General features: G+C 69.7%; 47 protein-coding genes, 1 pseudogene and 1 riboswitch (2 of these 49 only partly in view). Of the genes and pseudogenes, 32 read left to right on the plus strand and 16 right to left on the minus strand.

From position 1 onward, the window contains the following. The 5 genes from D514_RS21385 to ligD form a co-directional block, all read left to right on the plus strand. Positions 1-966, plus strand: partial view of an ABC transporter permease gene (locus D514_RS21385; RefSeq protein WP_017828306.1) — the 3' portion only. 54 nt of this gene lie to the left of the window's left edge; only the last 966 of its 1,020 coding nucleotides appear in the window; its start codon lies off the left edge, out of view; it ends in the stop codon at positions 964-966. A 246-nt stretch (positions 967-1,212) separates the two neighbouring features. Then, the gene (locus D514_RS21390) at positions 1,213-4,323 is read left to right on the plus strand and encodes a lamin tail domain-containing protein (protein ID WP_017828307.1); all 3,111 of its coding nucleotides are present in this window, start codon (positions 1,213-1,215) and stop codon (positions 4,321-4,323) included. Positions 4,324-4,428: 105 nt separating this feature from the next. After that, a complete protein-coding gene (locus D514_RS21395; protein ID WP_017828308.1) occupies positions 4,429-6,903 on the plus strand; it encodes an ATP-dependent helicase in 2,475 nt (824 codons plus the stop codon). A gap of 62 nt (positions 6,904-6,965) precedes the next feature. Beyond that, positions 6,966-8,123, plus strand: a complete 1,158-nt coding sequence (locus D514_RS21400) for an SseB family protein (RefSeq protein WP_031205377.1) — start codon at positions 6,966-6,968, stop codon at positions 8,121-8,123. Positions 8,124-8,205: 82 nt separating this feature from the next. Further along, positions 8,206-9,279, plus strand: coding sequence for a non-homologous end-joining DNA ligase (gene ligD / locus D514_RS21405; RefSeq protein WP_017828309.1), 1,074 nt, complete (start codon positions 8,206-8,208; stop codon positions 9,277-9,279). Between the two features lie 21 nt (positions 9,280-9,300). Here ligD and D514_RS21410 read toward each other — a convergent pair whose 3' ends face one another. Beyond that, positions 9,301-10,344: an ATP-dependent DNA ligase gene (locus D514_RS21410; protein WP_017828310.1), complete on the minus strand. Its 1,044-nt coding sequence runs from the start codon at positions 10,342-10,344 to the stop codon at positions 9,301-9,303. Between the two features lie 45 nt (positions 10,345-10,389). Next, entirely contained in the window at positions 10,390-11,841 is a 1,452-nt protein-coding gene (locus D514_RS21415) for an NAD(P)/FAD-dependent oxidoreductase (RefSeq protein WP_017828311.1), read from the minus strand. Positions 11,842-11,913: 72 nt separating this feature from the next. Here D514_RS21415 and D514_RS21420 point away from each other — a divergent pair, with 72 nt between their 5' ends. Then, positions 11,914-12,402: a hypothetical protein gene (locus D514_RS21420; RefSeq protein ID WP_144052911.1), complete on the plus strand. Its 489-nt coding sequence runs from the start codon at positions 11,914-11,916 to the stop codon at positions 12,400-12,402. Positions 12,403-12,404: 2 nt separating this feature from the next. Then, positions 12,405-12,929 (plus strand): N-acetyltransferase, encoded by a 525-nt coding sequence (locus tag D514_RS21425; RefSeq protein ID WP_017828313.1) that lies wholly within the window; start codon positions 12,405-12,407, stop codon positions 12,927-12,929. A 10-nt stretch (positions 12,930-12,939) separates the two neighbouring features. On the opposite strand, the gene D514_RS21430 is transcribed toward D514_RS21425, so the two are convergent. Then, positions 12,940-13,740 (minus strand): helix-turn-helix domain-containing protein, encoded by an 801-nt coding sequence (locus D514_RS21430; RefSeq protein ID WP_017828314.1) that lies wholly within the window; start codon positions 13,738-13,740, stop codon positions 12,940-12,942. 54 nt (positions 13,741-13,794) lie between these two features. Here D514_RS21430 and D514_RS21435 point away from each other — a divergent pair, with 54 nt between their 5' ends. Then, positions 13,795-15,069, plus strand: a complete 1,275-nt coding sequence (locus D514_RS21435; protein ID WP_017828315.1) for an MFS transporter — start codon at positions 13,795-13,797, stop codon at positions 15,067-15,069. Positions 15,070-15,091: 22 nt separating this feature from the next. Here the strand turns inward: D514_RS21435 and D514_RS21440 are convergent, their stop codons facing one another. Both D514_RS21440 and D514_RS21445 read right to left on the minus strand, forming a co-directional pair. Continuing rightward, complete coding sequence (locus tag D514_RS21440) at positions 15,092-16,327, minus strand: acyl-CoA dehydrogenase family protein (protein WP_017828316.1); 1,236 nt, start codon at positions 16,325-16,327, stop codon at positions 15,092-15,094. 63 nt (positions 16,328-16,390) lie between these two features. After that, complete coding sequence (locus D514_RS21445; protein ID WP_017828317.1) at positions 16,391-17,053, minus strand: TetR/AcrR family transcriptional regulator; 663 nt, start codon at positions 17,051-17,053, stop codon at positions 16,391-16,393. Positions 17,054-17,113: 60 nt separating this feature from the next. Here D514_RS21445 and D514_RS21450 point away from each other — a divergent pair, with 60 nt between their 5' ends. The 3 genes from D514_RS21450 (at position 17,114) to sucD (ending at position 19,670) form a co-directional block, all read left to right on the plus strand. Next, positions 17,114-17,467: a DUF2510 domain-containing protein gene (locus tag D514_RS21450; RefSeq protein WP_144052912.1), complete on the plus strand. Its 354-nt coding sequence runs from the start codon at positions 17,114-17,116 to the stop codon at positions 17,465-17,467. A 115-nt stretch (positions 17,468-17,582) separates the two neighbouring features. After that, on the plus strand, positions 17,583-18,749 hold the full coding sequence (sucC, locus tag D514_RS21455; protein ID WP_017828319.1) for an ADP-forming succinate--CoA ligase subunit beta: 1,167 nt from the start codon (positions 17,583-17,585) through the stop codon (positions 18,747-18,749). Positions 18,750-18,767: 18 nt separating this feature from the next. Beyond that, on the plus strand, positions 18,768-19,670 hold the full coding sequence (gene sucD, locus D514_RS21460) for a succinate--CoA ligase subunit alpha (RefSeq protein ID WP_017828320.1): 903 nt from the start codon (positions 18,768-18,770) through the stop codon (positions 19,668-19,670). Positions 19,671-19,773: 103 nt separating this feature from the next. On the opposite strand, the gene D514_RS21465 is transcribed toward sucD, so the two are convergent. Further along, entirely contained in the window at positions 19,774-20,352 is a 579-nt protein-coding gene (locus D514_RS21465) for a TetR family transcriptional regulator (protein ID WP_017828321.1), read from the minus strand. Between the two features lie 76 nt (positions 20,353-20,428). On the opposite strand from D514_RS21465, the gene D514_RS21470 reads away from it, so the two are divergent. Beyond that, positions 20,429-20,836 carry a VOC family protein gene (locus D514_RS21470; protein ID WP_017828322.1) on the plus strand — a complete coding sequence of 136 codons (408 nt, stop codon included), beginning with the start codon at positions 20,429-20,431 and terminating at the stop codon, positions 20,834-20,836. A gap of 144 nt (positions 20,837-20,980) precedes the next feature. Here D514_RS21470 and D514_RS21475 read toward each other — a convergent pair whose 3' ends face one another. Beyond that, positions 20,981-22,456, minus strand: coding sequence for an NCS2 family permease (locus tag D514_RS21475; RefSeq protein ID WP_017828323.1), 1,476 nt, complete (start codon positions 22,454-22,456; stop codon positions 20,981-20,983). A 90-nt stretch (positions 22,457-22,546) separates the two neighbouring features. On the opposite strand from D514_RS21475, the gene D514_RS21480 reads away from it, so the two are divergent. The 11 genes from D514_RS21480 (at position 22,547) to D514_RS21525 (ending at position 35,464) form a co-directional block, all read left to right on the plus strand. Further along, positions 22,547-23,938, plus strand: a complete 1,392-nt coding sequence (locus D514_RS21480) for a DUF6350 family protein (protein WP_017828324.1) — start codon at positions 22,547-22,549, stop codon at positions 23,936-23,938. 63 nt (positions 23,939-24,001) lie between these two features. Continuing rightward, a complete protein-coding gene (gene purN, locus D514_RS21485) occupies positions 24,002-24,589 on the plus strand; it encodes a phosphoribosylglycinamide formyltransferase (protein ID WP_017828325.1) in 588 nt (195 codons plus the stop codon). 37 nt (positions 24,590-24,626) lie between these two features. Then, entirely contained in the window at positions 24,627-26,234 is a 1,608-nt protein-coding gene (gene purH, locus D514_RS21490; protein ID WP_017828326.1) for a bifunctional phosphoribosylaminoimidazolecarboxamide formyltransferase/IMP cyclohydrolase, read from the plus strand. A gap of 133 nt (positions 26,235-26,367) precedes the next feature. Continuing rightward, positions 26,368-27,246 carry a class I SAM-dependent methyltransferase gene (locus D514_RS21495; RefSeq protein ID WP_051056542.1) on the plus strand — a complete coding sequence of 293 codons (879 nt, stop codon included), beginning with the start codon at positions 26,368-26,370 and terminating at the stop codon, positions 27,244-27,246. A 78-nt stretch (positions 27,247-27,324) separates the two neighbouring features. After that, a complete protein-coding gene (locus D514_RS21500) occupies positions 27,325-28,836 on the plus strand; it encodes a DNA-3-methyladenine glycosylase 2 family protein (RefSeq protein ID WP_017828328.1) in 1,512 nt (503 codons plus the stop codon). Further along, the gene (locus D514_RS21505) at positions 28,833-29,330 is read left to right on the plus strand and encodes a methylated-DNA--[protein]-cysteine S-methyltransferase (protein WP_017828329.1); all 498 of its coding nucleotides are present in this window, start codon (positions 28,833-28,835) and stop codon (positions 29,328-29,330) included. The genes D514_RS21500 and D514_RS21505 overlap by 4 nt, the downstream gene beginning before the upstream one ends. 79 nt (positions 29,331-29,409) lie before the next feature. Continuing rightward, complete coding sequence (locus D514_RS21510; protein ID WP_017828330.1) at positions 29,410-30,459, plus strand: dipeptidase; 1,050 nt, start codon at positions 29,410-29,412, stop codon at positions 30,457-30,459. 55 nt (positions 30,460-30,514) lie between these two features. Then, positions 30,515-30,670: a hypothetical protein gene (locus tag D514_RS38820; RefSeq protein ID WP_157535648.1), complete on the plus strand. Its 156-nt coding sequence runs from the start codon at positions 30,515-30,517 to the stop codon at positions 30,668-30,670. A gap of 102 nt (positions 30,671-30,772) precedes the next feature. Beyond that, positions 30,773-32,704 (plus strand): ABC transporter ATP-binding protein, encoded by a 1,932-nt coding sequence (locus D514_RS21515; RefSeq protein ID WP_017828331.1) that lies wholly within the window; start codon positions 30,773-30,775, stop codon positions 32,702-32,704. Then, on the plus strand, positions 32,701-34,515 hold the full coding sequence (locus D514_RS21520) for an ABC transporter ATP-binding protein (protein WP_017828332.1): 1,815 nt from the start codon (positions 32,701-32,703) through the stop codon (positions 34,513-34,515). Before D514_RS21515 ends, D514_RS21520 begins: the two co-directional genes overlap by 4 nt. Positions 34,516-34,645: 130 nt before the next feature. Then, a complete protein-coding gene (locus tag D514_RS21525; RefSeq protein WP_017828333.1) occupies positions 34,646-35,464 on the plus strand; it encodes a hypothetical protein in 819 nt (272 codons plus the stop codon). Between the two features lie 97 nt (positions 35,465-35,561). Here the strand turns inward: D514_RS21525 and D514_RS21530 are convergent, their stop codons facing one another. Continuing rightward, positions 35,562-36,020: a GNAT family N-acetyltransferase gene (locus D514_RS21530; RefSeq protein ID WP_017828334.1), complete on the minus strand. Its 459-nt coding sequence runs from the start codon at positions 36,018-36,020 to the stop codon at positions 35,562-35,564. Positions 36,021-36,196: 176 nt separating this feature from the next. Here D514_RS21530 and D514_RS21535 point away from each other — a divergent pair, with 176 nt between their 5' ends. After that, complete coding sequence (locus tag D514_RS21535; RefSeq protein WP_017828335.1) at positions 36,197-38,416, plus strand: NADP-dependent isocitrate dehydrogenase; 2,220 nt, start codon at positions 36,197-36,199, stop codon at positions 38,414-38,416. Between the two features lie 182 nt (positions 38,417-38,598). On the opposite strand, the gene D514_RS21540 is transcribed toward D514_RS21535, so the two are convergent. Continuing rightward, positions 38,599-40,086: a L,D-transpeptidase gene (locus D514_RS21540; RefSeq protein WP_236610893.1), complete on the minus strand. Its 1,488-nt coding sequence runs from the start codon at positions 40,084-40,086 to the stop codon at positions 38,599-38,601. Between the two features lie 108 nt (positions 40,087-40,194). After that, on the minus strand, positions 40,195-40,599 hold the full coding sequence (locus tag D514_RS21545; RefSeq protein ID WP_017828337.1) for a RidA family protein: 405 nt from the start codon (positions 40,597-40,599) through the stop codon (positions 40,195-40,197). A gap of 25 nt (positions 40,600-40,624) precedes the next feature. On the opposite strand from D514_RS21545, the gene D514_RS21550 reads away from it, so the two are divergent. From D514_RS21550 to nagB, 5 genes are all read left to right on the plus strand, one after another. Next, on the plus strand, positions 40,625-41,842 hold the full coding sequence (locus D514_RS21550) for an alanine racemase (RefSeq protein WP_081603825.1): 1,218 nt from the start codon (positions 40,625-40,627) through the stop codon (positions 41,840-41,842). Further along, positions 41,833-45,105: a family 20 glycosylhydrolase gene (locus tag D514_RS21555; protein ID WP_017828339.1), complete on the plus strand. Its 3,273-nt coding sequence runs from the start codon at positions 41,833-41,835 to the stop codon at positions 45,103-45,105. The genes D514_RS21550 and D514_RS21555 overlap by 10 nt, the downstream gene beginning before the upstream one ends. Positions 45,106-45,184: 79 nt before the next feature. Beyond that, positions 45,185-46,372 (plus strand): ROK family transcriptional regulator, encoded by a 1,188-nt coding sequence (locus D514_RS21560; RefSeq protein ID WP_017828340.1) that lies wholly within the window; start codon positions 45,185-45,187, stop codon positions 46,370-46,372. A 43-nt stretch (positions 46,373-46,415) separates the two neighbouring features. Beyond that, on the plus strand, positions 46,416-47,381 hold the full coding sequence (locus tag D514_RS21565) for an ROK family protein (RefSeq protein ID WP_017828341.1): 966 nt from the start codon (positions 46,416-46,418) through the stop codon (positions 47,379-47,381). Next, positions 47,374-48,153, plus strand: a complete 780-nt coding sequence (gene nagB / locus D514_RS21570) for a glucosamine-6-phosphate deaminase (protein ID WP_017828342.1) — start codon at positions 47,374-47,376, stop codon at positions 48,151-48,153. Before D514_RS21565 ends, nagB begins: the two co-directional genes overlap by 8 nt. 25 nt (positions 48,154-48,178) lie before the next feature. Here nagB and D514_RS21575 read toward each other — a convergent pair whose 3' ends face one another. The 3 genes from D514_RS21575 to D514_RS21585 are packed head-to-tail and all read right to left on the minus strand — an operon-like array spanning position 48,179 to position 50,339. Next, positions 48,179-48,586, minus strand: a complete 408-nt coding sequence (locus D514_RS21575) for an NUDIX domain-containing protein (protein ID WP_017828343.1) — start codon at positions 48,584-48,586, stop codon at positions 48,179-48,181. Beyond that, positions 48,579-49,943, minus strand: coding sequence for an FAD-binding oxidoreductase (locus D514_RS21580; RefSeq protein WP_017828344.1), 1,365 nt, complete (start codon positions 49,941-49,943; stop codon positions 48,579-48,581). The genes D514_RS21575 and D514_RS21580 overlap by 8 nt, the downstream gene beginning before the upstream one ends. 24 nt (positions 49,944-49,967) lie before the next feature. After that, positions 49,968-50,339 carry a YrdB family protein gene (locus D514_RS21585; protein WP_017828345.1) on the minus strand — a complete coding sequence of 124 codons (372 nt, stop codon included), beginning with the start codon at positions 50,337-50,339 and terminating at the stop codon, positions 49,968-49,970. Positions 50,340-50,435: 96 nt separating this feature from the next. Here D514_RS21585 and D514_RS39470 point away from each other — a divergent pair, with 96 nt between their 5' ends. Continuing rightward, a complete protein-coding gene (locus tag D514_RS39470) occupies positions 50,436-51,122 on the plus strand; it encodes a pentapeptide repeat-containing protein (protein WP_368664401.1) in 687 nt (228 codons plus the stop codon). A 597-nt stretch (positions 51,123-51,719) separates the two neighbouring features. On the opposite strand, the pseudogene D514_RS39475 reads toward D514_RS39470, so the two are convergent. The 3 genes and pseudogenes from D514_RS39475 to D514_RS21600 form a co-directional block, all read right to left on the minus strand. Then, positions 51,720-52,397: pseudogene (locus D514_RS39475) on the minus strand (sigma-70 family RNA polymerase sigma factor); the annotation flags it as partial. 920 nt (positions 52,398-53,317) lie between these two features. Next, the gene (nagA, locus tag D514_RS21595; RefSeq protein ID WP_017828347.1) at positions 53,318-54,490 is read right to left on the minus strand and encodes an N-acetylglucosamine-6-phosphate deacetylase; all 1,173 of its coding nucleotides are present in this window, start codon (positions 54,488-54,490) and stop codon (positions 53,318-53,320) included. Next, the gene (locus D514_RS21600; RefSeq protein ID WP_081603827.1) at positions 54,487-55,998 is read right to left on the minus strand and encodes a family 20 glycosylhydrolase; all 1,512 of its coding nucleotides are present in this window, start codon (positions 55,996-55,998) and stop codon (positions 54,487-54,489) included. The genes nagA and D514_RS21600 overlap by 4 nt, the downstream gene beginning before the upstream one ends. A 107-nt stretch (positions 55,999-56,105) precedes the next feature. Further along, positions 56,106-56,190: riboswitch (ZMP/ZTP riboswitch) on the plus strand. Between the two features lie 37 nt (positions 56,191-56,227). Here D514_RS21600 and glyA point away from each other — a divergent pair. Both glyA and D514_RS21610 read left to right on the plus strand, forming a co-directional pair. Next, positions 56,228-57,502, plus strand: coding sequence for a serine hydroxymethyltransferase (glyA, locus tag D514_RS21605; RefSeq protein ID WP_017828349.1), 1,275 nt, complete (start codon positions 56,228-56,230; stop codon positions 57,500-57,502). Next, positions 57,499-57,671: the beginning of a bifunctional methylenetetrahydrofolate dehydrogenase/methenyltetrahydrofolate cyclohydrolase gene (locus D514_RS21610; RefSeq protein ID WP_017828350.1), read on the plus strand. Its footprint extends 706 nt past the window's final position; only the first 173 of its 879 coding nucleotides appear in the window; it begins with the start codon at positions 57,499-57,501; its stop codon lies off the right edge, out of view. Before glyA ends, D514_RS21610 begins: the two co-directional genes overlap by 4 nt.

The following is a 57,671-nucleotide window of genomic DNA, read 5'->3' on the forward strand; positions in this document are numbered from 1 at the left end:
CGCAGTGTGGGCTGGTACGTGCTGCTCGGCGTCTTCGCCCTGGTGCTGCTCGGCGTCACGGCCCTCTCGTTCGCCGTGTACTCCTGGGGTGATGCCATCGGCGCAGGCGTGTACTCGATCGTCGTCAACATCGTGCTGCTGCTCGTCGTGCTGGTGTCGCCGACGCTCAGCGGCAATGCGATCAACGGGGATCGGGATGCGGCGACGCTCGCCGCGGTGCAGGTGACCGCCGCATCGACCGGTGACATCATGCTCGGCAAACTCGTCGCGGCGGTCGCCACCGGCGGAGCGTTCCTCGTCGTCGCGCTGCCTTTCCTCGCCCTGTCGCTGCTGGGAGGAGGAGCGAACCCGGTCGTGCTGCTCGTCTCGCTGCTCGTGCTCGCGGCGGAGATCATCATCGTGGCCGCGATCGGCGTGGGTCTGAGCGGACTCATCGCCCGTCCGCTGTTCTCGGTCGCGACGACCTATCTGGTCGTCGCCGCGCTCGTGTTCGGAACGCTCATCGCGTTCGGGCTCGGCGGCATGGCGGTGCGCAGCGAGGCGACGGTCTATTCGCGTCCGTACGACGCCAACGGCAACCCCGACTGCGATCGCTGGGAGGTCAACAGCACGCAGGAGGTGCCGCGGTTCGACCTGGTCTGGTGGACGCTCGCCGCGAACCCGTTCATCGTCCTCGCCGATGCGACCCCGACCGAGTTCTCGCCGGAGGGGTATCCGGTCGACATGTTCGGTCAGATCAAGTACGGCCTGCGCAGCGCCCAGCAGTCTCCGCTCGAGCAGCGCTGGGACCCGTGCGACGGGGATGGCCAGACACCCACGGCCGAAGAGGTGATCGCTTCGTCGGTGCCGAGCTGGTTCGTCGGCCTCGGCGTGCAGGTCGTCATCGCGGGATCGCTGTTCGCCGGTGCCTGGGCGCGCACCCGGACGCCGGCTCGGCGCCTGCCTCCGGGAACCCGCATCGCCTGAATGCTCCGACCGCACATCCTCTCGTGCTGAGCCGTGGCAGGCGACAGGATGTGCGACCGGAGCGGCACCGAGTGCGCTGACGAGGAGGGTGCGGGCAATCGCCACCTCCCGTTCATCTGCCGTGCACCCGAGGGATCCTCTGCGGCCACGCGGGATCGGTGGTCTGGGCTGGTACCCGACTGAGTCCCCTCCCGGTCGGCCCCGCCACCAGCGGGGACCGCCGGCCCAGCCACCCAGGAGTCCTCCATGCCCCGCCTGCACAGTGCAGCGGCGGTCGCGGCGGTGTGCGCCTTGAGCGCCGCCGCCCTGATCGCCACTCCCGCCGCCGCGATCGGTGCCGATCCCGGAATCCCCTCCGAGACGGTCTCGGCCGCTCCGAGTCTCGTGCTGAACGAGATCGTCTACGACGACGCGGCGACCGGTCTCGCCGACCAGGTCGAGATCTACAACGCCGGAGCGGAGACGATCGACCTCACCGGATGGACCATCGCCGATGAGAAGCGCGACAGCTTCGGCACGGCTCCGCAGGGTACCTCGCTGGCTCCGGGGGAGTTCCTGGTGCTCGTGAAGGATGTCGACTTCGCCTTCGGGCTCGGCAAGGGCGACGAGGTCGTGCTCTTCGACCCGAGCGGCACCGAGGTCGACTCCTACGCCTACGAGAACACCGCACCGTTGTCGGTGTGGGCGCGCTGCCCCGACGGCACGGGGGCCTGGGCCCCGGCGACGGCGGCCACGCCCGGCACCCCCAACGACTGTTCGGTCGCACCGGTCGCCGGCTCCATCGTGATCAACGAGGTCGATTCGCAGCCTGCCGACTGGGTGGAGTTTTACAACCCCGGCACCGAGGAGCTCGACATCTCGGGCTACGAGATCCGCGACAACTCCGATGACCACCGCTGGCAGTTCCTCGACGGCACGCAGATCGGAGCGGGACAGTTCCTCGTCGTCGAGGAGGGGACGATGGGTCTCTCCGGCGGTGTCGAAGCCGCGTTCCGTGAGCCGATCGGCATCGGCAGCGCCGACCGCATCCGCCTCTACGACGCCTCCGGCACGATGATCGACGACACTCTGCCGTGGCAGGGGCACGCCGCGATCGACGGTGACTTCGCTGCAGCCACCCTCGCCCGATGCCCGGACGGCGTCGGCGCCTTCGTGCTCGCCCGACCGACTCCGGGTGCGACGAATTCGTGTGTCATGCCCGACGTCGTCATCAACGAGATCGAGTCGAACGGCGACGCCACCGACTGGGTCGAGGTCGTGAACACCGGCACCACGTCAGTGGACCTGTCCGGCTGGACAGTGATGGACAACGACCCCGCAGGCCATGCAGCCGAGACCACACCGCTGCCGGCGGGCACGATCCTGCAGCCGGGCGGCTACTTCGTCTTCGATCAGCCGGCGAACTTCGTCTTCGGACTCGGCAACGGTGACACCGTCACCGTCCGTGACGCCAACGGCAACGCGGTCGACGAGCACACGTACGCCGCGCACGCCGCCGGCGTCCTCGCCCGTTGTGCGGACGGCACGGGCGATCTCATCGACATCGCCGTCTCCACCAAGGGACTGCGCAACGCCTGCGGCAACCCCGTGCGCATCAACGAGGTCGAATCCGACGGCGGCTCGCCCGACGACTGGGTGGAGCTGGTCAACCCGACCAGTGCCGCGCTCGATGTGTCGGGCATCGTGGTGAAGGACGACGACGACACCCACGCCTACGCGATCCCGGCCGGCACCAGCATCGGCGCGGGGGAGTACCTCGTGATCGAGCGGGCCCAGCTCGGCTTCGGCCTCGGCGCCGGCGATGCGGTGCGGGTGTTCGACGGAGACCTGCTCGTCGACGAGGCCTCCTGGGGCGACAGCCACGCGGCGACCACCTGGGGCCGCTGCCCCGACACCACGGGCGCCTTCGCCGGCACGGCCGAATCCACGAAGGGCGCGGCCAACGTCTGCGCGGGAGAGATCGCGGTGGCGACGTGGCCCGGCTCCGCCGACGTGCACGTGATCGACAGCATCCCGACGTTCCTCGAAGACAGCTCAGGACTCGACGTGCAGGAGACCGCCGATGGCGCCTTCCTCTGGGCGGTCGACAACGGCGAGGGCCGGATCTGGAAGCTCGAGGCCCACGCCGACGGCTCGATCGAGAAGGCCGACGGATGGGATGCGGGCAAGCGCGTGCGCTTCCAGAAGGATGCCGCGAACCCGGCGGCCGCGGGCCCCGACACCGAGGGCATCACGGTCGACGGCGACGGCTTCGTGTACGTGGCCTCCGAACGGGACAACAGCGCCAAGGGTGTGAACCAGAACGTGGTGCTCAAGGTCGATCCCGACGCCTCGAACGGCGACCTCGTCGCTCAGCAGGAGTGGGACCTGACCTCTCTGCTGCCGGCCGTGGGTGCGAACCTCGGCATGGAGGCCGTGCAGTGGGTGCCGGACTCGGCGCTGGCCGGGAAGCTCTTCGACGACAGCAAGAGCGCGGCGTACGACCCGAAGAGCTACGCCGATCACGGCGGTGGGCTGTTCTTCGTCGCGGTCGAGGACAACGGCCACGTCTACGCCTTCGCCCTCGGATCCGACGGTTCGGCGACGCTGGTCTCGGAGATCGCCCCCGGTCTCACCGGAGTGATGGCGCTCGACTACGACAGCGTGCGCAAGACGCTGTGGGCCGTGTGCGACGACGGCTGCCAGGGCCGCTCGGCGGAGATCACGCTGAACGGCACCGCGCAGCCGGGCACCGCCCACTACGCCCGCCCCGCCGGCATGCCCGACATCAACAACGAGGGCTTCGCGACCGCGCCGGCCTCGCTGTCGGTCGACGGGCAGCGTCCGGTGTGGTGGTTCGCCGACGGCTTCGCGTCCGAAGCGCTGCGCACCGGGACGCTCCCCGGAGCCAGCGGTGAGAACCCGGGCGGCGAGACCCCGCCGCTTCCGGGCACCGGCCTCGTCGACGACAACCGCAACGGTCTGACGGTGGACCCCTCCATCGCGACCCCCGGGCAGAAGGTCACCGTCACCGTCGGTGTGAAGAGTGCGGGAGCGCAGGTGTCGGTGTGGATGTACTCCGACCCGTCGCGTATCGCGTCGGGGACGCTCACCTCCGCGGGCACGATCGCGGTGACGATCCCCGCCGACGCCCCACTCGGCGCGCACCGGATCGCCGTGTTCGACGCGAACGGTGGGATCCTCGGCTGGGCGGACATCCGCATCGCCGCAGGGACGGGCACCGGTGCCGGGATCGGGACAGGTGCCGATGGACTCGCCACCACCGGCTCCGAGCTCCCCGTGGCCGCCGTCGCCCTGGCACTGATGCTCCTCACCGCCGGTGCGGTGGTCGTCCGCCGTCGGAAACGCGAGGCCTGAGCCGGAGGAGGGGTGCGCACGCCGGCCGCGCACCCCTCCTCCCGCCGTCTGCGCCCCGGGATCCCGTGCCGTGGTGTCGGTGCCGACGCCTAGACTCATAAGGCCATGACCGAAGCTCCTCTCATCGTCCCCTCCACCACCGGTCCTCGCTCGTCGGGAGCCCCTGGACAGGACGATCTCCTCGCCGGCCTCAACCCGCAGCAGCTCGAGGCCGTCACCTATCGCGGTCCGGCGCTGCTCATCGTCGCGGGCGCCGGATCGGGCAAGACCAGCGTGCTCACCCGCCGCATCGCCTCGCTGCTGCGGGGACGCGAGGCGTGGCCGAGTCAGATTCTCGCGATCACCTTCACGAACAAGGCCGCAGGCGAGATGCGAGAGCGCGTCGAGGGACTGATCGGCGACGCGGCGCGTGGCATGTGGATCTCCACGTTCCACTCCGCGTGCGTGCGCATCCTGCGCCGCGAGGCCGAGCAGTTCGGATACACGAAGTCGTTCACCATCTACGATTCGGGCGACTCGCGCGCTCTTCTTAAGCGCCTGGTCAAGGAGCACGAGGCCGACGCCTACGGCCTCACGCCCGCGTCGGTGCAGTCGCGCATCTCCAAGCTCAAGAACGAGCTGTCGGACGCCGAGTCGTATGCGCGCCAGGCCAACATGAGCGATCCGGCAGAACGGGTCTTCGTCGAGGTCTTCGCCGACTACCAGCGACAGCTGCAGAAGGCCAACGCCTTCGACTTCGACGACCTGATCGGGCAGACCGTGTACCTGTTCCGGGCGTTCCCGCAGGTCGCCGACACCTACCGCCGCCGTTTCCGGCACATCCTGGTCGACGAGTACCAGGACACCAACCACGCCCAGTACTCGCTCATCCACGAGCTCACGCGCCCCGTGTCGGGAGCTGCGGGTTCTGCTCCCGATCCATATGCCTCCAACGGCATGATGATCTTCGAGCCCGACCCCGCGCCCACGGCTGATGCCGGAGAACCCGGCGCCTCGCTCACCGTGGTCGGCGACTCCGATCAATCGATCTACGCGTTCCGCGGCGCGGACATCCGCAACATCAGCGAGTTCGAACGCGACTTCCCCGGCGCCCGGGTGGTGCTGCTCGAGCAGAACTACCGGTCGACGCAGAACATCCTGTCGGCGGCGAACGCGGTGATCGGCAACAACTTCGACCGCAAGGACAAGAAGCTCTGGAGCGACAAGGGCGACGGTGATCCCATCATCGGCTTCACGGGCTACTCGCAGCACGATGAAGCGCAGTTCGTGGCCGATGAGGTCGAGGCGCTGCACCGGGCCGGTATGCCCTACTCCGAGATGGCGGTGTTCTACCGCACGAACTCGCAGTCCCGTGCGCTGGAGGAGATCTTCATCCGCTCCGCGGTGCCGTACAAGATCATGGGCGGCACGAAGTTCTACGACCGTGCCGAGATCAAGGATGCGCTCGCTTATCTCGTCGCGGTCGCGAACCCCGCCGACGAGATGTCGGTGCGGCGCATCCTGAACAAGCCACGGCGCGGCATCGGAGACGTGACCGAGACGGCCATCGCCCGGTTCGCCGAGGAGAACGGCATCAGCTTCCGCGATGCGCTGTCGATGCCGGGCCAGCTCGGCGTCGGGCCGAAGATCCAGGCGGCGATCGGTCAGCTCGACGCGGTGCTCGCCGAAGCTGCCGCCATCCTGACACCCGCCAGCGGCGAGCTGCCGCCACCCACCGCGGTAGCCGACGGCCTGAGTCTGCTTCTGGGCAAGAGCGGCTATCTCGACGCACTGCGTGCGAGCCGCGATCCGCAGGACGAGGCGCGCGTGGAGAACCTCGACGAGTTCGTCGCCGTCGCCCGCGACTTCGCGCGCAACAACCCCGAGGGCACGATCGTCGACTTCCTCACCGAGGTCGCCCTGGTCTCCGATGCCGATGACCTCGACGACGAGTCGGGCTCGGTCTCGCTCATGACCATGCATACGGCCAAGGGTCTGGAGTACGACGCCGTGTTCGTCACCGGCGTCGAGGAAGACCTCATCCCGCACCGCATCTCGGCCGGCGAGCCCGGGGGACCGCAGGAGGAACGTCGACTCTTCTATGTGGGCATCACGCGTGCCCGCAAGCGTCTGCACCTCTCCCTCGCGATGACGAGGGCGCAGTTCGGCGAGGTCACTGTCGCGATGCCCAGCCGCTTCCTGCAGGAGATCCCGGCGGGCCTGATCGACTGGCGACAGTCGCCGGGCGATGTGAACTCGCGCGGCGGCATGCAGTCGCGCGCACTGAACGCACGTCGCCAGGGCGGCTTCGGCGGTTCGGGTTCCGGCGACCGGTTCGCGGTGAAGTCGCTGCCGGGGCGCGACTCCCTGAAGCCGCTGTCGACGGCGATGGACAAGTTCCCCAACCGGGTCACGGCCAAGATGCGCGACAACGGCGACCTCGAACTCGCCGCCGGCGATCGCATCCGTCACGTCGACTTCGGTGAGGGGCGAGTGGACGCGGTGACGGGTGAGGGTGCGAAGCGCATCGCCCACGTGCGATTCGACTCGGCAGGACAGAAGAAGCTCCTCATCAAGGTCGCACCGATCGAGAAGATCTAGCCCGCCGCGGGTGTTTCCGCTTCGGCGAAACACCGGTCGGATTGCCGGTTAGGCTGGCTCATATGGCCCTCTTCTCCCGCCGCAAGAAGTCCGGTGACGATGCCGTCGCCCCCACCGCCGAGGCCGTCGAGACCGACGCCGCGCACGACGATACGCGCCCGACCGACGCGCCCACCGTCGAGGCGGAGCAGCCCGTCGCGGCACCGTCGATCGGCATTTCGGTGCAGGCTTTCCGGGGCGTCGGCGCGGAAGCGGGGCCCGAGGTGGCGCTGCCGAGCGCCGACGGTGCGCCGACCACCGACGCGCAGCCGGTTGCGGCGCCCGCCGCACCGCGGACCACGCCGCCTCCGACCGCTCAGCCGCAGGCGCCAGAGGAGCGGCGTCTGCCTCTCGCCTCCGCGATGCCGCCCGAGCAGACCGAGACCGTCGCCGGCATGAAGGACAACGTGCTGCTGCGCGAAGCCCTCACCGAGATCGAGGCGGGTGCGACCAACGACCAGCTTCTCGGCGTGATGCGTCAGGCGCTCCAGGGTCACCTGTACATCCGTGTGAACGGCGATGCGCGCGCACAGATCAGCGAGGGCAAGCCGCTCTCCGTCGCCGTCGTGCGCGACGCTGAAGACCGCCAGTACATGCTGGCGTTCAGCTCGGCCGGCGCGGTGCGCGATTCCGTGCAGCTCGAGGCGGACCCGTCGGCGACGTCGGCCGTCGCCCAGCCGGTCACCTCGGTGCTGCAGCAGGTCGTATCCGGCGACTTCGCCGGACTCATCGTCGACAACGCCTCGGCGCCGCACCGTGTGGTGTTCCCGACCGAGCTTCTGCAGAAGACCCTCGAGCAGGCCGATGTCGACATGACCGTGAAGAGCATCCTCGCCGCCCCGCGCGAGCAGGATTCCGTCGTGAGGGTCGGCGAGGCCCTCGCCACGAAGCGCATGTGGGTGGCGGTCAACGACGGATCCGGTGGTGGTCCCGTCGGCATCGCCGAGGCGCAGACCACCGACGGCCGCCGCTTCCTGCAGCTGTTCTCGCACCCGCTCGAGGTCATCGCGCTGGGGCGCGGCGACCGTCCGCTCCCGTTCGCGCCGGAGCAGCTGGCGAAGGTGCTCACCAGCCACGCCGACATCGCCGGCGTGATCGTCGACTCGGCCGGCCCCTCGATCGTCGTCGAGCGGGATGCGCTCACGCCGGTTCTCGTGCTGGCGGTCGACCTCGGCGACTGATCCGACGCGACCGATGCGAACCCCGCGCGCCGTCGAGGCGCGCGGGGTTCCGTCTGTCCGGGCGGCGCTCTAGGGTCGGAGCATGGCCTCAGAACGTGTGACCCTGATCGTCGCCGACTCCGATGGTGAGCGTGAGGTCGCGCTCTCCAGCCCGAATCGAGTGGTGTGGCCCGACCTCGGCATCACCAAGGCGGAGCTGGCGGAGTACGTGCAGCTGGTGGCGGTGCCGTTCCTGGCGGCGAACGGCAACCGCCCGGTGTCGCTCGAGCGGTTCCGCGACGGCATCGGCCCCGCAGGCGGAGCGCGGGCCGAGGGTTTCTTCTCGAAGAACCCGCCCAAAGGGACACCGGACTTCGTCGACGCCGTCACGGTGACCTACAACAGTGGGCGTCAGCATCCGCAGATCGTCCTGAACCGGGCGAGCGCGATCGTGTGGGCCGTGCAGATGAACACGATCGTGTTCCACCCCTGGGCATCGCTCGCCACCGATGCCGACAACCCGGTCGAGCTGCGCATCGACCTCGACCCGCAGCCCGGCACCGACTTCGCGGATGCCGTGAGAGCCGCCCACGCGTTGCGCGAGGTGCTGCGCGAAGCCGGGTTGGACGCGTTCGCCAAGACCAGCGGCAACAGAGGCCTGCACGTGTTCGCACCGATCGAGCCGACGCACGAGTTCCTGGACGTGCGCCATGCCGTGATCGCCGCCGGCCGGGAGCTGGAGCGGCGGATGCCGGATCAGGTCACGACGAACTGGTGGAAGGAAGAGCGCGGCGAGCGCATTTTCGTCGACTTCAACCAGGCCAACCGCGACCGCACGATGGCCGGCGCCTACAGCCCTCGCGCGCTTCCCGGCGCGACCGTCTCGACACCCGTGGCGTGGGACGAGCTCGACGGCCTCGAACCGACCGCGTTCACGGTGCGCAGCATCCCGGAGCGCCTGCAGGAGGTCGGCGATCCGTGGGCTGCGATGCAGGACGCACCGGGACGCATCGACACACTGCTGGAGTGGTGGGAGCGCGACAGGGAGAACGGGCTGGGAGAGCTTCCCTTCCCGCCGGAGTTCCCCAAGATGCCCGGAGAGCCCCCACGCGTGCAGCCGAGCAAGAAGGTGGCGGCGAACTGGGACGACGACGGCGCCCCGGCGGAGAAGGACTGACGTCCCTCGGCTCAGGACAGCTCAGCTCAGAACATCCGCGAGGTCGTAGCCGGCGACGGTGTCCAGCTGCTCGTAGGTGCACGAGCGGGCATCGCGATCGGGGCGCCAGCGCTCGAACTGCACGGTATGGCGGAAGCGGGCGCCTTCGAGCTGGTCGTAGCGCACCTCGAGCACCCGCTCGGGGCGCAGACGCACGAAGCTCACATCCTTCGACCCGCTGAACCGGGACCTCTCACCCTCCGCGGTCACGGCATCTCCTGCCTCGTCACGTTCGACCAGCGGGGCGAGCTCCTCGACGAGCTCCTGCCTGCGGGCGTCGCTCCACGCCGCCACCCCGCCGACCTGACGAAGCACTCCGTCGTCGCCGTACAGCCCGACCAGGAGCGAGCCGACTCCTGAACCGGACTTGTGGATGCGGTAGCCGAGTGCGACGACGTCGGCCGTGCGGGCGTGCTTGACCTTGAACAGGGTGCGCTTGCCCGGGGCGTAGGGCTGGTCGAGCGGCTTCGCGACGACGCCGTCGAGACCCGCGCCCTCGAACTCGGCGAGCCAGCGCACTGCCGCATCCCGATCACGGGTCGTGCGCGTGAGGTGCAGCGGATGCTCGACCCCCGCCAGGAGAGTCTCGAGGCGTGCCCTCCTGGTCTCGAAGGACTCGGCGAGCAGATCGTCTTCCCCTGCGGCGAGCAGGTCGAAGGCGACGAACATCGCCGGTGTCTCGACGGCGAGCTTCGCGACCCGCGAGGCTGCCGGGTGGATGCGCTGGCTCAGCGCTTCCCAATCCAGGCGCTGCGATCCATGGGGCCCGGTGGCGACCACGATCTCGCCGTCGAGCAGGCAGGGCCCGGGAAGTAGATCGGGGATCGCCTCGACCAGTTCGGGGAAGTAGCGGGTCAGGGGCTTCGCGCCGCGTGACCCGATCTCCACCGTCTCGCCGTCCCAGGCGATGAGCCCGCGGAACCCGTCCCACTTCGGTTCGTACAGCAGCCCGCCGGGGGTCTTCGCCGGGTCGGGGACCGCCGGCACCGCCTTGGCGAGCATCGGAGCGGGGATCTCGTAGCGCATGGTCCCATCCTGGCCGCAGGCGATCCGCGGCGGAAGGGGAGGGGATCAGTCGAAGAGGTCGGCCAGGGTCGCCGGTTCACCGGCATCCCGCAGAGCTGTGCGGGCAGCGTGCCAACCGGCCATGCCGTTCACGGACGGACCCGGGGGTGTCGCGGCGGATGCCAGGTAGACGCCGTGCATCGGTGTGCGCCAGGGGGTGGGGGAGAGGATCGGGCGCCGCAGCGCCTGGCGCATGTCGAACACTCCGCCGGAGATGTCGCCACCGATCTCCGTGGGGTTGACCGCCTCGCGCGACGATGCCGGCACCGCGTGGTGGGCGAGGATGAGGTCGCGGAAGCCCGGTGCGAAGCGCTCGACCTGCGCGGTGATCGACTCGGTCGGGTCGAGGTCCGATCCCGGCGGCACGTGGATGTAGGCCCAGAGCACGGCCTTGCCCGCGGGAGCGCGGGAATCGTCGAGGATCGAGGGCTGCACGGCGAGCACATAGGGTCGCGCGCTCACTCGTCCGGCGGCGACGGCGTCCTCGCTCGCCCAGACCTCGTCACGCGTGCCGCCCAGATGCAGGGTCGGCGCGTGGGCGACCTCGGGGTTCGTCCACGGGACCGGTCCGTCGAGGGCGAAGTCGACCTTCGCGGCTCCCGGCCCGTACCGGTGCGAACGGAGCGCGCGGGCGTAACCCGCAGGAACGTCGGGGTGGGTGAGCGCGAGCCGCGGTGAGGTGTTCAGCAGCAGCAGGTCCCCGCGACGAGGATCGCCCCAGTCCAGGGCCCCCAGGTCGGAGACGGGCGCGCCCGCCTCGACCGTGCCGCCGTGCTGCTCGAGGTCGGCGACCATCGCATCGGCGATGCGCTGCGCTCCGCCCCGCGGATACGGCCAGCCGCCCGCGTGCCCGAGTGCGGCGAGCAGCAGACCGGCAGCGGCACCCGCCAACGAGGGCAGGGCGGAGTTCGCGTGGGCGACGACCCCCGAGAGCAGAGCCGCTGCCTCTTCGGTGCGGAAGGCGCGAGCGGCCAGGGGTGTTCCCTGGTCCATCATGCGGATCGCGAAGCGCGCGGCGGTCACCGGGTCGCGGGGGAGGCGCAGCAGCTGATTGCCGGTGAAGTCGACGACGCCGTCGATGTGCGTGCTGAGCGGACGCAGGCGCGAGGTCCAGGCAGAGCCGTCGACTCCGAGCGCGGCAGCCGTGCGCTCGATGTCGCGCCACGCGATCGCCGCGCGTCCGTCGTCGAGCGGGTGGGCGTACGAGGCCTCGGGGCGGATCCACTCGATGCGCCGGTCGAGGCCGAACGCCTGGAAGAAGGGGGAGGCGAGGGCGGCCGGGTGCACGGCGGAGCAGACGTCGTGCCGGAACCCCGGAAGGGTGGATTCGTGGGTGCGCACGCCGCCGCCGATCGTGTCGGCGCCCTCGAGCACTCGCACCCGGTAGCCGGCGCGGGCGAGCGTGACGGCTGCGGCGAGCCCGTTTGGGCCGGAGCCGATGATCGTCGCCTGGGCCATGACGTCAGTTTGGCACGTCCACGAGCGGAAAACGGTCGATCGCACCCCTCCGGGCGTGCGATCCTGGAACTGATGAAAGAAGTACAGGGGCCGACCCCCGCAGGCACCTCCCGTCCATACCGTTCCCTCCAGGAAGCGTTGCGCGCGCACCGCATCGATCCGTCCAACCACGCGTTCATCACCGCCATCGTCGAAGAGATCGGGATCAGCTCGTTCATCGACCGCGGTCGCTACATCGAGGCGATCCGCCGTGGCGAGGGCGCTCCGCTGCACATCGGGCGCACATACACGAACGGCTTCACCGAGGACGAGCGTCTCGTCGTCGGATCCGCCCCGCTGCGACTGCAGCCGAGCGAGGGGCGCGCACCGTACTTCTACGTCAGCCACCCGAGCGAGTTCATCCCGCTGACGCCGCCGCGCGCGGCGAAGCGCACGACGACTCCTCGTGTCTCCGCGCCCCGCGCCGAGAAGGCGCCCAAGCCCGTGGAGGAACGCGACTACGGCGTGTGCGACGTGTGCTTCATGGTGAAGACGCCGTCCGGCGGCTGCGGCTGCGACTGAGTGTGAGCACCGCTGCGGGATCGGCGCTCGACCGACCGCTGATCCGCCTCGCCGACCTCACGGGACCCGACGCGATCGAGGTCGGTGCGGCCGTGCGCGCCTATCTGCAGCAGACCGAGCTCGAGAAGAGCCTGCAGGAGCACGGGACCGCCCCCGATCCTGTGCCGCCGTTGCCCGAACGCTACCTGCGCGAGGTCGAAGACCCTGCGGCGGCGTACGCCGCGCACCGGGTGCGTGTGGCGCTGCTGGACGAACGTGTCGTCGGCGTCGTGGTCCTCTCGGTGCGCGACGAGGTGGCCGAGGTCAAGCGCCTGTGGGCGGACCCCGCGGCGCGTGGTCGCGGGGTGGGCTCGGCGCTGCTGGACGCCGCCCTCGACGATGCGGCCGCTCTCGGTGCCGTGCAGGTGCGCCTCTCGGTATGGGACTGGCGCGAAGGCGCTGTGCTCCTGTACGAATCGCGCAGCTTCGAGCGGGTGCCCTCCTGGGACGATCGCGACCGGCTCGTGTGCATGGTGCGTCCGGTCTGAGCCGACCGCATCACGCCCAGTGCTGGGAGAGGCGGTAGCGGCCGGGGGTCATCCCCACGAGCGGTGTGAACTGCTGGATAAACTGGCTGGTCGTCGCCCAGCCGCACGCCGCGGCCGTCTCGGTCACCGAGGTGCCGTCGGCGAGCAGGACGAGCGCACGATGCACGCGCAGCTGGAGACGCCATTGCCGGTAGCCCATGCCGGTCTCCTGAGGGAACAGGCGGCTCAGGGTCCGCTCGGGGGTTCCGGTGCGCAATCCGAGCTCGCCGAGGCTCACGGGCGTGGCGAGGTCGTCCTCGACGATGCGGGCCGCCCGACGCAGACGCGGATCGTGCGGTTCCGGCAGATGCAGCGGCTGCTCGGGGGCGGTGATCGCCTCGTCGACGATGACCCGGCGCAGGTGCTCCAGCGCGCCCGCGCTGCGCGGGCGGTCGGATGTCATCGCCAGGACGGCCTCTCGCGCGAGCGGCGACGCGACGAGGACGGCGGGGGTGGCCGGCAGCCGCGCGGCGAGCTCGGCGTTCAGGTGGACGATGCGCATGTCGGTGCGTCCGTGCGCGCGATGACGGTGCTCTGCGCCGGCGGGCACCCACGCCATACGTGTCGATGGCGCGATCCAGGCCCCGTCGTCGGTGAGCAGCGACAGCACCCCCGAGGCGGCATGCACCAGGTGGCCGAGCGGATGGGCATGGCGCGGTGAGGTCTCGGCGTGCGCGAAGCGGTAGGCGCCTTCCATCGGCAGAGTGGCGAGGGCGTCGAAGTCGACCAGGCTCAGATCGACGAGCCGAGTGGATTGGCGTGTATTCGACATCGCTTTGCAGTTTACGTGTTTTCTGATGCGGTGCCCGAGTGCTGGACTCGAAGCATGACCACGATGCACGAGCCGCTCGACACCGCCCCGACCCCGCTGACCACGCCGTCGGCTCGTCACGGCGGCGTCCTGTTCGGCGTCTACGTGGGCATCGGGCTGCTGCTGATCGCGCTGAATCTCCGCATGGGTGTCGCCTCGGTCGGCCCGGTGCTCCCGGCGATCGAGCACGACCTCGGCATCCCCGCCGCGGCGGCAGGTCTGCTGACGACGATCCCCGTGTTCGCCTTCGGCGCCTTCGCCTTCCTCACCCCCACCCTGACTCGCCGGATCGGGCTGCATCGGCTGCTCGCGCTGACGATGGTCGTCGTGGCGGTCGGCATCGGCATCCGCCTCCTCGACTCTCCGGTGGCGCTCTTCGGCGGCACGGTGCTGGTCGGCGCGGGTATCGCTGTCGCGAACGTCTGCATGCCCGCCGTCATCAAGCAGGACTTCGCGCACCGTCTCGGTCTGATGATGGGGCTGTACTCCACGGCGCTTTTCGTGGGTGCTGCCGCGGCCGCCGCCTTCACGGTGCCGCTCATGACCGCGCTCGACGGGTCGTGGCGTGGCGCGCTGGCGTTCTGGGCCGTTCCCGCGGTCCTCGCGCTGCTGGTCTGGCTGCCCCGGGCGGTGCGCGGGTCCGCGAGCGTGGCCGGAACGCCCGGCGACGCGATCGTGGAGCCTCGGGACGAGCCGCGGATGTCGGTGCTGCTGCGCGACCCGGTCGCGTGGGCGGTCACGGTGTTCATGGGGCTGCAGAGTCTGAGCTACTACGCTGCGCTGACCTGGATCCCGACGATGCTGCAGGACGCCGGAGTGCCCGTGGCCGATGCCGGTCTGCTGCTGTCGTACTCGAGTTTCCCCGGAGTCGCGGCAGCGCTCCTCGCGCCGATCATGCTGCGACGTATCCGGCCGACGTGGCTGCCCGTCCTGCTCTCGACGTTGCTGTGCGCGGCAGGGCTGATCGGCCTCCTCGTCGCGCCGGGAGGAGCCGCGCCCTGGGTGTGGATGACGCTGCTCGGTCTCGGTCAGGGCGCCGCCATCACGCTGTCGCTGACCTACATCGTGCTGCGCGCTCCCGACGCGGCGCACACGGCGCACCTGTCGACCATGGCCCAGGGGATCGGCTACCTGCTCGCCGGTTTCGGCCCTATCGGACTCGGCATCCTGCATGCCGCCGCCGGAGGATGGGCGCTGCCGGTCGCGGCGCTGGTCCTCCTGCTCGGTGTGCAGAGCTTTGCGGGAGCTGCGGCGAGCAGAGAGCGCCACGTGCGCGCCGGCGGCCGGTGAGTCGACCCCGGCGGACCGCGGCTCAGACGAACGCGCTCATCCCTGTGATATCGCGCCCGAGCAGCAGCGCCTGCACGCTCTCGGTGCCCTCGTAGGTGTGGATGGCCTCGATGTCGGCCATGTGCTGCATCACGCCGTTCTCGAGGAGGATGCCGTTGCCGCCGAGCATGTCGCGGGCGGTCGAGGCGATCCGGCGCGCGGCTCGCGTGTTGTGGAACTTCGCCAGCGACGCCTGGGTCGGGCGCAGCTCGCCCGCCGTCTCGAGGTCGGCCATGCGCCGGCAGTACAGCTGCATGGCGGTGAGGTCCTCGAGCATGTGGGTGAGACGCTCCTGGACCATCTGGAACTTGGCGAGCGGCTTTCCGAACTGCACCCGCTGGGTCGCATACGCCAGCGCCGCCTCGTAGCAGGCGGTCGCGTGTCCGAGCGCCGACCACGCGACGCCCGAGCGGGTCGCGTACAGCACGATGGAGGCATCCTTGAAGCTCTTCGTCCCCGGCAGCACGGCGTCGAGCGGGACCCGCACGTCGTCGAGGACGATGTGCGCCTGGTGGATCGCGCGCAGCGAGGCCTTGCCGCGGATCACGTTGCCGGTGTAGCCGGGGGTGTCCTGTTCCACGAGGAAGCACCGCACGGCGCCGTGCTCCTCGGCGCCCTCGTCGTCGACGCGCGCCCAGACGAACGTGATGCCGCCGGAGGCGCCGTTGCCGATCCACTTCTTCGTCCCGCGGATGACCCACTCGTCGCCGTCGCGGCGGGCCACGGTCTCCAGTGAGACCGAGTCCGAGCCGTGGTCGGGCTCGGTGAGGGCGAACGACCCGAGCACCGAGCCGTCGGCGACGCGAGTGAGCCATTGCTCCTGCTGGGCGGCGGAACCGAACAGCGCCAGCGTGCGCAGCGCGAGTCCGCCCTGCACCGCGAGGATCGTGCCCAGCGATCCGTCGCCGCGGGAGATCTCCATGTTCACCAGGCCCGCGGCCAGCGGGGACAGGCTCGTGAGCGCGGGGTGCTGGACGCCGTCGACGACGAGATCCATCTCGCCCATTCGCCGGGCAGCCTCGAGCGGATACTCCGCACGGTCCCAGGCATCCGCCATCTGCGGGGCGACCTCGTCGATGTAGGCCTTGGCGCGGTCCCACGCCGCACGGTCGGCAGCGGGGACGTCGGAGAAGACCGCGTAGTAGTCGCTGTCCTGACGTCCGGTGATGTCGTACGACGAGACGCGCTCGCCGGGGAAGGGGGAGGCTGCAGTGCTCATGGGGCTCCTTCGTGGCACCAAGTATCGTACTCCTCGATACTCGGTTCCACGACCCTCGCGAGGCTAGTCGAGCTGGGACTGCAGCCGGCGACCGACTTCGGCGATCGGCATGGAGCGGGGGAACACCGCCACGACCATGTCGTCCGGGGCGGCTACCGCATCGTCGCCGGCGACGCCGTAGCGACGACGCACATCGGCCAGTGCCGTCTGCAGTGTCGCCAGCGGCACCTTCTTGCGGCCGCGCAGCAGCTGGCGCAGCACGTGGTTGTGCACCGCCGTCACGAGGGCGGCGAAGCCGACCGCATCCAGCGGGTCGACACCGGGGAGCGCGCCGCGTAGATAGTCGTCGAACAGGCGCTCATAGCGGAAGACCGTGATGATCTCGCGTTCGCGCAGCACGGGGACCTGACGCACGATCTGGTAGCGGCGTCTGGCGAGCTCCGGGTCGTGGGCGAAGTGGGCGAAGACCGACTCCGAAGCCGCGCATACCGCGCCCCACGGATCGTCGTGGCCCTCGTCGAGGAACTCTCTGAGCTGCTCCAGGAGCACCTCGTGATCAGCGAAGACCACGTCCTCCTTGCCGCCGAACTGGCGGAAGAACGTCGACCGGGAGACGCCGGCTGCCTTGGCGATCTGTTCCACCGACGTCTGGTCGAACCCCTGGGCGCTGAAGAGTTCGAGCGCCGCGGCGACGACGCCGGTGCGCAGTTCTGCGGATTCGTGCATGGCGAAAGCCTAGACCTCGCCCTGCAGAGACGCCGATCCGCCGCCGTCATACTGAGGAGCGTGAGCGATGACAGGGTGGGCGCCGGATGGTACGAGACGCGACGACGCGGCACCCTGCGCTGGTGGGACGGCACGGGATGGACCCCTCGTATCGAGGTGCGCGGTCGAGAGACGACACTGGCCGCGGACAGCGCTTCGGTGCGCAGACAGCTTGTCGTGACCGAGATCGTCCTCGTCGCCGTCCTGGCGGGCGCGCTCCTCATCGCCCTGTGGGGTTCTCTCCCGGTGGTCGTGGTGCGCCCCGTGATCATCGCCTCGGGCGGCGCACTTGTGGTCATGCCGCTCATGGTCGCTCGGCAGCTCCGGCTGGTCGCCCTCCCCGCACGTCGCGCCGGAGTGCAGACCCGACGCTGACCGGTCGGGGTGCCGAGGCCGCAGGAGCCCTCAGAGCGAGGTAGTAGGCTGGGGGACTGGTCGATGTCTCGACATCGAGAGAATTACCAGACAGCAGCCCAGTGAAGGAACCACAGTGGATCTGTACGAGTACCAGGCACGAGACGTTTTCGAAAAGTACGGAGTGCCGGTTCTCGCCGGCATCGTCGCGGACACCCCTGAAGAGGTGAGGGCGGCTGCCGAGAAGATCGGCGGAGTGGTCGTCGTCAAGGCTCAGGTGAAGACCGGCGGCCGTGGAAAGGCGGGCGGCGTCAAGGTCGCCAAGACCCCCGACGAGGCGTACGAGGCAGCGAAGGCCATCCTCGGCCTCGACATCAAGGGCCACGTCGTCAAGCGCGTCATGGTCGCGCAGGGTGCGCGCATCGCCGAGGAGTTCTACTTCTCCGTGCTGCTCGACCGCGCCAACCGCTCCTACCTGAGCCTGTGCTCGGTCGAGGGTGGCATGGAGATCGAAGAGCTCGCCGTCGAGCGTCCCGAGGCGCTCGCACGCGTCGAGGTCAACCCGCTCACCGGCATCGACAAGGCGAAGGCTGTCGAGATCGCCCGCGCGGCGAACTTCCCCGAAGACCTCGTCGAGAAGGTCTCCGACGTCTTCGTGAAGCTCTTCGACGTCTACAAGGGTGAGGACGCGACGCTGGTCGAGGTCAACCCGCTGGTGCGCACCGAAGAGGGCGACATCATCGCGCTCGACGGCAAGGTCACCCTCGACGACAACGCCTCCGAGATCCGTCACCCCGAGCATGAGGCGCTCGAGGACAAGGATGCAGCCGACCCGCTCGAGGCCAAGGCCAAGGCATCGGGTCTCAACTACGTGAAGCTCGACGGCGAGGTCGGCATCATCGGCAACGGCGCAGGGCTCGTCATGTCCACGCTCGACGTGGTCGCCTACGCGGGCGAGAACCACAACGGTGTGAAGCCGGCCAACTTCCTCGACATCGGCGGTGGCGCCTCGGCTGAGGTCATGGCCGCCGGCCTCGACGTCATCCTCGGCGACCCGCAGGTCAAGAGCGTGTTCGTGAACGTCTTCGGCGGCATCACGGCGTGCGACGCCGTCGCCAACGGCATCAAGGGTGCCCTCGAGACGCTGGGCGCCGCGGCGTCCAAGCCGCTCGTCGTGCGCCTCGACGGCAACCGCGTCGACGAGGGTCGTGCGATCCTCGCCGAGTACGCGCACCCGCTCGTGACCCTGGCCGCCACCATGGACGAGGGCGCCGACAAGGCCGCCGAGCTCGCCAACGCCTGAGACTGAAGGACGAGAAGAATGTCGATTTACCTCAACAAGGACTCCAAGGTCATCGTCCAGGGCATCACCGGCGGCGAGGGCACCAAGCACACCGCACTGATGCTCAAGGCCGGAACCCAGGTCGTCGGTGGCGTGAACGCCCGCAAGGCCGGCACCACGGTCTCGCACACCGACAAGGACGGCAATGCCGTCGAGCTGCCCGTCTTCGGCTCGGTCGCCGAGGCCATGAAGGAGACCGGCGCCGACGTGTCGATCGCCTTCGTGCCCGGCGCCTTCACGAAGGACGCGATGATCGAGGCCATCGACGCCGAGATCCCGCTGCTCGTCGTGATCACCGAGGGTGTCCCCGTCGGCGACTCGGCCGAGGCCTGGGCCTACGCCCAGAGCAAGGGCAACAAGACCCGCATCATCGGCCCGAACTGCCCCGGCATCATCACGCCGGGCGAGGCGCTCGTGGGCATCACGCCGGCGAACATCACGGGCAAGGGACCGATCGGCCTCGTGTCGAAGTCGGGCACCCTGACCTACCAGATGATGTTCGAGCTGCGCGACCTGGGCTTCTCCACCGCCATCGGCATCGGCGGCGACCCGGTCATCGGCACCACGCACATCGACGCGCTCGCCGCGTTCGAGGCCGACCCCGAGACCAAGGCGATCGTGATGATCGGCGAGATCGGCGGCGACGCCGAGGAGCGCGCGGCCGACTACATCAAGGCGCACGTCACCAAGCCGGTCGTCGGGTACGTCGCGGGCTTCACCGCTCCCGAGGGCAAGACCATGGGGCACGCCGGTGCGATCGTGTCCGGTTCCGCCGGTACCGCTCAGGCGAAGAAGGAGGCCCTCGAGGCCGCCGGCGTCAAGGTCGGCAAGACGCCGTCCGAGACGGCAGACCTGATGCGCGCGATCATCGAAGCGCTCTGATCTGAGCTACGCTTGATCTGAAGGCCCCGGACTCCACTCCGGGGCCTTCTTTCATGCCCGTTCGCTCGGTCTGGCTGCTCGGCGGCGGGCGGCGCGCCCTGGCTCAGCTCCGCGGTGCCACGGCGTTCAGGAGGCGATCCAGCGCCGCGTGCGCATCCGATCGCGCGTCGTCGTCGTCCGGGCGGGCGGCGAGCCAGAGGGCGAGCTCGTTCATCGCCCCGGACAGCGCCGCGGTGAGCGGGCCCAGGAGAGCGGGCGCGACGCCGGCCTCGCGCACGCCGTTGCGCAGCTCCTGTTCTGGCCCCTCGCCGTCGAGTCGGCGCCACTCCTCCCACCCCAGAACGGCAGGACCGTCGACGAGCAGCACGCGCGACGCCGCTCCTCGGGTGATCGCGTCGAGGAACGCGTGGCTGCCGTCGCGGAGCGCGGTGTCCGGGGTGCTGTCCGCGGTGGCGGTGATGATCGCATCGGCGACGATCCGCTGCTGCTCCGCGGCGACGGCGGCGAACAGCAGCGGCTTCGACGTGTAGTGGTGATACACAGCTCCACGGGTCACCGCAGAAGCGCTGGCGATCTCGTCGACGGATGCTGCGCCGTATCCCTGCGCGGCGAAGTGGGATGCGGCGGTCTCGAGAATGCGTCGCGCAGTCTCGGCGGCGTCGACCGCGGATGCTCGGGGCATGGTCTTCCTTTACGTGCAGGGTGTATGTATTCTAATCCCGCCAGATACAAACACAGTGCACGTAAGAGGGAGAGTCATGCAGATCACGAGCTTCTATCCGGTGCTGATGGTGGACGATGTCGCCACCGCCGCGCGCTTCTATCGGGAGGAACTCGGCTTTGAGGTGGTGTTCGAGGCCGACTGGTACGTGAGTCTGCGCGACCACGACGGCGGCGGCGAGCTCGCGATCCTCGAACGGGCGCACGAGACGATTCCGGAGGGCTTCCGAGAACCCGTGCGCGGGCTGTTGCTGAACGTCGAGGTCCCGGATGCGGCTTCCGAACATGCGCGGCTGGTGGGGGAGCAAGGTCTTCCTGAACGACTGCCCCTTCGGGATGAGGCCTTCGGGCAGCGGCACTTCATCATCGAGGCGCCCGGCGGCGTGTTGATCGACGTGATCGAGCCGATCGAGCCGTCGCCGGAGTTCGCGGCCGCCTACGCCTGAGCCTCGAGAGGTGGCCGTCCTCGTCAGATGCAGGACCTCTTGACGGATGCAGGGCCGCTCGGGGCGTGTGCTCCTGCATCTGGAGGTACGAGAGAGGGGCGGATGCCGCAGCACCCGCCCCTCTCTCGTGATCTCGGATCGCTGTCAGATCCCGACGCCGAAGAGGGCCTCGATCGGACCTCGGGCGAAGAAGATCAGGAAGCCGGCGCCCACGACCCACAGCAGCGGGCTGATGGTCTTGGCCTTGCCCGAGAACGCGTGGATCAGCACCCAGCTGACGAAGCCCGCCCCGATGCCGTTCGCGATCGAGTAGGTCAGAGGCATGACCGAGACGGTGAGGAACACCGGCAGCAGCACGCGGAAGTCGCTGAAGTCGATGTAGCGGATCTGCGCCATCATCATCGCACCGACGATGATCAGCGCCGCGGCGGCGATCTCGGTCGGGACGATCGAGGTCAACGGGGTCAGGAACATCGCGATCAGGAACACCACGCCGGTCACGACGTTCGCCAGACCCGTGCGGGCGCCCTCGCCGATGCCGGCGCCCGACTCGATGAAGACCGTGCTCGAGGACGAGGAGGTCGCACCACCGGCGATCGCACCGACGCCCTCGACGACCAGCGCCGACTTGATGCGCGGGAAGTCCCCGTTGTCGTCGGCGAGGTTCGCCTCCTTGGCGAGGCCCGTCATGGTGCCCATCGCGTCGAAGAAGTTCGTGAACAGCAGCGTGAAGACGATCATCACGATCGCGACGAGGCTGACCTTGCTCAGGTCGAAGCTGAAGTCGACGGCGCCGATCAGGCTGAGATCGGGAACGCCGATGGGCGAGCCGCTGAGCGCAGGTACCGTGAGGCCCCAGCCGCCGGGGTTCACCACGTTGCCCTCGTCGTCGAAGCCGCGCGCTCCGATGTGCCAGATCGCCTCGACGATGACCGCGAGCACGGTGCCGCCGATGAGGCCGATCAGCATGCCGCCCTTGATCTTGAGAGCGACGAGGATGCCCGTGAGCAGCAGCGTGATCACGAACAGCAGGGTCGGTACGGTCGCGACCGAGCCGTTCACACCGAGGCCGACCGGGGGAGATGAGGCGCCGGTCGCGGTGACGAAGCCCGAGTTGACGAAGCCGATGAAGGCGATGAACAGGCCGATGCCGACCGTGATCGCGATCTTCAGCTGGAAGGGGACGGCGTCGAAGATCGCCTTGCGCAGCCCGGTGGCGGCGAGCAGCACGATGACGACACCGTTGATCATGACGAGTGCCATCGCCTCGGGCCAGGTCACCTGACCGACGACCGAGAACGCGACGAAGGCGTTGATGCCGAGTCCTGCGGCGAAGCCGAACGGCAGGCGCGTGACGAGCCCGAACAGGATCGTCATCACGCCCGCGGTCAGGGCGGTGGCGGCGCCCACGGCATTGAAGCTGAGCATGTCTCCGGCGACGTCGGGCTTGCCGGAGAGGATGATCGGGTTGAGGATCACGATGTAGGCCATCGTGACGAACGTCACCAGACCCCCTCGGATCTCGGTGCCGATCGTGGATCCGCGCTTGCTGATCTCGAAGAAGCGGTCCAGGGAGTTCTTGGGCTCGGTGGATGCCGGGGCGGGCGGGGCAGTTGTCATCGGGAAACCTCCGGAGAAACGCTATCGTGTCGCCGACCTCACGCGCGCCCCCGGGGCTTCGTCGGCAACTCGTCGTAGTCTCGAAACGCTATGCAACGCCTCCTCGTCGCGCTCCTCGCCGCCTTCGACGCCGCCATCGCCGCGGCGGTCGGTCTCGTCGTGCTGCTCGCGCCGCTGACGCTGCTGTGGACGCTCGCCTTCGGCATCACAGCCGACTGGGGCGCACTCTGGCCGCTCACCGGGACGCTCTGGGAGTTCGGCCACGGGGTGCCGCTGGCGGTCACCATCCCGGACGAACTCCTCGTCGCTCTCGCGATCCCGTCGGAGGCGGCCTCGTTCGCGGTGTCGATCACCCCGCTGGCGTTCCTGCTCTTCACGCTGCTCTTCGCCGCGCGCTCGGGGTCCAGGGCCGCATCGGCCGGGACCTGGCTGCTCGGATCGTTGTCGGGCACGGTGGTGTTCGCCGCGATCTCCACGGGCGTCGCGCTGACGGCCCGGCTGGATGCCGCGCAGACCCCGCTGCTCCTCGCGATCGTCCTCCCCTCCGCCGTCTACCTCGTCGGCACGCTCTGCGGCGCCGTCCGTGTCGCGTGGGAGGAGGGCGACGGCGGCATCCTCGACCGTCTCCACGATCGCATCGACGCCCGCGAGGACTGGGCGCCCGTGCCCGTCGCGATCGTGCGCGGCACGGCCTTCGCGCTGGTGGGCGTCGTCGGCGCGGCAGCCCTGGCGCTCGCCGTGATGACGCTGTTCCGCGGCGGCGAGGTCGTCGCCCTGTTCCAGTCCGCCCGCGTCGATGCGCTCGGTGCGACCGTGATGACCCTGGCACAGCTCGTCTATCTTCCGACCCTCATCGTGTGGGCGGCGTCCTGGCTCGCCGGTCCCGGCTTCGCCGTCGGAGCGGGAACCGCGGTGTCGCCCGCGGGCACGCAGCTGGGCGTCGTGCCCGGCATCCCCGTGTTCGGGCTGCTGCCCGAGAACAGCTCGATGTGGATGCTGATCGTCGTGCTCGTCCCGATCGCCGCCGGGGCGTTCGCAGGCTGGGCCGTGCGTTCCCGTCTCGTCTGGGAGGGCACGCCGCTGGGCATGATGCAGCGCGCCGCGATCGCGCTGGGGATCGCCGGCGCGAGCGCGGGCGTCTTCGGCCTCGCGGCCGTGTTGGCGAGCGGTTCGATGGGTCCGGGTCGACTGGCGCAGGTCGGCCCCTCGGCGCCGGCGTTCATGCTCGCGCTGGGTCTGGAAGTCCTCGTCGGAGCGGCGATCCTGCTGCTCTCCCCGCGCCATCGCGATGAGTTGGCCGAGGAGCGCACCGACCGCTGGATCGCCGAGATGACGGAGCTCGACCCGAGCCTCACATCGGCCGGTGCACCCGCGGCCGGCGCGGTGCCGGGGATCCCCTTCTCCGACACGCAGGCCTTCGACGAGACGGCACCCCTGGACGATCTCCGCGGCTTCACACCGCCTCGAGTCGACCGCGACTGACGCCCGCCGCGCATGTGCGGACGTCGGGCGGAACAGGTCGTCGCGCCCCGGTAGACTGGGCGCGTGCTCACGGTCGCCGTTCTCATCTCGGGCACCGGCTCGAATCTTCGCGCCCTCCTCGAGGCCGCTCGTCATCCCGATTTCCCCGCCAGGGTGATCGTCGTCGGAGCCGACCGCGAAGCCGACGGGCTCGCTCACGCCGAGGAGTTCGGCATCCCCAGTTTCACCGTGCCGTGGCACGAGCACGACAGCCGTGAGGCGTGGGGCGAAGAGCTCGCGCGCCAGCTCGCCGTCTGGAACCCGGACCTCGTGGTCCTCAGTGGACTCATGCGTCTGCTGCCGCCGTCGCTCGTCGCGCAGTACTCGCCGCGTCTCATCAACACCCATCCCGCATTCCTGCCCGAGTTCCCCGGCGCGCACGGCGTCCGCGACGCGCTCGCCTCCGGTGCGGCCGAGACCGGCGCCAGCGTCATCGTCGTCGACGACGGTGTCGACACCGGCCCGATCCTGGCCCAGGAACGAGTCCCGATCCTCGACGGCGACACCGAGCACAGCCTGCACGAGCGGATCAAACCCGTCGAGCGCCGCCTGCTCATCGACGTCGTCCGCGCGATCGCCGACGGTGATCTCGCCCTCAGCCCTTCTTCCTGACCCCCTCCACCCGACGCCCCCGCACGAAGGAGCCATCATGGCCGGCCCCCGCCACGACCCCACGCTCTACCGCGACCGCGACACCGTGCCGATCCGGCGCGCACTCGTCTCGGTGAGCGACAAGACCGACCTGCTCGTCCTGGCCGCGGCTCTGGCCGATGCGGGTGTCGAGATCGTCTCGACCGGTTCGACGGCGTCGACCATCCGCGATGCGGGCTTCCCCGTCACAGACGTGGCCGCCGTCACGGGCGTCGCCGAGATGCTCGACGGACGCGTCAAGACGCTGCACCCCAAGATCCACGGCGGCCTTCTCGCCGACCTGCGCCTCGAGGATCACGAGCGCCAGCTCGCCGAGCTCGACATCACCCCCTTCGAACTGGTCGTCGTCAACCTCTACCCCTTCGTCGAGACCGTCGCCTCGGGCGCCGTCGGCGACGACGTGGTCGAGCAGATCGACATCGGCGGACCCGCGATGGTGCGTGCCGCGGCGAAGAACCACGCCAACGTGGCGATCGTCGTCTCGCCGCAGTCGTACCCCGGGATCATCGCAGCGCTCACCCAGGGCGGCACCTCGGTCTCCCAGCGCCGCGAGCTCGCCGCGCGTGCCTTCGCGCACACGGCGGCCTACGACACCGCGGTCGCCTCCTGGTTCGCCGAGGGCACGCTGCAGGACGACGGCGACCTCCCGACCCACCTCACGATCCAGGCCGAGCGCCTCGCCACCCTCCGCTACGGCGAGAACTCGCACCAGCGCGGCGCGATCTACACGCGCGCCGGCGGTCACGGCATCGCTCAGGCCAGGCAGCTGCAGGGCAAGGAGATGTCGTACAACAACTACGTCGACGCGGATGCCGCCCTGCGCGCCGCGTACGACATGATCAAGCCCGCCGTCGCGATCATCAAGCACGCCAACCCGTGCGGCATCGCGACCACCGCGCCGAACGCCCTCGACCCGATCGCCAGCGCCCACCTGCGCGCCCACGAGTGCGACCCGGTCTCGGCCTACGGCGGTGTGATCGCGGCGAACGGCACGGTGACGCTCAAGATGGCGGAGAACCTCAAGGACATCTTCACGGAGGTCATCGTCGCGCCGTCGTTCGAGCCGGCCGCGCTCGAGGTGTTCAAAGCGAAGAAGAACCTGCGTCTGCTGCAGCTGCCCGAGGACTGGCAGCAGGAGCGCATGGATGTGCGCCTCGTCTCCGGCGGACTGCTGCTGCAGGATGCCGACCGCTTCCCGGACGACATCGTCTCGGTCGCGAAGAACTGGGAGCTCGTCTCGGGAGAGCGTCCGAGCGACGAGGAGATGGAGAACCTCATCTTCGCCTGGAAGGCGTGCCGCGCGGTCAAGTCGAACGCGATCGTGCTCGCGAAGGACAACGCCACGGTGGGTGTCGGCATGGGCCAGGTCAACCGCGTCGACTCGTGCCGCCTCGCGGTCGAGCGTGCGGGGGAGCGCGCCGCCGGATCCGTCGCGTCGTCCGATGCCTTCTTCCCGTTCGCGGATGGGGCCCAGGTGCTGATCGACGCCGGAGTCACGGCGATCGTGCAGCCGGGTGGCTCGGTGCGCGACGAGGAGGTCGTGGACGCTGCGCGCAAGGCCGGCGTGACGATGTTCTTCACCGGGGAGCGTCACTTCTTCCACTGAGCGCTCGCCGTCGTCGGGAACGCGTTCCCGACGCACGCCCGCCGTGCACCTATATACTGGGGGCTCACTGGGGCGATGGGGCGACAGTATGGAAGCACAGGCGCGTGCGACGTCGGGCGAAGGCATGTCGGCTATGCCGTGGCTGAGACCGACGTCCTATTGGATGCCGGCGCACTTCGTGGATTCGGCGTGGGTGACGCACGGCGCGTTCGCCGCCTGGCTCATCGACGTGCTGCGCCCGCGAGACGTGGTGGAACTGGGCACGCACAACGGCTTCTCGTGCTTCGCTTTCGCCGAGGCCGCGAAGAGGCTCGGGCATCCGCTCACCATCAACGCCCTGGACAGCTGGGAGGGCGATGACCACGCGGGCTTCTACGACGATTCCATCTACCAGTCCGTGCGTTCGATCGCGTCGCGCGACTACCCGTCGTCGGTCGAACTGCACCGCGGCTACTTCTCCGACACACGTCCGCGTTTCGCCGCGGCGTCCGTCGATCTCCTGCACATCGACGGACGCCACGGGTACGAGGACGCCCGCGAGGACTACGAACAGTGGCGGGACACGGTTCGCGACGGAGGTGTGATCCTCTTCCACGACATCGCCGAGCGACGCGACGACTTCGGCGTATGGCGCCTCTGGGAGGAGATCTCCGAACCAGGGCGCATGTTCGCATTCGAGCACGGGCATGGGCTCGGTGTGCTCGCGGTGGGGGATATCCGGCACGAGCCGCTGCGCGCGCTCTTCGAGGCGGAGACGTCGGTCGCCGACCGGGTCCGCGCCGACTTCGAGCGTCTCGGCGAGATGATCGCGCAGGTCGCGCGCATCCCGCATCTGGAGGCGGAGGTCGCGTCGCTGCATGACGTCGTGGACATGCTGCAGACGGAGCGGGCGCGCCTGTCGGATGTGATCGTGGCGCGCGACGACGCCATCGCAGCGGTGCACCGCAGCGCGAGCTGGAAGGTGACGAGGCCGCTGCGCGCAGCCGGGCGGATGGTGCGACGGGGCCGCTGACGGCAGGGTGAGCCGCCTCGCGACAGTCATGTCCGATTTCCGCCAGTCGACGTCGGTGGAGGGTGGCAGAGTGGGGGCATGACCTTCTCCGCGACCGGCTTCGACGAGCGCTACCGTGCGATCAGCGCACGCGACACCCGCTTCGACGGGCAGTTCGTGACGGCCGTGCGCTCGACCGGGATCTATTGCCGCCCGAGCTGTCCTGCACGCACGCCGAAACCGCAGAACGTGACGTTCTATCCCACGAGCGCCGCCGCGCATGAGGCCGGGTATCGGGCGTGCAAGCGCTGCCTGCCAGAAGCCGCGCCCGGCTCTCCGGCGTGGGACATCCGCGGCGACACCGCCGCGCGTGCGATGCGCCTGATCTCCGACGGCGTCGTCGAGCGCGAGGGCGTTCCGGGGTTGGCCGCGCGCCTGGGGTACTCCAGCAGGCACCTCACGCGCCTGCTCAGCACCGAGCTCGGCGCCGGCCCTCTGGCGTTGGCCAGGGCGCATCGAGCGCACACCGCGCGGATGCTGCTCGTGGGCACCGACATGCCCATCTCCGACGTCGCCTTCTCCGCCGGGTTCGCCAGCATCCGCCAGTGCAACGACACGATCCGCGAGGTCTTCGCCCTCACACCGGGTGAGCTCAGGGCACGCCGCCGGTCGCACGCGTCGGCGGCACCCGGCGCGATCGACCTCGTGCTGCCGTACCGAGGACCGCTCGACGCGAGCGGCATCTTCGCCTGGATGGCGGCGCGCGCCGTGCCCGGAATCGAGGAGGCCACGGTGACGTCGTTCTCCCGGTACCTGCGCATGTCGGGCGGTCCCGCCTGGTTCGAGGTGCGCCAGGACGAGGCGGCGCGCCTGCACCTGCGCGCCCGCGTCGCGCGGCTGGGCGACCTGGCCCCGCTGGTGTCGACGGTGCGGCGCATCTTCGACCTCGACGCCGACCCGCTCGCGATCGACGAGGCGCTCTGCGCGCACCCCGAGCTCGTGTCGCTCGTCGCCCGCACTCCGGGCATCCGCGTGCCGGGATCCGCCGATCCGCACGAGATGCTCATCCGTGCCATGGTCGGGCAGCAGATCACCGTGGTCGCCGCCCGCACGGCGCTCATCGCCCTCGCCGAGGCTCTCGGGGAGCGCACCGACAGCGGGCTGCTGTTCCCGACCATGACGGCGATCGCCGAGCGCGGTGCCGAGGTGCTGCGTGGACCCGCCGCCCGTATCCGTGCGATCACGGGCGCCGCAGCCGCTCTCGCCGACGGATCCCTGCGGCTGACGGTCGGCGACGACGGTGCCGAGCAGCGTGCCGCGCTGCTCGCGATGCCGGGCATCGGCCCCTGGACCGCCGACTACGTGCGCATGCGTGTGCTCGGCGATCCCGATGTGCTGCTGCCGGGTGACGTCGCACTGCGCGCCGGCGCGGCGGCGGCGGGCCTGCCCGGGGAGGCCCGAGCGCTCACGGCGTGGTCCGAGCGCACCGCACCGTGGCGCAGCTACCTCAGTGCGCACCTGTGGCGCGCCGCCCCGGTGCGCCCTGCCGCACGGCGGCGACCCGCATCCGCAGTACCTCGCGCGGACACGACCGTGAAGGAGAACTCATGACCGCCCTCATCCAGACCATCGCCACCCCCGACGGCGCCTTCACGGTGCTCGCCGACGACCGTCAGCGCGTGCTGTCCTCCGGATGGACGTCCGATGTCGAGACCGTTCTCGGACGGCTGCCGGCGGCGATCCGCCCCGAAGCACTCCGCGAGGCGGAGACGGATGCCGCAGCGGCGGCGCTCGCCTACTACGCCGGCGACCTGTCGGCCATCGACGACGTGGCTGTGAAGCAGATCGGGACGACGCTCCAAATCGCCGGCTGGTCGGCGCTCAGGGCGATCGAGCCCGGCGCTCCGCTCACGTACACGAGCTTCGCGGCGAGATTGGGCAGCCCTCGCGCCGTGCGGGCGGCGGCATCCATCTGTGCCCGCAACGCGCCCGCGCTGTTCGTGCCCTGCCATCGCGTGCTGCGTACCGACGGCAGCCTCGGCGGATTCGCCTGGGGTCTCGACGTCAAGGAAAGCCTGCTCGCCAGGGAGAGCGCCGGCGTTTGAGTCGCGCGTACCACGACGGGTTGTCGTCATGGTGCCCGTCGACGAAGCATCCGCACCGACGCGGCCATAGGCTCATCCCGTGACCGCCAACGATGCACTCGCCCTCCACCGCCGCGCCGTCGTCGCCGACGCGCACAACGACCTGCTGTGCTCGGTGGCCACCCGCCCCTCGGATGAGTGGTCGGACTACTTCCGTGCGCAGTGGCTCCCGCAGCTGCAGGAGGGCGGTGTGGACCTTCAGGTCCTGCCCGTGTTCATCGACGACGTGTACCGCCCGGAGGGGGCACTGCGTCGCACCATGCGCATGATCGAAGCCGCCCACCGGCTGGCGGAGGGCAACGCGGACGCCGTCGGGCTGTGCCTGGACGGCGATGACATCGACCGCGTGATCGGCGAAGGGCGCATCGCGCTGGTGCTCGCCCTGGAGGGGATGCCCGGAATCGCCGATGACGTCGAGCTGTTGGAGACCGTGCATCGCCTCGGGATCCGGATCGGCGCGGTCGCGCACTTCGGACGCAGCGCCTTCGCCGACGGCAGCGGCGAAGACGCCGCAGGCAGCAGGCTCACCCGCACGGGAATCCGGGCGCTCGCGGAGATGGAGCGCGTCGGCATGATCTTCGACATCAGCCATCTCGGAACGGGCGGAGTCGACCACGTGCTCGAGATCGCCACACGACCCGTCATGGCCACGCATTCCTCGGCGCGTGCGCTGTTCGACCACCACCGCAACCTGACCGACGCGCAGATCGCCGGGGTCGCGGAGAGCGGGGGAGTCGTGTGCGTCAACTTCTTCGCGCCCTACCTGCACGAGAGCGCCTACACGATCGACACCCTGATCGACCACTTCGAGCGGGTGGTGTCGGTCGCCGGGATCGCGCACGTCGGGATGGGGCCGGACTTCGTCCGCGAGGTGATCGCGGACACGACGGCCCCGTGCTGCGTGCAGACGACGATCGAGGGAGTCCCCGCCGACCGGTACCTCCCGGGACTCGAGGGCCCGACCGGGCTTCCGCTCGTGACCGAGGCTCTGCTGCGTCGCGGCTGGCCGGAGGCGGACATCCTCGCCGTGCTGGGCGGCAACCTGCAGCGCTTCCTCCGGTCGGAGCTCGCCGCCACCGCCGGCGCCTGAGCGTCGAGAGGCCGCGGTCCTCGCGATCTCGACGATCTCGGTGCAGGAATCGGGAATGACTCTTGCTTTCAGCTGGTTCACAGCAATAGGCTGGTGGGCTGTCGCGCCAACCGGACGACATCGCCGAGCCCCTGAGGAGGACACCATGACCACGATCGCCATCGCGCGGATCGCAGCTCTCGGCTCGACCACGGCGCGTCCGCTCTCCTAGAGCCACCCCGCCCCTTCTTCGTCGGATGCCGGACTCTGTGAGTCCGCTCTCGCATCCGTCCCCTTCCGCACCCGCTGTTCATACGAAACTCGTCTGAGAGACATGTCTTCCTCGCCTTCCGCGCAGAACCCCTCGCCGTCATCGACCCTTTCCACTCCGGCCGCACTGTGGCGCCTGAAGCCCTTCGTGAAGCCCGTCATCTGGCGGCTCGCCGGCGGTGCCGCCAGCGCGCTCATCGCCGCCGTCATCGCCCTGATGATCCCGATCGTGCTCGAGCAGATCATCAGCGGTCCGGTCTACTCCGGTGATCTCAGCGCCATCGTCTGGGGCGCCGTCGCCGTCTTCGCCCTCGCTCTCGGCGAGGCGCTGATGGTCTGGCTGCGTCGCCAGTTCGTGCTCAACCCCTCGACCGAGGTCGAGTACAAGATGCGCACCGAGCTCTACTCGCGCCTGCAGACCCTTCCGGTGTCGTTCCACGACAGGTGGGGCTCCGGTCAGCTGCTCAGCCGCATGATGCAGGACATCGGTCTCATCCGCCGCTGGCTCGCGTTCGGCCTCGTGCTGCTCGTGGTCAACATCCTCACGATCATCATCGGATCCGTGCTGCTGTTCCGGTGGCACTGGCTGCTGGGCACCATCTTCCTGGTGACGGCGATCCCGCTGTGGATCCGCGGGTACCTGTTCGAGAAGCGCTACGGCGCCCTCACCCGTCGCAGCCAGGATCAGGCCGGTGACCTCGCCACCAGCGTCGAGGAGAGCGTGCACGGCATCCGCGTGCTCAAGGCGTTCGGGCGCGGCAAGCACGCCCTCAGCCGCTTCAGCCGTCAGGCCGAGACCCTGCGCGAGACCGAGATGAGCAAGGCCGGCGCGATCGCGTCGATCTGGTTCTGGCTCGACCTCATGCCGCAGATCGCGTTCGGTCTGAGCCTGATGTCGGGCATCTGGCTGATCTCGGTGGGACAGATCGACGAGGCGCAGCTGTTCGCGTTCTTCGCGATGGCGGTCGTGCTGCGCTGGCCCATCGAGTCGATCGGCTTCCTGTTCTCGTTCATGCTCGACGCCCGCACGGCGACCGACCGCGTGTTCGACATCTTCTCGGAGACCAACACCATCACCGACCCGGAGAACCCGGTGCACATCGAGAACCCCCGCGGGGAGCTCGCGTTCGAGAACGCGCACTTCCGCTACCAGGATGCGGGCGCCCACGAGCGCGATCTGCTCGACGGCATCGACCTGGTGCTGCGCCCCGGTGAGACCATGGCGCTGGTCGGACTCACCGGCAGCGGCAAGACCACCCTCACCACGCTGCCCACGCGTCTGTACGACGTGACCGGTGGCAGGGTCACGCTCGACGGCGTCGATGTGCGCGACCTTCCGCTCGCGGAACTCCGGCAGCACATCGCGATGGCGTTCGAGGACGCGACGCTGTTCTCGGCGACGGTCCGGGAGAACGTGCTCCTCGGCCGTGCCGAGCTCGATGTGCACAGCGAGGAGGGGGAGCGGGTGCTGCGCGAAGCCCTCGACGTCGCCCAGGCGTCGTTCGTCGATGCGCTGCCCGACGGCGTAGAGACGGTCATCGGCGAGGAGGGGCTCAGCCTCTCCGGCGGCCAGCGTCAGCGACTGGCCCTCGCTCGCGCGGTGGCGGCGAACCCGAAGGTGCTCGTCCTCGACGACCCGCTGTCGGCGCTCGACGTCGACACCGAGGCTCTCGTCGAGGAGGCCCTTCGCCACGTGCTCGCCGACACCACGGCCATGATCGTCGCGCACCGGCCCTCGACCGTGGCGCTCGCAGACCGCGTCGCCCTGCTCGAAGCCGGTCGCGTGACGGCGGTGGGCACGCACTCCGAGCTGCTGAAGACGAGCCGGCACTACCGCCACGTCATCTCCAGCCTGGAGGCGGAGGAGGCGGCGCGCACCGGGACGATCCCGGTGATCCGCGATGAACAGGCCGAGATCGACGAAGAGGTCCAGGAGGGCCTCGGCATGCGAGCCGCCGACGAAGACCCGATCACCGAGAAGGAGGTGCAGCGATGAGCTCCGCCATCACCGGAACCCAGAACGAGGACCGTTCCGAATACACCCGTGACGAGAGCAGGGAGATCCGTCGTCGGTCCCTCCGACTGCTCGGATCCCTGGTCAGCCCTCTGAAGCCGCGGATCGTGCTGGCCGCCGCGGTGCTGGTCGTGTCGACCGCTCTGCAGGTCGCCGGCCCCATCCTCATCAGCATCGGCCTCGACCGCGCGCTGCCTGCGGCCATCGACCGAGCCGACTGGATGCCGACGTTCATGATCGGCGGCATCTACCTGCTGGCGGGAGCGCTGGCCGCCGTCCTGATCGCCTGGTACGTGATCATCGCTGCCAAGCTCACCCAGGCGGTGCTGCTCGATCTGCGCAAGCGCATCTTCCTGCACACCCAGCGCCTCAGCCTGGAGTTCCACGAGTCGTACACGTCTGGTCGCATCATCTCGCGCCAGACGAGTGACCTCGACTCGATCAAGGAACTCTTGGACGGCGGCCTGAACGAGCTCGTCTCCGGTGTGCTCTTCGGCCTGTTCACCTTCATCGCCCTGTGCGTGTGGGACTGGCAGTCCGGACTCATCCTCGCGATCGGCGGAGTGCCGCTGTTCTTCCTGATGAAGTGGTTCTACTCGCGCTCGCAGCTCGTCTACCGCGAGTCGCGCGTGATCAGTGCCAAGGTGATCGTGCAGTTCGTCGAGACGATGACCGGCATCCGCGCCGTGAAGGCGTTCCGCAAGGAGCCCCGCAACGACAAGGCGTTCCAGGAGATCGCGGGCGAGTACCGGGATGTCAACCGTCGCTCGATGCTGCTGTTCGGTACGTTCGAGCCCGGACTCATGGGCGTGGCCGCGCTGGTGCTCGGCATCGTCGTGCTGTGGGGCGGCATCCGCGTCTCCGAGGGGGCGCTCACGGTCGGTGTGCTGCTGTCCGCCGTGCTGTACGTGCGCAACTTCTTCGCTCCGATGCAGGAGATCGCCATGTTCCTGAACTCCTACCAGTCGGCGACGGCTGCGCTGGAGAAGGTGTCGGGCGTGCTCGAAGAGGTGCCGACGGTTCCGGACCCCGAGAAGCCGGTCGACCTGTGGGAGTCGCGCGGACACATCGAGTTCGACGAGGTGACCTTCGGCTACAGCGGCGAGAAGACGATCCTTCCGAACTTCTCGCTCGACATCCCGGCAGGGCAGACGATCGCCCTGGTGGGAACGACCGGTGCCGGCAAGTCGACGCTCGCCAAGCTCATCTCGCGCTTCTACGATCCCTCCGAAGGGCGGGTGACGCTCGACGGGGTCGATCTGCGCTCGCTGCACCCGAAGGATCTCCGTCGCGCGATCGTCATGGTCACGCAGGAGGCCTACCTGTTCAGTGGGACCGTCGCCGACAACATCGCCCTCGGCAAGCCGGAGGCGACGCTCGACGAGATCAAGGCCGCGGCACGCGCGGTGGGGGCTGACGGCTTCATCTCATCGCTGCCGGACGGCTACGGCACCGATGTGAACAAGCGCGGTGGACGGGTGTCGGCCGGCCAGCGCCAGCTCATCTCCTTCGCCAGGGCGTTCCTCGCCGACCCCGCGGTGCTGATCCTCGACGAGGCCACGGCATCGTTGGACATCCCGTCGGAGCGTCTGATCCAGGATGCGCTGCAGACGCTCCTCAAGGACCGGACGGCGATCATCATCGCGCATCGCCTGTCGACGGTCGCGATCGCCGACCGGGTGCTGGTGATGGAGCACGGCCGCATCATCGAGGACGACACCCCCGCCGCGCTCATCAGCGGCACCGGGAAGTTCGCGCAGCTGCACGCAGCCTGGCAGGAGACGCTCGTCTGACCACTTGCTCTACCGCTGCGGCCATGCCCGACCTCGCCGGTGCGCGCGGGGCCTTCATGGCCGCAGCGGTCGAGGGTGGGCGAACACCCGGGGATGAGCGTCGAGCGCGGCGCGTGGGTAGCATCGAGGTATGGACCCGTTGCTGCTCGTCGCCGAGTGGTGGTGGATCGCGCCGACTGCGGTCGCCGCGGGGACGGTGGGTGTGATGGGAATACGTCGTCGCAACAGCACGGTCAGCGGACGCCGCCTCGCGGTCGACGCGGCACGTCACGACCTCAGGGAGGCGCAGCTGGCTGCGGCCGAGCGGCGCACCGCGTGGAAGATCGCGCGTGCCGACCTGGCTCGCGTCACCGCCGAGCGGGCAGCCCAGCGTGCGACCGCCGAACAGGTGGCGGGAGCGCGACGGATGCTCAAGGAGCGCGAGCGCGATGCGAAGGCCGCCTCGGCCGATGTGCGCGCGCGTCAGGTCCGCCTCAACGCCGCGAGAGCCGCGGTGCCCTCGGCTTCGGAGCCTCGCCCCCTGGAGCGCCTGCACGCCGCGCATGAGGCCGTGACCGCCCGGTGGATGCGGTACGAGACCGATCCCGCCCTGCAGATCTCCTATCCGGCGATGACCGATGTGAAGCGTCCGGAGACGGCGGCATACCTCCGCGTGGCAGGTCACGCGGCAGAGATGCGCCGGGCGGCAGCCGGGCGCATCACCCCGGCGGAGTTCGCCGCCTATCGCGATGCCGTCGCCGACCTGGAGCGCGCCTTCGAGGCGGCAGAGCACGCGGCCAAGGTGCAGGCAGGGGAGGCGCCGGAGACGGCGGCGTGGCAGGACGCCGCGCAGGACATGCTCAACCGTTCGGCCGAAGCGATCGATCGGGCCGCCGGCGCTGCCGCCGCGGCGCTGTCGTCGTGGACGAGCCGGCGCAAGCCCGGTGGCAAGCCGGACGATCGCCCCTGACACCAGGAGCGCGACGGCGTGAGAGCGCTCCGCTCGATCACCGTGAAGGGCGACGAGGTCTCGATGGGGGAGGGGATTCGAGACCCCGCCGCCCGGTCTAGGTCGTGACGCGGATCTCGGCGATGACCTCGCCGTAGGCGGTCTCGCCCACGGGAGTGAAGCCGACGCGGTGGAAGAAGGTCTCCGGCCCGCCCTCGCCGGCCTCGTAGATCACGTTGACGTGGTCGACGCCGCGTTCGCGGGCTTCGTCGACGAGCGCCTCGACGGCGAACCGGCCGACACCGCGCCCCTGGTCGTCGGCGTCGACGTTGATGCGCCACAGCACGGAGCGGAAGTGCTCCTCCGGTGCCTCGGCGTCGAAGTTGGCGCTCACGAAGCCGACGACCTCGTTGCGATCCAGGATCACCCGCTGCCAGGAGGTCTGCGGGTTGATGACGGTCGCTGCGATCCCGTACGAGACCGGAGCGAGGAACTGCTCCTGTCCGGGCTTGAGCGACAGGTTGTTCACGGCGACGATCGTCGCAGCGGAGAGTTCGACCATGCGCAGTTCGGACATGGACCAAGGCTAACCCCTCCGGGCCCACTGGACACGTTTCAGGGGAACATTTCGCCGTGCTGTGGCCGTTCGTCGACATCCGAACGGCCATCGGTCGCAGGCCGGGGCCACGGCGTCAGACCTGCTCAGGTATCTTGGTATCGAGACAAATAGCCCCGTGAACGGAGAACCTCCCGGTGACCGACGACGCCATCATCTACACGCACACAGACGAGGCACCGGCGCTCGCCACCGCCTCGTTCCTTCCGATCATCCAGGCATACACCGGCCAGGCCGGCATCGAAGTCGAGACCCGCGACATCTCGCTGGCCGGCCGCATCCTCGCCGCCTTCCCGCAGAAGCTCACCCCGGAGCAGCAGGTGGGCGACTCGCTCGCCGAGCTCGGCGGTCTCGCCACGCTCCCCGAGGCGAACATCATCAAGCTGCCGAACATCTCGGCCTCCATCCCGCAGCTGAAGGGGGCGATCGCCGAGCTCCAGAAGCAGGGATACGACATCCCCGACTTCCCGGACGAGCCGTCCTCCCTCGAGGAGAAGGACGTTCGCGCGCGCTATGACCGCATCAAGGGCTCCGCCGTGAACCCGGTGCTGCGCGAGGGCAACAGCGACCGTCGTGCCCCGCTCGCGGTGAAGAACTACGCCAGGAAGCACCCGCACCGCAACAAGCCGTTCGCCGCGGGATCCAAGACCCGCGTGGCGACACTCGGCCACGATGACTTCAAGCACAACGAGCGCTCCTGGGTCGCCGCCCACGACGACGTGCTGAGCTTCCGCCACACGGCGCACGACGGCACGGTCACCGTGCTGAAGGAAGGCCTCAAGGTCCTGCCGCGCGAGATCATCGACGCGACGTTCCTCTCGGCCAAGGAGCTCGACGCCTTCCTCGCAGAGACGCTCGCCCAGGCCAAGGCCGACGACGTGCTGTACTCGGTGCATCTCAAGGCGACCATGATGAAGGTCAGCGACCCGATCATCTTCGGTCACGTCGTGAAGGCGTTCTTCGCCGACGTGTTCGCGCAGTACGGTGACAAGCTCGCCGCCGCCGGACTCAGCGCCAACGACGGTCTCGGCTCGATCCTCTCGGGTCTGGCGAACGTCGCGGACGGCGCGGAGATCGCCGCCGCCTTCGACAAGGCCATCGCCGAGGGACCGCGTCTGTCGTACGTGAACTCCGACAAGGGCACCACGAACCTGCACGTGCCGAGCGATGTGATCGTCGACGCGTCGATGCCCGCACTCGTTCGCAACGGCGGCAAACTCTGGGGCAAGGAGGGCGAAGAGGCGGACACGCTCGCCGTCATCCCCGACTCGTCGTACGCGGGCGTCTACCAGGCCGTGATCGACGACGTGATCGCGAACGGCCCGCTGGACCCGGCGACCATCGGCACCGTCCCCAACGTGGGGCTCATGGCGCAGGCGGCCGAGGAGTACGGCAGCCACGACAAGACCTTCGAGATCGCCGCAGACGGCATCGTGCAGGTCCTCGACGGTGAGGGGACCGTGCTCATCGAGCACACGGTCGGCAAGGGCGACATCTGGCGCGCGACGCAGACCAAGCACATCCCGGTGATGGACTGGGTCAAGCTCGCGGTGACCCGCGCCAGGGCGACCGGCGACCCCGCCGTGTTCTGGCTCGACGCGAACCGCTCGCACGACGCGCAGATCATCGCCAAGGTGCACCAGGGTCTCGCGACGCTCGACACCAAGGGCCTCACGATCACGATCCTCGCGCCCGAGGAGGCCACGCGCTACACGCTCGCACGCATGCGCCACGGGCTCGACACGATCTCGGTCACCGGCAACGTGCTGCGCGACTACCTGACCGATCTGTTCCCCATCCTCGAGGTCGGCACGAGCGCCAAGATGCTCTCGATCGTGCCGCTGCTCGCGGGCGGCGGGCTGTTCGAGACCGGCGCGGGCGGTTCCGCCCCCAAGCACGTGCAGCAGCTGGTCGAGGAGAACTACCTGCGCTGGGACTCGCTCGGCGAGTTCTTCGCTCTGGCCGCGTCGCTCGAGCACTTCGCCGACCGCACGGGCAACGACAAGGCCCGTGTGCTCGCCGAGACGCTGGATGCCGCCACCGGAACCTTCCTCGAGGAGGACCGTTCGCCCGGCCGTGCCCTGGGTACGATCGACAACCGCGGCAGCCACTTCTATCTGGGCCTGTACTGGGCGCAGGAGCTGGCGAAGCAGACGAAGGACGCCGAGCTCGCCGCCGCCTTCGCGCCGATCGCCGCCACGCTGGCGCAGAACGAGGAGACCATCGTCTCCGAGCTCAACGCGGTACAGGGCACGCCGGTCGAGATCGGCGGCTACTACCGTCCGGACGACGCGCTGGTCGAGGCCGTCATGCGTCCCTCCGCGACACTGAACGGCATCGTCGACGCGCTGCGCTGACATGAGAGAAGGGGGCGGATGCTGCGGCATCCGCCCCCTTCTTCGTACCCGGGCGGCTCCGGGAGACGGCCTGGTGCCATCGGCGAAGGGCGCACCGGCCTCGGAACCGTGCCGCCGTCACGAGCGCCACTGGACGGAGCTCTCGTCCCACCGCTCACAGGACGGCGGGGAAGGAGCGTTCGTCAGTAGTGGACGGCGACCTCGAGGCCCTTGGGAGACCAGTCGTAGACGTACTTGGCGAGGTCGATCGGCAGGTTGACGCAGCCGTGACTCATGCGCTGGCCGAAGTTGTTGTGCCAGTAGGTGCCGTGGAATCCGATGTTCGGAGCGAACCACGTGATCCAGGGCACGTCTTTCGTGCAGTACGGGGCGCCCTCGTAGCAGCCCATGTCCTGGATGCGCGTGTGCGCGAAGACCTTGAAGTTGCCGGTGGGAGTCAGTGTTCCCGGGAGGCCGGTGGAGACGGCCCAGGAGTTCACGACCTCGTTGTTCTCGTAGAGGACGGCCCGCTGCGAGCTCAGGTTGATGTCGATGCGGCGGAACAGGCTCACCGTCTCGAACGGGGTCTCGGTGACCGTGAGGGCGAACGTGCCGTCGCCGGCCGCGAGCTTGTCGGCGAACTGGTCCGCGATGTCCGAGGTGTCGCCGAGAGCGCGGCCCGCGACGCCCTCCTGCTCCGCGCGGAGCACGTTTCCGGCGGAATCGACGATGTTGGTCGCGTTGACCGGAGCACGGTCCACGAGAGCGGGAAGACCGTCGACGGTGGCCTGGATCGCCTGCGGGTCGGCCTCGATGCGCAGCTGGCCGTCGTCGTCGACGACCGAGAGCCAGGACGCGGCGACGGCGGGATCGACAGGAACGGTGCGCTCCTCGCCGACGTAGAAGCCGACGGCCGGGAGCATCGTGTTGAGCGTGGACGCGGTGGCCGTGGCGTCGTCGTCGGAGACGGCGGGCTGAGCCGTGGCGGCGTCGCCCGAGTACTCGAGCGTGGTGCGGCCTTCGCCGACCGCCTCGGTGAAGGCGGCGTTGAGGCCGGCGACGTCGATCCCTGTACCGGTCTCCGACGGGGTGATGACGAAGGTGCCGCTGGCAACGTCGAAGACCACGCCGGCGTCCACGGGGTCGTCGAAGCTCGTCGGCACGGCGGCGCGCAGTGCCGCGGTCGCCTTCGCGGAATCGAACGCGATCTCGGCCGGTACGGGGTCGCCCATCCAGGCTCCGAGGTTCCAGAGCGGGTGCTCGGCGAAGGCCGTGTCGGCGAGAGCCGTCGCGTCGACGCTCACACCGAGGTCGGTGCCGGTCAGCACGGTGCCCTCTCCTTCACCGGTGAGGGTGACCTCGGTCTCGGCGAGGTGGGCGTTGATGGCGTCGGCCGCGGCGCCCGGGGTCATCCATCCCACGGGGATGCCCGCGACCGTGGTGCCGGGCGCGATGAGGATCATCGAGGCCGCGCCCGCACCGATCGCGATGACGCCGAGCCCCAGACCGATCCAGAGGCCGAGGCGGCGCTTCTTGGGCGACGGTTCGATGGGTGCCCAGGCGAGGGGCTGTTCGCCGGTGGACGGCGGGACGGTCTCCGTGGGAGCTCCCGTCGGTGCGAGTACTGCGGTGGGCGCGGAGTCATGTCTGTGCGCCTCGGCTGCGCCCGGCGCAGAAATCAGATCGGTCACGAACTTCACCCCCCGGCTCTCAAACGTGTCCTGACGTTCAATGGTACGGGATGGGAGGTAACGGGGAGGCAACGGTCCGTGATAACGTGCCTCCCCGCGTCAGGCCCGTCAGTCGATGATGGCGATGCCGTCGATCTCGACCAGCATCTCCTCGCGCGGCAGACCGGTGAAGACGGTGGTGCGCGAGGGCAGGACCCCATTCGTGGTGTGCGCGGTCACGAAGGCGCCGTAGGCGTCGTTCATGATCGGGAAGTCCTCGCGCTTGGTCAGGTAGACGCGCAGCATCACCACGTCGTCGAACGTCGCACCGGATGCCTCGACGATCGCCTTCACGTTCTCCAGGGTGCGGGTCGTCTGGGCGGCGACGTCGCCGGGGAACAGGTACTCGTTCGTCTTCGGGTCGACGGGGCCCTGGCCGGACACCTGCACGAACGGGCCCTTGCGGATCCCCTGCGAGAAGGTGTGGGCGGGGGCGGGAGCGGCGTCGGTGGAAACTCGGATCTTCGCGGTCATGCCGCCAGCCTAGTAGCCTTGTTAGATGCCTCTACAAATTCCGGATCCCGTTCTCGGCGCCTGGACGAAGGGCTTCCCGGCGCGTGCTGCGGGCCTTCGACTCTCGGAGGTGGCCGACGCCGATCTGCACCTCTCCGACCTGGTCACCCCGGTGTTGACGGTGCACGAAGACGCCCTCGCCCACAACGAGGAGACCGTCCTCGCCTGGGCACGGGAGCAGGGGGTGCTGCTCGCTCCGCACGGCAAGACCACCATGGCCCCCGCGCTGTGGCAGCGGCTGCTCGACGCCGGTGCCTGGGGGATCTCGGTCGCGACACCCTGGCAGGCCGAGGTGGCCATCGACGCCGGCGTCTCGACCGTGCTGATCGCCAACGCGGTCACGGACCCGGCTGCGGTGCGGCGGCTGGGGGAGCTGCTCGCCGCCGATGAGGGACTGCGCGTGCTGTGCTGGGCGGACTCGCTCGCAGGCATCGCGATCCTCGCGAAGGAGATGCGCGACGCCGCACGGCCGCTGGATGTGCTGGTCGAACTCGGTGGGGCGCACGGTCGTACCGGCGCGCGCACCGTGGAGGAGGGAGTGCGGATCGCGCAGGCCCTCTCCGCCGCGCCCGGCCTGCGGCTCGCGGGTGTCACGGGATACGAAGGACCGTTCGGTCCGGACCGCAGCGAGGCCTCCGTCGCCGCCGTCGATGCGTACCTGCGAACACTCGTCGAACTGCACACGCGCCTGGACTATCCCGACGATGTGCGCCCGGTGCTCAGCGCCGGCGGCAGCTCCTTCCCCGATCGCGCCGCAGCGGTGCTCTCCGAGGCGGGCGCCGAGGCCGATGTCGTGCTGCGCTCCGGTGCCTTCCAGATCCACGACGACGGCTTCTACTCCCGGATGTCGCCGTTCGGCCCGCTCACCGGGACCGCGCCGCTCCGTTCGGCGATGCACGCCTGGTCACGGGTGGTGTCCCAGCCGGAGGACGGCCTCGCGCTGCTCGATGCGGGCCGACGCGACGTGCCGTTCGACCTCGACCTGCCTGCTCCGCAGAGCGTCGCGGGCGAAGTCACCGCGCTGAACGATCAGCACGCTTTCCTGCGTCTCGCGGACGATGCGACGGTCGCCGTCGGCGATGTCGTGCGGCTGGGACTCTCGCACCCGTGCACGGCCTTCGACAAGTGGCGGGTGGTCGCGGTGATCGACGACCCCGATGCCGCCGACCCCCGGGTGATCGGAGCGGTGGCGACATGCTTCTGAGCGCGCACAAGGCTGCGGCCGGGCTCGTACGGGTCTATCGCGAAGCCACCGTCATCGACGGCACGGGGGCGCCGCGGTACGTCGCCGACGTCGCGGTGGAGGGGGCGAGAGTCGTCGCGATCCTCCCCGACGGTGTGGAAGGGGCAGAACTCGAACTCCCCGACGGCGCCGTGGAGATCGCGGCCTCCGGGCTCGTGCTGGCCCCGGGTTTCATCGACATGCACGCGCACAGCGAACTCGCCGTGCTGAGCGGTGCAGCCCACGACGCGAAGATCCGCCAGGGCGTCACGACCGAGGTGCTCGGCCAGGACGGCCTCGGCTACGCACCCCTCGATGATGCCGCGGCCGCCGTCATCCCGGCGCAGATCGCCGGGTGGAACGGGATGCCTGAACGAGCGCCATGGCGGACGATGGACGATCTGCTCGCGGCGATCGACGTCGCGGCTGTCGCGAACGCCGCGGTCCTCGTCCCGCAGGGGAATCTGCGGATGATGGTCGTCGGTCATGAGAACCGTCCCGCGACGCCGACCGAGATCTCGGCGATGGCCGATCTGCTGGGGGAGGCACTGGATGCGGGAGCGTTCGGCATGTCGAGCGGCCTCACCTACACCCCGGGGATGTACGCCGACACGGCGGAGCTCGAAGCCCTGTGCCGCGTCGTCGCCGACCGCGGCGGATACTGGGCGCCGCACACACGCAGCTACGGGGGAGCCGCACTCGAGGCGTATCGGGAGGCGCTCGAGATCGGACGTCGGACCGGCTGCCCGGTGCATCTCACCCACGCCACCATGAACTTCGCCCCGAACCGGGGTCGCGCGCACGAGCTGCTGGCCCTGATCGATGAGGCGATCGCGGACGGCGTGGACGTGACGCTGGACACCTATCCCTACCTTCCCGGCGCCACCACGCTCTCCGCGCTGCTGCCGAGTCGGCTGGCGGCTGGCGGCGATCTGCTGGGCGCCATCGCCGCCCTCGACGCCACGGGCAGGGAAGCCGTGCGCGTGGAACTCGAGGAGCTCGGCTGCGACGGTTTCCACGGTGAGAAGGCCGATTGGACGCAGATCCAGATCTCCGGCACGGCGAACCCCGCCCTCGCCGCTCTCGTCGGACGCTCGATCGCCGAGATCTCGACCACGACCGGTCGCCGTGCCGTCGATGTGGTGCTCGACACGATCCTCGAGGACGCCGGCGCCACCGGCATCCTCATGCACATCGGGGATGAGGAGAACGTCCGCGCGATCATGCGCCACCCGCAGCACTCGGGCGGCAGCGACGGGATCCTGATCGGCGCCCGGCCGCACCCGCGGGGGCGCGGCACGTTCCCGCGGTACCTCGGGCACTATGTGCGGGAGCTCGGCATCCTCACCTGGGAGGAGGCCGTCCGTCACCTGGCCGGGACTCCGGCGAGGCGGCTGGGCCTGGATCGCGGAGACGCTCCCCGCGGAATCGTCAGACCGGGAGCGACCGCCGACCTGGTGCTGTTCGACCCGGAGACCATCGCAGCGGGGGCGACGTTCGAGACGCCTCTCACCGCCCCGAGCGGCATCGTGGAGGTGCTGGTCGGCGGCGTGCCGGTGGTGTCGGACGGCGACGTGACCGGCCTCACCCCCGGGCGTGCGCTGCGGATGCCGCCGCCTGCGCACCGCGCGACGGTGCCTCGTGTCGAGGCTGTCATCGATCCGGCCCTCCCCGCCTTCGTATGGACGGCCCGGACGCCGATCCTCGCCTCTGCCGATCTCGCCGCCTCCGCGGCGCGCCTGGGCGGCGGCGGGGGAGGGGGCGACGCCGAGCTGCCCCCGATCCGTCTGTGCGTGGACGAGACCCTCGGCGCGGAGGCCGCAGCGGCGGGCCGTATCGCCGATGAAGCCTTCCGCGTGAGCGTGAGCGGCTCGGGCATCGAGGTCAGGGGTGCGAGTCCGGTCGGAGTGTTCCGGGGCGTCACCGCGCTGCGACAGCTCAGGGACCCCGAGGCTTCGACGGCGGTCATCCCCGCCGGTGTCTGGGAGGGGGCGCCCGCGTACAGCTGGCGCGGGACGATGCTCGACGTCGCCAGGCACTTCCGCACGGTCGACGACGTCCGCCGTCTGATCGATCTGCTCGCCGACCATCACCTCAACGTCCTGCATCTGCACCTCACCGACGATCAGGGCTGGCGCTTCGAGGTGCCGGGCTTCCCCCGGCTCACCGAGGTGGGTGCGCGCCGCGAGGCGACGCAGCTCGGGCACGGGCCGCTCTCGACGGTCGAGGCCGGCCTGCACGAGGGCTTCTACACCACCGCGCAGCTGCGAGAGCTCGTCGCCTACGCGCGTGCGCGATTCGTGACCCTGGTGCCCGAGGTCGAGCTTCCCGGGCACATCCAGGCGGGTCTGGCGGCCTACCCCGAACTCGGCAACGTCGATGTCGGGGAGCCGATCCTCTCCGCCTGGGAGCGCTTCGGGGTGAACCCCCGCACCCTCGCTCCGACGGATGCCGCCCTGGCGTTCGGGCGGGCGGCGATCGATGCCCTGTGCGACGTGTTCGACTCGGAGTGGATCGGGATCGGCGGCGACGAGGTGCCGGTGACCGAGTGGGCCCAGAGCCCCGCGGCCGCCGAGCGGATGCGACAGCTCGGGCTCGACACTCCGCACGATGTGCAGCCGTGGTTCACGGAGCATTTCGTCGCGCACGTCCGTGCCCGCGGTCGCGTCGCCCTCGCCTGGGACGAGGTCCTCGAGGGGGATGTCCCCGAGGGGGTACGCATCCTCGCGTGGCGTGGTCCCGCCGCGATGCGCGAGGCGCTCCGCCGTGGAATCGAGGTCGTGGCGTGCCCCGATCTCGAGGTGTATCTCGACTACCCGCAGTCGGACTCGGAGGAGGAGCCGATCAGGGTCGGTCCGCCGCTGTCGATCGAGCGCGCCTACACGTTCCGCATCGAGGACGGCGCGGTCGGGGGGCAGGCGAACGTGTGGAGCGAGCATCTGCCGTCCAGGGATCGCGTCGATTTCGCGATGTTCCCGCGCCTCTCGGCGATCGCCGAGAGGCTCTGGGAGGGCGGGGACCCCGCGCCGTATGCGGACTTCGGGCGGCGTCTGCCGACGCACCTGCGCCGGCTCGCCGCGGCCGGGGTGCGGTATCGTCCCCTTGACGGGCCGGAGCCCGGACAGCGCCGCCCCGGCGTGCCGGGCAAGCCGCTCACGATCGAGGCTCGGGAGCAGATCGTCGCGGGGCTCGTGGAGCGTCTCATCGAGCGCTCGAAAACGGTCGTCACCGACGACCGGAAGTAATGTAACGTTTCGGTAACCCTCCTCGCGCGTCCGCGAGCAGAGGTTGCGCAAATTTTGTTCGTAAGGTCTACTAACAAACATGTCCGTTTCGGATGAACAGCGTTCCGCATCGCCGTCAGAGTACGTCGGTGCGAATGCGCACGCCTTCGGCCCAGGGCGCCACCTGCGCTCGCGATCCAAGGTGCTGCCCGAGCACGCGCGCGGTCACAACCGCGCCCTGGTGCTGCAGACCTTGTACCACGCAGGGGCGATGAGTCGCGCCGACCTCTCCCGGGAGACGGGGCTCACCCGGGTCACCATCTCCGACCTGGTCGCCGAGTTCATCGCCGACGGCATCGTCATCGAGATGGGTGTGCGCGAGGCCGTCGGCCCTGGCAAGCCGCCCATCCTCATCGACATCGATCGGTTCGGTCACCAGATCGTCGGTCTCGACCTCTCCGGACCCGACGCGTTCACCGGCGCGGTGCTGAGCCTCGACGGCGACGTGCTCGAACGACGTGCGGTGCCGCGTCCGCAGTCGCCCGACGGCGAGGCGGCGTACGCATCCCTTCGGGAGCTCGCGCAGACCCTGGTCGCCGCATCCACCCAACCGCTGCTCGGCGTGGGTATCGGCACCCCGGGCGTCGTGCGCCCTGACGGCCTCGTCCTCAGCTCTCCCAACCTCGGCTGGACGAACTTCCCGCTCGAGGAGAAGCTCGGCGTCGATCTCGACCTGCCCGTGCTCGCGCGCAACGACGCCAACGCGGCGGTGCTCGCCGAGTACACCTTCGGCGATGCGAAAGCCGACTTCATGCTCATCAAGATCGGCAAGGGCGTCGGGGCCGGCCTCATCACCGGCAGCCAGCCTCTGCTGGGTAGCCGCTTCGCGGCGGGCGAGATCGGGCACGTGGTCGTCGGAACCGACGGCGGACCCCGCTGCGCGTGCGGAAAGGACGGCTGTCTCGAGGCGTGGCTCAGCGTCAGCCGCCTCGGTGCGGCGATCGCGGCGGAACCCGATACGCGCGACGAGATCCTCCGCGATGCCGGAACGCGCATGGCGATCGCCATCGCTCCGATCGTCGCGGCCCTCGACCTCTCCGAAGTCGTGCTCTCCGGACCTGCCGATCTGCTCGACGGCGTCCTGATCGATGCGGCGATCGAGACTCTGCACGCTCGCACCCTCGAGGGTGTGTTCGAAGACGTCGTGGTGCGCCTGACGCACCAGGAGGACATCGTCCTGCGGGGAGCCGCGGTCATGGTGCTCTCCGGGCAGCTCGGAGTGTCGTGATCGTCACCTCCTCCCGCACCGGCACGACGGGCAGCGGCATCCGATGACGGGTGCAGACACGGCCGACCGCTCCGGTCGGCAGGTTCGAGTGGGCCTGGACGTCGGCGGCACCAAGATCGACGCGGTGGCCGTCGACCCCTCCGGTCACATCCGCGGACGACTGCGACGACCCACCGGATGGGGCGATGACGCCGTCGTCGAGAGCATCGTGATGGCCGTTACGGCCCTCGCCGACGAGAGCGGATTCCCCCTCGCCGACGTCGGCTCCGTCGGCATCGGCATCCCGGGGCTCGTCGACGCCGAGGCCGGTCGGGTGGATCACGCGGTCAACCTCGGCGTGGAGTCCCTGGACCTCGCCGAGAAGGCCGAACGCGCGCTCGGCGTGCCCTTCCGGGTGGAGAACGACGTGAAGGCCGCAGCCCTCGGCGCTGCGGTGCTGAGCGGGATCGCCGGCTCCATGGCGTATCTGAACCTCGGAACGGGCGTCGCCGCCGGCATCGTGATCGACGGGCGCATCTGGCGTGGCGCCCGGGGAACAGCCGGCGAGGTCGGTCACCTCTCCGTCGACCCGCACGGACGCCTGTGCGGCTGCGGACAACACGGATGCGTCGAGACCTTCTGCGGCGGCGGTGCTCTGGCCAAGGCCTGGGGACGCCCTGGCGCGCTGCCGATCAGGGACATCTTCGACGCGGCGGAGGCCGGCGATCCGCTGGCCCTCTCGCTTCGCGACGACCTGTACCACGGCGCCGCAGCCGCCGTGCGCGTGCTCGTGCTCTCCGCCGACGTCGAGACGGTGGTCATCGGGGGAGGGCTCACGGCTCTCGGCGACCGGCTCGAGAACGGCATCCGCGCGGCCCTGCACGCCGGCGCCGAGGCGTCACCGTTCATGCGGTCGCTCCGCTTGGATGAGAGAATCGAACTGCTCCCGGCGGGGTCTCCCGCCGCCGCATTCGGCGCCGCACTGGTCGGCGCCTCCATCACCGAGAAGGAGATCGTTCCGCATGGCTGAGGTCGTCATCGTCGAGAATGCCGAGGCCGCCGGCGCTTTGGTCGCCACCGAGATCGTGGAGCTGATCGCCCGTCGTCCCGACGCGGTCCTCGGCCTCGCGACCGGGTCGACCCCGCTGCCGGTGTACCAGGCGCTCCGCTCCCAGCTCGCGGGGCGCGACGTCTCGCAGGTGCGCGGCTTCGCCCTCGACGAATACGTCGGCATCGACCCCGCGCACCCGGAGAGCTACCGCTCCGTCATCACGCGTGAGGTCGTCGAGCCGCTCGGACTCGACCCGCAGCGCATCCATGTCCCCAACGGCGCGCAGGCGACGATCCAGCACGCCGGCGACGACTACGAAGCAGCGATCGCCGCCGCAGGCGGTGTCGACCTGCAGATCCTCGGCATCGGCACGGACGGGCACATCGGCTTCAACGAGCCCGGATCGTCCTTCGCATCGCGCACTCGCGTGAAGACGCTCACGGAGCAGACCCGCGAGGACAACGCCCGCTTCTTCGACTCGATCGACGACGTGCCCATGCACTGCATCACGCAGGGGCTCGGGACGATCCTGAAGGCGCGTCACCTCGTGCTGCTCGCCTTCGGCGAGGGGAAGGCCGCAGCCGTCGCCGGCGCGGTCGAGGGGCCGCTCACGGCGCTGCTGCCCGGTTCCGCGATCCAGCTGCACCCGCACGCGACGATCGTGGTCGATGAAGCCGCAGCTTCGCGCCTCGCGCTCGCGGACTACTACCGCTACACGTTCGCGAACAAGCCTTCCTGGCAGGGCATCTGACACCTGCCCGACGCCCGGCCCGCGTTCAGCCCGCCGACGCGGGCCAGGCGATCGGGAGCAGGTGCTCGAGGCTCAGGGGCGCCAGCGGGAGTGTGGCGATGTCGTCCGGGGTGATCCAGCGCAGTTCGGCGAGCTCGGCTTGCACGGTGACCGCCCGGGGGTCGACGGACGTCGCGAACGCTTCGGCGACGACGCGGTGACCCGGCTCGTTCGCGGCCGCCGACACGAAAGAGCCCAGCGGCTGGAGATCGTCCTCGTCGAGCTCCAGCCCCAGCTCTTCGTGGAGCTCGCGGATCAGCGTCTGCGCCGCAGACTCGCCGGCTTCGGGCTTGCCGCCCGGCTGCATGAACATGCTCGTGCCCTGCTTGCGGACCACGAGCACTCGTCCGGCCTCGTCGACGATCACGGCCGCGCTCACATGGATGTCAGGCATCGAGGCTGAACACCTTTCCGGGGTTGAGGATGCCGAGGGGATCGAACACGGCGGCGATCTGACGCTGAAGCTGCCATTGGTCATCGCCCAGCTCGTCGGCGAGCCATCGGCGTTTCAGGACGCCGATGCCGTGCTCGCCCGTCAGGGTGCCCCCGAGGCGGATCGCGGCGCGGAAGAGATCATCGGCCGCCGCCCAGACGTGCGGCGGGGTCTCCGGCCCGTCGAAGATGAAGTTCGGATGCAGATTGCCGTCGCCGGCGTGGGCGACCGTCGGGATGGTGATGCCGTACTCGCGTTCGATGCGTGCGATCTCGTCGAACATCGCCGGCATGGCGCTGCGGGGCACCGACACGTCTTCGATCAGCGTCGTTCCCAGCGAGGCCATCGCCGCGTGCATCGACCGCCGGATGGCGAGGAGGCGCTCGCCCTCGACACGGTCATGGGAGACGACAGTGTCGCCGTCGTGAGCGCGCAGGATCGCGGCGATCGTGTCCGCCTCTTCAGCGGCAGCCGGCCCATCGGTCTGGATGGTCAGCTGGGCCGTGCCCGCAGACGGGACCGGGAGGGCGAGCAGGGCGTGCACGGCAGCGAGGCTGGCGGCATCCATCAGCTCCATGATCGCCGGCTGCACACCCGCCGCCGTCACGGCGGCGGAGGCTGCGGCAGCGCTGCGCACCCCGGGGAAGGTCGCGGTGACGGTGCACGTCTCGCCGGGCACGAGCCTGCGCAGCTTGAGGGTGGCTGCGACCACGACGCCCAGTGTGCCCTCCGAGCCGACGACCAAGGCGGTGAGATCCAGGCCGGTCACACCTTTGACGCTGCGGTGACCGAGGTGCAGCAGCCGGCCGTCGGCGAGGACGAGATCGACGCCGAGCACAGCGTCCCGCACCACTCCGTACTTGGCGCACAGCAGACCGCCGGCGCCCGTGGCGATGTTGCCGCCGACGGTGGAGATGTCGCGGCTGGCGGGATCCGGAGCCCACCAGAGGCCGTGCCTGGCGAGTTCGGCATTGAGGTCGGCGTTCAGGATGCCCGGTTCGACGACGGCGAGCAGGTCGTCCGGGCGGATCTCGCTGATCGCGGTCATCCGCCGCAGCGACAGCACGATCTCGCCGGCCCCGGCGTTCGCGGCTCCGGCGAGACCGGTACCGGCACCGCGAACCACGACCGGTGTGCGCGTGGCCGTCGCGATGCGCATGGTCTGCTGCACGTCTTCGACACGCTCGGCGTGGACGACGGCGAGAGGTCGCCCCGCAGCGGCGTGGCCGGAACGATCTGCTCTGGCCTCCTCGAGCGACGCCTCATCGGTGTCGACGAGCGCGCCGAGGGACTCCTGCAGGAGTGCCAGGACGCTCACGACGGTGCGCTCACGAGGGGAGCCTCACGACAGCGCGCGGCGACCGCTGAGCACGCCCGCGACCACGGCGACGAGGGCGAATGCGGTACCGATCAGCGCCTGTCCCATCGACCACCACGCGATCGTGACGCCGACGTAGATCAGCAGCTCGACGGCTGCGCGCAGGAAGGGGTGCACACGCAGCACCGGGCGTGGCGAGAGGAACAGCGCCCAGACCAGGATCACGAGGACAGGCGCTCCGACACCGATGACGATGTTCCAGGGAAGATCCCAGCTCGCGAAGCCCCACAGGGCGAGAGAGGCCACAGCGACGACGAGGACGACGGCGCGGACGATGTCGAGAGCGGTGATGACCGGACGCTCGACGCCGGGAACAGGAGCGGGATCCGAGGACATGGATCCAGTCTATTCGGCGACGGGGGAGTCCTCGGTCGGGACGGCACTCGCCTCGACGGGCGCGGCGACATCGGCGACCCTGGTCGTGATCGGCGCCTGCTCCACGGGAGCGGGAATCACCGGCGCGACCTCGACGGGTGCGACCTCTGCGGGTGCGACCTCTGCGGGTGCGACCTCGACGGGGGCGACATCGACGGGGGCGACCTCCGCCGGAGCTTCGTCGACCGGAGCGACCTCTGCGGGAGCATCGGTCGTGATGACGACATCGTCGACAGGAGCGGAGCTGACCGGGTTCTCTTCGACGGGAGTCTGGTCGGACTCCGTCGGGTCTTCCTCGACAGGAGCCTCTTCGATCGGGATCTCGATGCCGGGGCGGTTGGGCTGCAGCGTGAGGAGAGTCGTTTCAGCGAAGGGCGCATCGCCCGTGTCGAGGACGTACCGGAAGGTGACCTTCGTCGAAGCGGCGAAGTAGTACTGGAACAGGCCGGGGCGGAGGTCGATCTCACCCGCTCCGGAATCGTCGAGCACGATCGAGTCGCCACCGCCGTGGCTGCCGTCCAGAAGCGCTTCGACCGTCGCTCCCGGTGCGCCGGTGATCGGCACGCGGTAGTGCACGGTCAGCTCGTCGAAGATGATCGTCGCGGTCGTCCATGTCGGTGCTTCCGTGGGAATACCGGGCTCGACGGGGTCGACGGGCTTCTCGGGCTCGACCGGCTTCGTCGGTTCGACGGGAGCCGTGGGCGGCGTCGTGACGGGTGGCGTCGTGACGGCAGGTGCGGATGACGGGTCCTGTCCGGGCGCCGCCTGCTCGTCGGTCGGGGGCGCGGGCGCCTCCTCCGGCACGACGACGGGCGTTTCGATGATCACGGGCTCGTCGAGGCTCATCTTCTCGTCGGGCCCGACGTCCGCGGAGATCGAGGACGGGTCTTCGTCCCCGGCGTTCGGGAGCGACGTCGCGGGATCGGCTCCGGCGAGTCCTGGGATGATCGTGGAGGCGGCGACGACGCCGGCGACGACCAGTGCGGCCGAGCCCACGCCGACGAGTGCACCGATGCCGGTGAACACCCCGCCCGCCGCGCCGGCACCGGCGCCGGCGGAAGAGCCCGCCGTGCCGCCTGCCGAGCCGCCGGCGCCGGAACCCGAACCGCCCGAAGCGGCGAGGCCCGTCGCGGCGTGCGTGACACCGGGGTCGCCGGCGAAGACGGCACCGGGAATGCTCGACGGCATGGCCGCCAGAGCGACGATGGGCGTGCCCGCACCCTGCAGCGTGGCGAGGTAGCCTGCGGCGCCGGTGACGCCGAGCACGAGAGGCAGCAGCACCAGGGCGAGGCGCTTGGAGACGTCTTTCGCCTCGGCGGCGACGATCATGCAGCGGGCGCACTCGTCGAGGTGGAGCTCGAGTCGCTTGTGATCGCGGGTGCTGAGGTTGCCGCGAGAATAGGCCCCCAGGTGCTCGATGGTCCACTGGCATTCGGAGCCGTCTTCGGCGCTGCGCAGATGCGCCTGGATCCAGGCTTCACGAAGGCCTTCACGCGCACGGAACGCCAACTGCGACACGGCGCCGGCCTTCATGCCGAGGAGAGGCCCGACCTCCTGCGGCTTCATCTGCTCGATCTCGGTGTACCAGAGCACCTCCTGCCAGCGGCTGGGGAGACTGCGGAAGGCCTGCGCGGTGAGGCTGCGATCGAGCGCCTCGCTCGCAGCCTGGTCGGTGGTGTCGGGGTCGGCGACGGTGTCGAGTTCGTCGATCGCGGTCTCGCGACGAGCACGTCCCCACCCTGCCGCCGTGTTGCGGATGCTCGTGAAGAGGTAGGCGCGGAAGGAGCCGTTGGGGCCGCCGCCCTTGATGATCGCCTGATAGATGCGCGTGTACGACTCCTGCACGAGGTCATCGGGATCGATGGAAGAGGTGACCGAGCGCGCCACGGAGAGCCCAGACGGGTAATGCCGTCTCCAGAGTTCACCGAACGCCTCCGTGTCTCCCGAACGGGTGCGGAGGATCAGGTCGGCGTCGCCGATCGTTTCGTCGTGAGTCGTGTTCTCTTCGTGCACAATCATCCATCTGTCGCCGGGCGCGGGTGCGCCTCTACGGGAAGAGACGCATGAGAGCGCCTCTCATCACGCGACTTCTCCATTCTCTCGCGAATCTCCCAGGGAAGCCACCCTCTCCGCGAACTCCAAGCCGATGCCCGGGTTCGCGCGAGGGTGCCTCCGGCGGCGTCTGCGGACGGTCTCCGAAACTCCTTCGAAGATTTTCGAGAAGTCGCGTAATGAATCGGGAGGGGCGTCGTCTCATCCCATAGAGATAGCCGTGAGGATCCCACCGGGGGGCGGGATCCAGGCACTGGTGCGGGGGGTATTCGCACCGGTCGGGCGGGTCGGGAGCCTCGGGGGAGGAGAGCCCGGCCGCCCGTCTCACGAGGGGGAANGGGGGGCGGGATCCAGGCACTGGTGCGGGGGGTATTCGCACCGGTCGGGCGGGTCGGGAGCCTCGGGGGAGGAGAGCCCGGCCGCCCGTCTCACGAGGGGGAATGAGGCCGCCGATCTGGGGAACGGCGGCCTCCCACACGTTTCGATCCGAGGATCGGGATGACTTCTCGAAAGAATTTCGAGAAGTCGCGTAATGAATCGGGATGAGCATCGTCTCATCCCATAGAGACAGCCGTGAGGATCCCACCGGGGGGGCGGGATCCAGGCACTGGTGCGGGGGGTATTCGCACCGGTCGGGCGGGTCGGGAGCCTCGGGGGAGGAGAGCCCGGCCGCCCGTCTCACGAGGGGGAANGGGGGGCGGGATCCAGGCACTGGTGCGGGGGGTATTCGCACCGGTCGGGCGGGTCGGGAGCCTCGGGGGAGGAGAGCCCGGCCGCCCGTCTCACGAGGGGGAACGAGGCCGCCGATCTGGGGAACGGCGGCCTCCCGCCCCATCACACACGTACGACCGGAGAGCGCAGAGCTGCGCGTCGCGCGCGGCGCCGTCTCAGACGAGCAGCCGTGGTCCTGACCACACGCGCGCGACGCGCAGATCCGCATCCAGAAGCACGGCATCGCCGAGCATTCCGGTGGTCAGGCTGCCGAGGGAGGCATCGCGTCCGATCGCACGTGCCGGTGTCTGCGTGAGTGCGCGAACGGCTTCAGGAAGCGCCACGCCCGCCTGCACGGCGCGCTGCAGGGCCACGTCCTGCGTGAGCGTGGAGCCGGCGATCGACCCGGTGTCATCGGCCCTCGCCACGCCGTTCTCGACCGTGACGCGCACGGCGCCGAGGTCGTAGTGGCCGTCGGCGCTGCCGGCAGCCGCCATCGCATCGGTGATCAGCGCCACGCGTGCGGGCGCGGAGTCGAACACGAGCTTGACGACGTGCGGATCGAGATGCACGTTGTCGGCGATGGCCTCGAGCACCACCCGGTGATCGGCCGCCGCTGCCAGCACCGGTCCAGGAGCACGGTGATGGATGCCCGGCATCGCGTTGAACGCGTGGGTGAGGATGGAGGCCCCCGCCTCGAAGGCGGCGACGGCCATCGTGGCGTCCGCATCCGTGTGGCCGACGGCAGCGGCCGAACCCGCGGCCACGATCTGCCTGATCGCGTCGAGCCCGCCGGGCAGCTCCGGCGCGATCGTGATCTGGCGGACGGTGCCGCGTCCGGCATCGAGCAGGAGGGCGACATCCGCCGACGTCGGGTGACGCAGCAAAGACGGTTCGTGCGCGCCGTGGTGCCCGGGGTCGAGGAACGGACCCTCGAGGTGCGAGCCCAGGATGTCCGCATCCGTCTCGGTGAGATCGGCGATGAGCGCGACACTGCGGGCGAGGGATTCCAGGGGCGCCGTGACGAGCGAGATGACCGCGCGGGTGGTGCCGTGCGCACGATGCATCTCGCGCCCGGTGCGGATCGCCTCCACGCCGTCGTCGAACGCGGCGCCGGCGCCGCCGTGGCCGTGGATGTCGATGAATCCGGGAGTGAGCAGGGCGCCGGGGCCGGCGAGGGCCACCGCATCGACGACTTCATCCGCCGCCGTCCACTCCGATCCCGTCCCGCGGCCGGTGACGACGCCGTCCTCGATGCGGACCCAGCCGTCCTCGACGATGTCGCCGCCGTCGACGATCCGTGCGGAGTGGATGACCAGCGAACCGGTCGCGGAGGAGTGGGTGATCAACGTGCGCTCCAGGGGATCTCGTCTGCGGGGTGGAAGTCGATCCCCTCAGCTTTCCACAGCGGAGCGAGCGCACCGACGCGAACGCGAAAGGACTCCCATCCGCGTTCGGGCGCTTCTCTCGGCGACCAGGCGACCTCGGCCTGAGCCGCCGCACGGGGGAACACCAGCTGTTCGACCTCGCCGAGCGTGCGGGTGGTCTCGGACCAGAGCGGGGCCTCGACGCCGAGGATCGCAGTGTCCGGCACGTCGAGGACGGCGGTCGGCTCCCATTCGTAGGCGGAGCGGACGTCGATGGTCCCCGCCCAGGTGAGTCCGAGGGGGAAGTCCTCCGCGTACTTCATGTCGAGGTAGGTGACGTCAGCCGCCGACATGATGAGGGCGCCTCCGCGCTCGACGAAGTGCGCGGCCTCCTCGGCATGCGTGCCCTCGGGGGTGGTCTTGCCCCAGTACTGGCCGACGGTTCCCTCGGCGATGTTCGTCGCGGATCCCATCTCATGCCAGGCCATCGGGATCTTGCCCGCCTCCACCACGATCGCGGTCGCGCGCTCGGCGAAGAGGTCGAAGTCGGCCTGGGGTGTGCCGAGGGACTCGTCGCCGCCGATGTGGATGTACGCACCCGGGGTCATCTCGGCCAGCTCGTGGACGACATCGCGCACGAAGTCGTAGGTGCGCTCCTCGTGGATGCGGACGCTGGAGTGGCCGACGCCCCAGCCCAGGTACGTCTCGCCGGCGACGGGCAGCGGCTGGCCGAGCCGCGCGGAATCCGCGATGAGGTTGTCGTTCAGCACCGGCGCCTCGACGAGTTCGGGGTAGGCCACACCGATCGCGTGGGTGTGACCAGGCAGGTCGATCTCGGGGATGACGATCATGTGACGCGAGGCGGCGTACGCCACGATCTCGCGGTAGTCGGCCTTGGTGTAGAAACCGCCGGGGTCGCCGCCCACCGATGTCGCGGAGGCCCGTTCCGTCAGCAGCGGCCAGGCATCGATGTGCACGCGCCACCCCTGGTCGTCGCTCAGGTGCAGGTGCAGGTGGTTGAACTTGAGGGCGCTCGTGCTGTCGATGAACCTCTTCACGTCGCCGACGCCGAAGAAGTGCCGGGCTACGTCGAGCATGACGCCCCGTCGCGGGAAGCGCGGCGAGTCCGCGACATCGGCGCCGAGCAGTGCCCAGCCGGAGTCGTCCTGTCGCAGCAGCTGCAGCAGCGTCTGCACTCCGTAGAAGAGGCCCGCCTCATCGGCGCCGACGATGATCGCACGCTCGCCGATCTCGAGCGTGTACCCCTCCGGCGCCGAGGAGCCGTGGTCGATCAGCAGCTCGATCTCGCCGGAGGCCTCGTCAGTGGCGGAGAGGCGGATGCCGGTGCGGCGCTCGACCGCGTCGATCAGCTGGGCGACGGCGGGGGAGGGGCCGTGCACACGCGTCGTCGCGGTGATCGGCATCCGTTCCTCTCGCGCGGTGGCGGAAACGGGCGCTGGCACGAGAGGAAGAGGATGAGGAAGGACCATGAACAAAACCTACCCGTCGGCATCGCTCAGGGGAATGGCGGAAGTCGAATCGATTCTGCGACGATCATGGACACGCCGGCGTGCGTGGTCGTCGCATCGGCTATGCTCGTAGACGTCGCGACTGGCGTCTGGGTGGACTACCACCGGGGAGCGACTGACCACGGAATTCGACCGCGCGCCTGGGCCGATAGGAACACCCCTTTCGAATCCGTTGTCAAAGGAGCACGTCATGACCGACCGTTACTTCAACGCCCCGCTTTCCGAAGTCGACCCCGAGATCGCTGAGGTCCTGGATCGCGAGTTGACGCGCCAGCAGACCTTCCTCGAGATGATCGCCTCGGAGAACTTCGTGCCCGTCTCCGTGCTGCAGTCGCAGGGCTCCGTTCTCACGAACAAGTACGCCGAGGGCTACCCCGGACGCCGCTACTACGGCGGCTGCGAAGAGGTCGACGTCGCGGAGTCCCTCGCGATCGAGCGGGCGAAGAGCCTCTTCGGCGCCGAGTTCGCGAACGTGCAGCCGCACTCCGGTGCGTCGGCGAACGCGGCGGTCCTGCATGCGATCGCGCGTCCCGGCGACACTCTGCTCGGCCTGTCGCTGGACCAGGGCGGCCACCTGACGCACGGCATGAAGATCAACTTCTCCGGTCGTCTGTACGACATCGTCGCCTACGGCGTCGACCCCGAGACCTCGACGATCGATATGGCCGAGGTGCGCCGTCTCGCGATCGAGCACAAGCCGAAGGTCATCATCGCCGGCTGGTCGGCCTACCCCCGCACGATGGACTTCGCGGCCTTCCGCGCGATCGCCGACGAGGTCGGTGCGCTGCTCTGGGTCGACATGGCGCACTTCGCCGGTCTGGTCGCCGCTGGTCTGCACCCGAACCCGGTGCCGCACGCCCACGTCGTCTCCTCGACCGTGCACAAGACGATCGGTGGTCCGCGCTCGGGCTTCATCCTCACCAATGACGCCGATCTCGCCAAGAAGATCAACACCGCGGTATTCCCCGGTCAGCAGGGCGGCCCGCTCATGCACGTGATCGCCGCGAAGGCGACGGCGTTCAAGCTCGCGGCTACGCCCGAGTTCAAGGAGCGCCAGGAGCGCGTGCTGCGTGGCGCGAAGCTCATCGCGGAGCGTCTGTCGCAGCAGGATGTGAAGGATGCCGGCATCGCGGTGCGCTCCGGCGGCACCGACGTGCACCTGGTGCTGGTCGACCTGCGCGACGCCGAGATCGACGGCAAGCAGGCCGAAGACCTGCTGCACGACATCCACATCACGGTGAACCGCAACGCCGTCCCGAACGACCCGCGCCCGCCGATGGTCACCTCGGGTCTGCGCATCGGCACCCCGGCGCTCGCGACCCGCGGTTTCGGCGACACCGAGTTCACCGAGGTCGCCGACATCATCGCGCTCGCGCTGCTTCCCGGCGCTGACGTCGAGTCGCTGCGCGCTCGCGTCGACGCCCTCGCCGCCGCGTTCCCGCTCTACCCCGACCTGCAGCAGTGACCGCGAAGATCCTCGACGGGAAGGCGGCGTCCGCCGCGATCCGTGCCGAGCTGACCGAACGCGTGGCCGCACTCAAGGCGCGAGGGATCACGCCGGGCATCGCGACCGTGCTCGTGGGTGCCGACCCGGCCTCGCAGCTCTACGTGGGCATGAAGCACCGGCAGTCCGA

Source organism: Microbacterium sp. UCD-TDU, from assembly GCF_000340625.1.
Classification (GTDB): domain Bacteria; phylum Actinomycetota; class Actinomycetes; order Actinomycetales; family Microbacteriaceae; genus Microbacterium; species Microbacterium maritypicum.

Coding starts and splice junctions, on each gene's coding strand:
- D514_RS21415 (WP_017828311.1), bottom strand. CDS start 11,841: ATGGCCCAGGCGACGATCATCGGCTCCGGCCCAAACGGGCTCGCCGCA.
- glyA (WP_017828349.1), top strand. CDS start 56,228: ATGACCGACCGTTACTTCAACGCCCCGCTTTCCGAAGTCGACCCCGAG.
- D514_RS21600 (WP_081603827.1), bottom strand. CDS start 55,998: ATGGTCCTTCCTCATCCTCTTCCTCTCGTGCCAGCGCCCGTTTCCGCC.
- D514_RS21480 (WP_017828324.1), top strand. CDS start 22,547: ATGCAACGCCTCCTCGTCGCGCTCCTCGCCGCCTTCGACGCCGCCATC.
- D514_RS21525 (WP_017828333.1), top strand. CDS start 34,646: ATGGACCCGTTGCTGCTCGTCGCCGAGTGGTGGTGGATCGCGCCGACT.
- D514_RS21555 (WP_017828339.1), top strand. CDS start 41,833: ATGCTTCTGAGCGCGCACAAGGCTGCGGCCGGGCTCGTACGGGTCTAT.
- D514_RS21505 (WP_017828329.1), top strand. CDS start 28,833: ATGACCGCCCTCATCCAGACCATCGCCACCCCCGACGGCGCCTTCACG.
- D514_RS21520 (WP_017828332.1), top strand. CDS start 32,701: ATGAGCTCCGCCATCACCGGAACCCAGAACGAGGACCGTTCCGAATAC.
- nagB (WP_017828342.1), top strand. CDS start 47,374: ATGGCTGAGGTCGTCATCGTCGAGAATGCCGAGGCCGCCGGCGCTTTG.
- D514_RS21400 (WP_031205377.1), top strand. CDS start 6,966: ATGGCCCTCTTCTCCCGCCGCAAGAAGTCCGGTGACGATGCCGTCGCC.
- D514_RS21470 (WP_017828322.1), top strand. CDS start 20,429: ATGCAGATCACGAGCTTCTATCCGGTGCTGATGGTGGACGATGTCGCC.
- D514_RS21515 (WP_017828331.1), top strand. CDS start 30,773: ATGTCTTCCTCGCCTTCCGCGCAGAACCCCTCGCCGTCATCGACCCTT.
- D514_RS21565 (WP_017828341.1), top strand. CDS start 46,416: ATGACGGGTGCAGACACGGCCGACCGCTCCGGTCGGCAGGTTCGAGTG.
- D514_RS21410 (WP_017828310.1), bottom strand. CDS start 10,344: ATGCGCTACGAGATCCCCGCTCCGATGCTCGCCAAGGCGGTGCCGGCG.
- D514_RS21560 (WP_017828340.1), top strand. CDS start 45,185: ATGTCCGTTTCGGATGAACAGCGTTCCGCATCGCCGTCAGAGTACGTC.
- D514_RS21495 (WP_051056542.1), top strand. CDS start 26,368: ATGCCGTGGCTGAGACCGACGTCCTATTGGATGCCGGCGCACTTCGTG.
- D514_RS21430 (WP_017828314.1), bottom strand. CDS start 13,740: ATGTCGAATACACGCCAATCCACTCGGCTCGTCGATCTGAGCCTGGTC.
- D514_RS21545 (WP_017828337.1), bottom strand. CDS start 40,599: ATGACCGCGAAGATCCGAGTTTCCACCGACGCCGCTCCCGCCCCCGCC.
- D514_RS21500 (WP_017828328.1), top strand. CDS start 27,325: ATGACCTTCTCCGCGACCGGCTTCGACGAGCGCTACCGTGCGATCAGC.
- D514_RS21585 (WP_017828345.1), bottom strand. CDS start 50,339: ATGTCCTCGGATCCCGCTCCTGTTCCCGGCGTCGAGCGTCCGGTCATC.
- D514_RS21435 (WP_017828315.1), top strand. CDS start 13,795: ATGACCACGATGCACGAGCCGCTCGACACCGCCCCGACCCCGCTGACC.
- D514_RS38820 (WP_157535648.1), top strand. CDS start 30,515: ATGACTCTTGCTTTCAGCTGGTTCACAGCAATAGGCTGGTGGGCTGTC.
- D514_RS21445 (WP_017828317.1), bottom strand. CDS start 17,053: ATGCACGAATCCGCAGAACTGCGCACCGGCGTCGTCGCCGCGGCGCTC.
- purH (WP_017828326.1), top strand. CDS start 24,627: ATGGCCGGCCCCCGCCACGACCCCACGCTCTACCGCGACCGCGACACC.
- D514_RS21440 (WP_017828316.1), bottom strand. CDS start 16,327: ATGAGCACTGCAGCCTCCCCCTTCCCCGGCGAGCGCGTCTCGTCGTAC.
- D514_RS21530 (WP_017828334.1), bottom strand. CDS start 36,020: ATGTCCGAACTGCGCATGGTCGAACTCTCCGCTGCGACGATCGTCGCC.
- D514_RS21475 (WP_017828323.1), bottom strand. CDS start 22,456: ATGACAACTGCCCCGCCCGCCCCGGCATCCACCGAGCCCAAGAACTCC.
- sucD (WP_017828320.1), top strand. CDS start 18,768: ATGTCGATTTACCTCAACAAGGACTCCAAGGTCATCGTCCAGGGCATC.
- D514_RS21390 (WP_017828307.1), top strand. CDS start 1,213: ATGCCCCGCCTGCACAGTGCAGCGGCGGTCGCGGCGGTGTGCGCCTTG.
- D514_RS21420 (WP_144052911.1), top strand. CDS start 11,914: ATGAAAGAAGTACAGGGGCCGACCCCCGCAGGCACCTCCCGTCCATAC.
- D514_RS21395 (WP_017828308.1), top strand. CDS start 4,429: ATGACCGAAGCTCCTCTCATCGTCCCCTCCACCACCGGTCCTCGCTCG.
- ligD (WP_017828309.1), top strand. CDS start 8,206: ATGGCCTCAGAACGTGTGACCCTGATCGTCGCCGACTCCGATGGTGAG.
- D514_RS21465 (WP_017828321.1), bottom strand. CDS start 20,352: ATGCCCCGAGCATCCGCGGTCGACGCCGCCGAGACTGCGCGACGCATT.
- D514_RS21575 (WP_017828343.1), bottom strand. CDS start 48,586: ATGCCTGACATCCATGTGAGCGCGGCCGTGATCGTCGACGAGGCCGGA.
- D514_RS21550 (WP_081603825.1), top strand. CDS start 40,625: ATGCCTCTACAAATTCCGGATCCCGTTCTCGGCGCCTGGACGAAGGGC.